This window comes from Streptomyces sp. NPDC006551, assembly GCF_040611675.1.
Lineage (GTDB): Bacteria > Actinomycetota > Actinomycetes > Streptomycetales > Streptomycetaceae > Streptomyces.
Map to the genome: position 1 here is coordinate 1 of NZ_JBEXOT010000043.1, position 55,191 is coordinate 55,191.

Consider the following 55,191-nt stretch of genomic DNA (forward strand, 5'->3'; position numbering starts at 1 on the left):
TCCGCCCCGGCGGAACAGGTGCCCACAACGGACGGCGGAACGGGTGGGCACAACGGACGGCGCCCTTGCCGGGCCCAGGCTCCCCGTGCCTGCGGTGCCCACGGGGTCGGCGCCGTCGTCGGGTTGTGCCCACCCCTTCCGCCTGGCTCCCCCGGACGAAGTCTGGGGGAGGAACACAACGATTGCGCTGCCGTCAGGGGCCGCCCCGGGGGTCCGGGTCCGGGTCGACCGGGGGGCCGGTCAGGGTGTCGTCCAGGGGCTCCGGCAGCGGGGCACCCGGCTCGCCCGGCAGTCCCGGCAGCGGGTCCTCGAACCTCTCGGTCGGCGCCGTCGGTGTCCTCGGCGCCTCCGGACGCAGCCCGTGCCCGTGCACCCCAGGCCCCGGCTGGTTCTGCGCCGCGCGCTCCAGGAACCGCAGCAGCTCCACCGGGAACGGCAGCACCAGCGTCGAGTTCTTCTCCGCCGCCACCGCCACCACCGTCTGCAACAGCCGCAGCTGCAGCGCCGCCGGCTGGTCCGACATCACGCCCGCCGCCTCCGCCAGCTTCTTCGACGCCTGCAGCTCCGCGTCCGCGTTGATCACCCGCGCCCGCCGCTCACGGTCCGCCTCCGCCTGGCGGGCCATCGACCGCTTCATCGTCTCCGGCAGCGACACGTCCTTGATCTCCACCCGGTCGATCTGCACCCCCCACCCGATCGCGGGCGAGTCCAGCATCAGCTCGAGACCCTGGTTGAGCTTCTCCCGGTTCGACAGCAGATCGTCGAGATCGCTCTTGCCGATGATCGACCGCAGTGACGTCTGCGCCATCTGCGACACCGCGAAGCGGTAGTCCTCCACCCGCACCAACGCCTCGGCCGCGTCGACCACCTTGAAGTACACGACCGCGTCCACCCGCACCGTCACGTTGTCCCGGGTGATGCCCTCCTGGGCCGGCACCGGCATCGTCACGATCTGGAGGTTCACCTTGTGCAGCCGGTCGATGACCGGAACGATCATCGTGAACCCGGGCCCCCGCACCTGGGGGAGGAGACGTCCGAAGCGGAAGACGACACCCCGTTCGTACTGCTTCACCACACGCGCGGCGGCCCCGGCGTAGGCCGCCACGGCCATTCCGACACCTGCCGCCGCCGTCAACAGCTCCTCGACCATCACGGCCCCCTCAAGGTCCGAGCCGAGCGTCACAGAAAGCGTTACAAAAAGGGTATTCCCCTACAGCCAGCCGGCGAACTCGAGCAACAGCTCCGCGTCCTGACGCCGTCCCGCCGCCAGCGCGCGCGTGCCCGACTCCACCGCCCGGAACAGGGACCAGCCGCGCAGCCGCTCCCGGTCCACCTCCAGGGAGTCCGCCAGCTTGTTGACCCGCCGGCGCGCCGACGAGGCCCCCGCCGAGGACGCCACCAGATCCTCGACCCGGTCCCGGACCAGCCGCGCCAGGTCGTAGGCACGCTCGCCGACCAGCGGATCGGGCCCCACCGCCAGCCACGGCGCCCGGTCACCGGCCAGGACCTTGCCCTGGCGGAAGCAGCCGTGCAGCAGCAGCGTCTCGGGGGAGTCCGCGACCAGCTCCTCGCGCATGGCGAGCGCCGCCGCCGTCAGCTCGCCGGCCACCTCGTCGCCCCGGTGGGCCGCCATGGCCGTGGCCTGCCGGGCGGTCCGCTCGGCGACCGACTCGAAGCCGTGCCCCGTGGGCGGCTCGACCCACAGCCGCCGTACCGTTCCGGCCGCCTCCAGAAGCGCCTTCGCCTCCGGCAGGGAGCGCAGCGAGACCTCGGTGTGCAGCCGCTCCAGGAGCAGCGCACCACCCTTCGCCTCCCCGAGCAGCCGCACCGCCCCCCAGCCGTCCCAATGCGCCAGCGCGTCCCGCTCCAGCGCGGGGCGAGTGAAGCCGGGGGCGATCTTCAACGCCGCCGGAGAGCCGTCCGGCTGCCGTACGAGCACCACCAGGCTGCTCCGTCCGCCCGGTGCCACCACCCGTTCGACGTCCAGGGACGCCTGGTCCAGCGTGGCCTCCGCGAGTTCGGGAAGCCTGCCGAGCCACTCCTCCGCGACCGCGTCCCCGTACGTCTCGCCGAGCGCCCGCACCAGTCGCTGCGGCGGTTCGAAACCCATGCGTGCGTCGTTCCTTCCGCGGTTCGGAGCCTGGTCGGGGCCCGGCTCACACCCGCTCGGCGAGCCCAGGAAAGGTTACGTCGCCGCCGCGCCAGCGGACGGCCCGCACCGCTGCGTCGCGCAACGCGGCCGCCGCGTCCCGCCGCAGCGGACCCCGCGCCGCCCGTACGAGGTCGGCGTAGACGCCCGCCACCCGGTCCTCCAGCAGGGCGGCGAGGCGTACGGCCGCCGCGGTGTCCGGCACGGCGAACGGAAGCTCGTAACCGGCCGCCGAGGCGGCCGGCTCGCCACCCAGGTCCCGTACCGTCCGGCGCAGCGCGTCCCGCCGGGCGCGGTGGCCGTCGTACGCCGCCATGGCCTCCGCGCGCCGCTCCGCGCCGATCCGGCCGCCGACGACCCCGTACCCGTACACCGCCGCGTGTTCGGCGGCCAGGGCGGCCTGTGCCGCGTCGAGGGCGCTCATGCCCGGCCTCCCTCGGTCAGCAGATACGCGTGCGCCGCACCGGCCGCCGCCACCGAGGCCAGCAGCCGGGCGTACTCGGGCGGCGCGTCGAGGAGCGCGTCCGTGTGCGCGTCGGCGGCCTTCCGGACGGCGGCGGTCAGCTCCCGCAGCGCGGCGGCCGGATCGGCCGGTACGACGGGGCCCCTGGCGGTCGCCGACGGCCGCACACCGGGGGAGCCGCTCGGTCCCGTGGCGGCGGGGGAGTCCGGGACGCCCGGTGTCCGGCGGCCGGTGAGCGGGGAGGCACCGCCGTCCGCCGTGGCCGAGCCGGACGGGTCGTCGGTCACGCCCTCCCCGAGCGCCTTGGCGTGCGCCGCCACCGACGCCCGCAGCGGGGTCAGCCGCGCCGCCAGCGACGGGTGCGCGGCGAGCACCGCGTCGTAACGTTCCAGCAGGGCCTCGCTCGTCGCCACCGACCGGCGGCGCAGCGCCGCCTCGGCACGCGCCGCCCGTTCGGCCGCGGACGGCTGCCGAGGGCGTCCGGGGCCGCCGTCCCCGTCGGAGGTGCAGCCGGCCAGCGTCACCGCGCCCGCCGCCAGGAGCGCGCGCCTGCCCAACGTCCCCGTGCGCCCCACGTTCGCTCCCTCGTGCCTCGGTCGAAGATCTCGAAGATCACCGCAGGCGAGCGTACCCGCGGCCCGGGCCCCGTGGACGGCAACACCCCTCTGGACCGGATACCCTTTGGTCTGACACGCGACGAAACCCACAACAGCACACGCGGCCGAGGAGTCACCCGGATGAGCACCACCCAGAGCGACAGGCTGCGCGGCCTCCTGGAGCCGCTCGTCCACGCGAAGGACCTGGATCTCGAAGAGATCGAAGTGTCCCGGGCCGGCCGCCGCGGACTGCTGAGGGTCATCGTCGACTCGGACGAGGGCGTCGAACTCGACGCCTGCGCCGAGCTGAGCCGCGCCATCTCCGAGAAGCTCGACGAGACGGACGCCATGGGCGAGGGCGAGTACGTCCTCGAGGTCAGCTCGCCCGGCGCCGACCGTCCGCTCACCCAGCACCGGCACTATGTGCGTGCCACGGGGCGCCTGGTCAAGCTGCAGCTGCACGAGGGCGACGACGTGATCGCCCGGATCCTGACCGTGGACGACGACGGCCTCGACCTCGAGGTGCCGGGCGTGAAGGGGCGCAAGCCCACCGCCCGCCGGGTCGAGTTCGCCGACATCGCCAAGGCGCGTGTCGAGATCGAGTTCAACCGCAAGGACAAGAAGGAAGAGGAGGCGTAGCCGTGGACATCGACGTGAAGCTCCTGAAGGGCTTGGCACAAGAGAAGGAGATCTCCTTCGACCTGTTGGTCGAGGCGATCGAGTCGGCCCTCCTCATCGCCTACCACCGCACCCCCTCCGCCCGTCGCCACGCGCGCGTGGAGCTGAACCGGCAGACCGGTCATGTGACGGTGTGGGCGAAGGAAGACCCCTCCGAGCTGGAGGAGGGCCAGGAGCCCAAGGACTTCGACGACACTCCGTCGGACTTCGGACGGATCGCCGCGAGCACCGCCCGCCAGGTCATCCAGCAGCGGCTGCGGGACGCCGAGAACGACGTCACCTTCGGCGAGTACGCCCGCCGCGAGGGCGACATCGTCGCCGGTCAGGTGCAGCAGGGCAAGGACCCGAAGAACGTCCTCGTCAAGCTGGACGACAAGTTGGAAGCCATCCTTCCGGTGCAGGAGCAGGTGCCCGGCGAGGACTACACGCACGGTCTGCGGCTGCGTACGTACGTCGTCCGGGTGGCCAAGGGCGTCCGCGGTCCGTCCGTCACCCTGTCGCGCACCCACCCCAATCTGGTGAAGAAGCTCTTCGCCCTGGAGGTCCCCGAGATCGCGGACGGTTCCGTCGAGATCTCGGCGATCGCACGTGAGGCCGGTCACCGCACCAAGATCGCCGTACGGTCCACCCGTTCGGGCCTGAACGCCAAGGGCGCCTGCATCGGCCCGATGGGCAGCCGGGTGCGCAATGTCATGGCGGAGCTGCTCGGCGAGAAGATCGACATCGTCGACTGGTCCGACGACCCGGCCGAGATGGTGGCCAACGCGCTGTCGCCGGCGCGGGTCTCCAAGGTCGAGATCGTCGACCTGGCCGCCCGTTCGGCCCGGGTGACCGTGCCGGACTACCAGCTCTCCCTCGCCATCGGCAAGGAAGGGCAGAACGCACGGCTCGCCGCCCGTCTCACCGGCTGGCGCATCGACATCCGTCCCGACACGGAGCACCCGTCGGACCAGGACCAGGGCGCCTGAGGGCTCCCCGGAGCGGTCCCCTCGGAGCGCTCGAAGGAATGGATCGCGCCGTGGTGACGTTCTGCCATGGCGAGATTACGACAAACGACCGTTCGATTTCTGCCCCGCACGGGTGAGGTCGCTACGGGGAGGTAGACTTAAGCGTGTCTGGCCGGACGCATGCCCGCGTATGCCCTGAGCGAACCTGTGTGGGATGCCGGGAGCGAGCGGCCAAGAGCGATCTGCTGCGCATCGTGGCGGTCGAGGGCGCGTGCGTCCCCGATCCTCGCGGTACGCTGCCCGGCCGGGGTGCGTATCTGCACCCCGCCTCGGTCTGTCTCGACCTGGCGGTCCGCCGCCGGGCGTTTCCGAGGGCCTTCAAGGCCCAGGGACCGCTCGACACCGCGGAAATCCGCTGTCACGTCGAGCAGGCGACACCGTAAGAAGAAGTACGGCACGGAACACCGTGCGGTCAGGTACCTCGCGAGTTGGAAGTAGGTCGAGATTGCGATGAGCACTCGATGAGTACGCGATGAGTACGCCCATGAAGTAGCGACGGTCCGGCGGTAACCGGACCTAAAAGGAGCGAAGTGGCTAAGGTCCGGGTATACGAACTCGCCAAGGAGTTCGGCGTGGAGAGCAAGGTCGTCATGGCCAAGCTCCAAGAACTCGGTGAATTCGTCCGTTCGGCGTCCTCGACTATCGAGGCGCCGGTCGTGCGCAAGTTGACTGATGCACTGCAGGGGCCCGGCGGCAACGCCGGCAAGTCCGCTGCCAAGCCGGGCGCGCCTCGCAAGGCCGCCCCCTCGAAGCCCTCGGCGCCGTCTCCGGCCGCCGCGGCACGTCCCGCTGCCCCCAAGCCCGGCGCACCGGCCCCCAAGCCGGCCCCCGCCGCGCCCGCGGCGCCGGCCCCGGTCACGCCAGCCGCGCCCACCAGCAGCACCCCCTCCCCGGCTCCGGCCGCCTCGGGCCCCCGCCCGGGCCCGAAGCCCGCGCCCAAGCCGGTCACCCCGGCTCCGGCCGCCCCCGAGTTCACCGCGCCCCCGTCGGCTCCGGCCGCCGGTCAGCGTTCCGGTGGCACCCCGGGTCCGCGTCCCGCCGGCGAGCGTCCCGCCCGTCCGGGTCAGGGCGCGCCGCGTCCGCAGGGCCAGGGTGCCCCGCGTCCCCAGGGCCAGGGCGCTCCGCGTCCCGGCGCTCGTCCGGCCGGTCCCCGTCCGGGCAACAACCCCTTCACCTCGGGTGGCTCCACCGGAATGGCGCGCCCGCAGGCGCCCCGTCCCGGCGGCGGTGCCCCCCGTCCCGGCGGCCCCGGTGCCGTTCCGGGGGCCCCGCGTCCGCAGGGCGGCCCCGGCGGCGCCCCGCGCCCGCAGGGTCAGGGCGGCGCGCGTCCCACCCCCGGTGGCATGCCTCGCCCGCAGGCGCCCCGTCCGGGCGGCGCGCCCGGCGGTAACCGTCCCAACCCGGGCATGATGCCGCAGCGTCCCGCTGCCGGCCCGCGTCCCGGTGGTGGCCCCGGCGGCCGTGGCCCCGGTGGCCCCGGTGGTCGTCCGGCAGGCGGCGGCGGTCGTCCCGGCGGCGGCGGCTTCGCCGGCCGTCCGGCCGGTCCCGGCGGTGGCGGCGGCGGCTTCGCCGGTCGTCCCGGTGGCCCCGGTGGCGGCGGCGGCGGTCGTCCGGGTGGTCCCGGCGGCGGTGGCGGCGGCTTCGGCGGTCGTCCCGGTGGCTTCGGTGGCCGTCCCGGCGGTCCGGGTGGCCGTGGTGGCACGCAGGGCGCCTTCGGTCGCCCCGGCGGCCCCGCGCGTCGCGGTCGCAAGTCGAAGCGGCAGAGGCGCCAGGAGTACGAGGCCATGCAGGCCCCGTCGGTCGGCGGCGTGATGCTGCCTCGCGGCAACGGCGAGACCATTCGCCTGTCGCGCGGTGCGTCCCTCACCGACTTCGCCGAGAAGATCAACGCCAACCCGGCGTCGCTCGTCGCGGTGATGATGAACCTCGGCGAGATGGTCACGGCCACGCAGTCCGTCTCCGACGAGACGCTGCAGCTCCTCGGTGACGAGATGAACTACACCGTTCAGATCGTCTCCCCCGAGGAGGAGGACCGCGAGCTGCTCGAGTCCTTCGACATCGAGTTCGGCGAGGACGAGGGCGGCGAAGAGGCTCTGGTCTCCCGTCCGCCGGTCGTCACCGTCATGGGTCACGTCGACCACGGAAAGACCCGACTGCTCGACGCCATCCGCAAGACGAACGTCGTCGCGGGCGAGGCCGGCGGCATCACCCAGCACATCGGTGCCTACCAGGTGGGTACCGAGGTCAACGGTGAAGAGCGCCGGATCACCTTCATCGACACCCCGGGTCACGAGGCGTTCACCGCCATGCGTGCCCGTGGTGCGAAGTCGACCGACATCGCGATCCTCGTGGTCGCGGCCAACGACGGTGTGATGCCCCAGACGATCGAGGCGCTCAACCACGCCAAGGCCGCCGGCGTCCCGATCGTCGTCGCGGTCAACAAGATCGACGTCGAGGGTGCGGACCCGACCAAGGTCCGTGGTCAGCTGACCGAGTTCGGTCTGGTGGCCGAGGAGTACGGCGGCGACACGATGTTCGTCGACATCTCCGCCAAGCAGGGTCTGCACATCGACTCCCTGCTGGAGGCCGTGGTCCTCACCGCTGACGCCTCGCTCGACCTGCGGGCCAACCCGAACCAGGACGCGCAGGGTATTGCGATCGAGTCCCACCTGGACAAGGGCCGCGGTGCCGTCTCGACCGTCCTGGTCCAGCGCGGAACGCTGCGCATCGGCGACACGATGGTCGTCGGCGACGCGTACGGCCGTGTCCGGGCGATGCTCGACGACAAGGGCAACAACGTCGAGGAGGCGACCCCGTCGACTCCCGTCCTCGTGCTCGGTCTCACCAACGTCCCGGGTGCCGGCGACAACTTCCTGGTGGTCGACGAGGACCGTACGGCCCGTCAGATCGCCGAGAAGCGCGCTGCGCGTGAGCGCAACGCCGCCTTCGCCAAGCGCGTCCGCCGGGTGTCCCTCGAGGACCTCGACAAGGTGCTCAAGGCCGGTCTGGTCCAGGAACTCAACCTCATCATCAAGGGCGACGCGTCCGGTGCGGTCGAGGCTCTCGAGTCCTCGCTGCTCCAGCTCGACGTCGGTGAAGAGGTCGACATCCGTGTCCTGCACCGCGGTGTGGGTGCGGTCACCGAGTCCGACATCGACCTGGCCATGGGCTCCGACGCCATCGTCATCGGCTACAACGTCCGCGCGGCCGGCCGTGCCGCGCAGATGGCGGAGCGCGAGGGTGTCGACGTCCGGTACTACTCGGTGATCTACCAGGCCATCGAGGAGATCGAGGCGGCGCTCAAGGGCCTCCTCAAGCCGGAGTACGAAGAGGTCGAGCTCGGTACGGCGGAGATCCGCGAGGTCTTCCGCTCGTCCAAGCTGGGCAACATCGCCGGTGTCCTCATCCGCTCGGGCGAGGTCAAGCGCAACACCAAGGCGCGCCTCATCCGCGACGGCAAGGTCATCGCGGAGAACCTCAACATCGAGGGTCTGCGCCGCTTCAAGGACGACGTCACCGAGATCCGCGAAGGCTTCGAGGGCGGTATCAACCTCGGAAACTTCAACGACATCAAGATCGACGACGTCATCGCGACGTACGAGATGCGCGAGAAGCCGCGCGTCTGATCGCGTCCGATCGTCGCAGTGAGTCGGGGCCGGTCGGCGGAAGTTATTCCGTCGATCGGCCCCGGCCGTTGCGTGTACGGTTCTGGTGTCCCTGCCAAGTCCTTGGCGGGGCCACTGACCCCGAACCGGCGGGACATCCGGACATACATGTATGTGGGGACTCTGTCCTTCGATCTGCTCCTCGGCGACGTCCATTCGCTGAAGGAAAAACGCTCCGTCGTCCGGCCCATCGTCGCCGAGCTCCAGCGCAAGTTCTCCGTGAGCGCGGCCGAGGTGGGCGACCAGAACCTCCATCGCAGAGCCCGGCTAGGGGTGGCGCTGGTGTCCGGGGACGCGGGGTTCGTGTCGGACGTGCTCGACCGCTGTGAACGGCTGGTCGCCGCGCGGCCCGAAGTGGAGCTGCTGTCGGTGCGACGCAGGCTCCACACTGATGAAGACTGAACGAGCAAGGCAAAGAAGGAGAAGGACCAGTGGCCGACAACGCGCGGGCGAAGAAGCTGGCGGACCTCATCCGGGAGGTGGTCGCCGAGAAGCTGCAGCGCGGCATCAAGGACCCGCGCCTGGGTACGCACGTGACCATCACGGACACCCGCGTCACCGGTGACCTGCGGGAGGCCACGGTCTTCTACACGGTCTACGGCGACGACGAGGAGCGGGCCAGCGCGGCCGCCGGACTGGAGAGCGCCAAGGGCATCCTGCGCTCCGCCGTCGGCGCCGCGGCCGGGACGAAGTTCACCCCGACGCTGACCTTCGTCGCCGACGCCCTCCCCGAGACCGCCAAGACGATCGAGGACCTCCTCGACAAGGCGCGGGCCTCGGACGCGCAGGTGCGACAGGCGTCCTCGGGCGCCACGTACGCCGGCGAGCCCGACCCGTACCGCAAGCCCGGTGACGAGGACGACTCCGCCGAATGAGCCAGCAGCACACCAGGACGCCCGACGGGCTTGTCATCGTCGACAAGCCGTCGGGCTTCACTTCGCACGACGTCGTGGCCAAGATGCGCGGCATCGCCAGGACCCGCCGGGTCGGCCACGCGGGAACGCTCGACCCCATGGCGACGGGCGTCCTCGTCCTCGGCGTGGAGCGGGCGACCAAACTGCTCGGCCACCTCGCGCTGACCGAGAAGGAGTACCTCGGCACCATCCGCCTCGGGCAGACGTCGATCACCGACGACGCCGAGGGGGAGATCACGGCCTCCGTGGACGCCTCCCAGGTGACCCGCGAGGCCATCGACGCGGGGGTGGCGAAGCTGACCGGCGCCATCATGCAGGTGCCGTCGAAGGTCTCCGCCATCAAGATCGACGGAAAGCGGTCCTACGCGCGCGTGCGCGGCGGCGAGGAGTTCGAGATCCCGGCCCGTCCGGTCACGGTCTCGTCCTTCCAGGTGTACGACGTGCGGGACGCGGTCGCCGAAGACGGGACGCCCGTCGTCGACCTCGTCGTCTCCGTGGTCTGCTCCTCCGGTACGTACATCCGGGCGCTCGCCCGCGACCTCGGCGCCGGGCTCGGCGTGGGCGGTCATCTGACCGCGCTGCGCCGGACCCGGGTCGGTCCGTACAAGCTGGACTCGGCCAAGACGCTGGACCAGCTCCAGGAGGAGCTGTCGGTGATGCCGGTCGCCGACGCGGCCGCGGCGGCGTTCCCCCGATGGGACGTCGACGAGAGGCGGGCCCGGCTGCTCCTGAACGGCGTACGCCTGGAGATGCCGTCCTACCCGGAAGGACCGGTCGCCGTCTTCGGGCCGGAAGGCCGGCTGCTCGCCCTGGTGGAGGAGCAGAAGGGCAAGGCCAAGAGCCTCGCCGTCTTCGGCTGACCCCCTCCGGCCGGTTCTCCGCGTGGGAGCGGACACGCGCGCGTGCCCGCTCCCACGATCCCCCTCCGGAGACTTTCTATCCATCCCGCTCCCTCCCTTCACCCGTTCAGGCAGGCGCTCGGAGTGAAACGGGGGAGCGCTTGGGGGCGCGTTCGTCCCGTGTGGTTCTCGGGGTGATCACCGCCGACCTAACGTCGACACCATGGGACGCGGGGACCTGGCGACGCTGGTACGGATCTGTGATCCGGCGGGCCGTCCGCGCGGGACAGGATTCGTCGCCGACGACCGGGGGACCGTCGTCACCAGCCACGAGGCCGTCGACGGACTCGTCCGGCTCGTCCTGCGGGCCCCCGGCGACCGCACCTGCCTCGCGGAGACCGACGCCATCACCGCCCTGCCCCAGTCCGGGCTCGCACTCGTGCGCACCGACGGACTCGGGGTCCCCCCGCTGCCGATCGCGGCACGCCGGGAGATCGAAGCGGGTGCGTATGTACGGATCGCCGCCCACGGCTGGCGCGAGGCGCGGATCCTCGCCGCCGCGTCCGTCACGTACACCGCACTCGACCGCTTCCACGTCTTCGACAACGCCCTGGAGCTGGCCATCGGCACCGAGGGCGCCGAGGCGCTGCGCCTCGGCGGACAGGCGGCGGGCGGCCCCGTCCTCGACCCCGCCACCGGAGCAGTGCTCGCCGTCCTCGGCACCGCCCTGCACGGTGAGCGCCGCGCCGCCGGATACGCGCTGCCGCTCGCGCCGACGGGGCCGCTGGCCGCGCTGCTGCGACGCAACGCCGCCACCGTCCCCTGCTACGGCCACGACCTCAACCTCGCCGGCGTCCTGGAGCTCACCGCCACCTCCACCGGCTCGGCAGGCGCGCCCGGCGTCCGGTCCGACCCGGTGGAACGGGCGGATCTCGTCCGGGAGTTCGCCTCCTTCGCCGCCGGTGACGCCCTCGTCCTCGCGCTCGTCGGTCTCCCCGGCACCGGACGCACCACGGCCCTCGCCACCCACTGCGCCCGCCGCGCCCGGGGCACCGAACCGGCCCCCACCGTCTGGCTGCGCGGCGCCGACCTGCACGCCGACGACGCCTCCGTCGCCGACGCCGTCGGTCGCGCCCTGCGCCAGGCCGGCCGGATCGTCGCCACGACCGGCGCCCGCGGCGACGCCACGACCGCCACCCCGGAACGGGCCGCGGCCCTGGCCCGCGAGGCCGGCCGCCCGCTCCTGGTGATCCTCGACGGCCCGGAGGAGATGCCCCCGGCCCTCGCCCACCGCCTGGCCGAATGGACCACCGGCACCGAGCACTGGCTCCGCGCCCACGGTGTCCGCCTGATGCTCGGCTGCCGCCCGGAACACTGGGAACAGGCGGGCGCGCTCTACTCGCCGGGGGCGTCGCACCGCCCGGCCTCACCCGTGGTGATCGGGGACCTGACCCAGGAGGAGGCACGGGCGGCACGGGAGCGGTACGGGCTGGAGGAGAGGGACCTGGCCGCCGCCGACGCCCGGCACCCGCTGGCGCTGCGGCTGCTCGCCGAGGTGCGGGAGGCGCTGCCCGGAGCGGTGCCGGGGCGGCCCGGACGGGAGGAGATCTTCTCGGCCCACCTGGATCTGATGTGTCTGCGGATCGCCGTACGGATCGCCGCCGGATCCCGCCCCCTCGTCCGGGGCACCGCCGTGCGCCGCCTCGCGGCACGGGTCGGCGGACAGGTCCACGAGGCTGCCCGCCGGTGCCTGGGCCCGGGCCAGGGCGAGCTGGACCGGGAGTCCTTCGAGGAGCTGTTCCCGTGGCGGACCGGCTGGGCCTCCGCCGTCCTGACCGAGGGGCTCCTCGTCCCGGCGGGATCCGGCTACCGCTTCGGGCACGAGGAGCTCGCGGACTGGATCCAGGGCGCGCACCTCGATGTCGACGGCGCCCTGCACGCGCTGGTCCACCGCTGGCACGAGGGCGCCCCTGTCCGGCTCCCGTCCCGGCGCGCCGCTTCCCGCGCCCTGTCCACGCCCCACGGCCCGCCGCCCGGCGCGCACGGGTCCGCCGAGGTGGCGCCGCGCCCGCTCCCCGTACCACGCCACCGCATCGGCCCGGTGCTCCAGGCCCTGCTTCTCCTGGACCGCGACCAGGGCCCCGCCGCGCTCGCGCCGCGCCTGGAGGGGCTGGTCGACGGGCTCGCCCGGCTCTCCGACGCCGGCCTGGACGCCACGGACGGCGCCTGGTGGGGCAGCCGCCTCCTCGCCGACTGTCTCCTCGGCGTCCCGGACCCGAGGCCGTACCTGCCCGTCCTGCGTCACCTCGCCGACCGCATCGGCGCGACCCCGCCCGGGACGCCGGCCGCCACCGTCCCCCGCCGATCGCGCCCGCGGCCCGCCGGGCACGACCTTGGCCTTGAGGCGGCCGCCGCCCCCGACCGGCCCATCCGGGCCGGAGGCGGAGCCGGGCGCGCCGACGGGCCTCGGGCCCTTGCCGGCTCCCGGGCCACGGACGGTTCACCGGGCGGCGATGGATCCCGGACCGCCGGCGGGTTCCGGACCGGTGGCGAGACCTGGGCCGCTGCCGGCCCCCTCGGCACCGACGGTTCCAGCACCGGTGTCGTGGCCCGGGCCCCTGACGGGCTCCGGGCCACCGACGGGCCTCGCACCCCTGACGGCCCCAGGGCTACCGATGGGTCCCGCGCCCCTGACGGACCCAGGGCTACCAACGGGCCTCGCACCTCTGACGGACCCAGGGCCACCGACGGGTCGCGCGCCCCTGACGGGCTCCGGGCCATTGATGAGCCCCGCGCCACCGATGGGCCGCGCCCCCCTGACGGGCCCCGGACCCCAGCCGGCTCCCTTGCCCCGGACAGCCTCCTCGTCGGCGGGCTACTAGACCGTACGGGTGCCGGGGGTGTCCCGGGCGGTGGTCCCTCCACGGCGGACGGGGCTTCGTCCGCCGCGCCGGGTGTCTTCGGGCTCTTCGGGCCGTCGTTCTGGGACGCCCTGCGCATCGGCGAGGACGAGCGGATGGATCTGTGGCGACGGCTCGTGACCGCCGACGGGCCGCCCGGCGAGGCAGGCAGGCCGCGCTACCTCGACTCCGTCGCCGCACGGCTGGCCGCCGAGCCCCGCAGCGTACAGCCGTCGCTGTGCCGGTGGTTCGGCGACGTGCGGCCGCTGCCCGCCGCTCCGTACGCGACCGTCGGCACCGCCGCCCAGGCGCTGCTCCACACGCACCGGAACCTGGCCGTCGACGACCTGTGCGAGGCGCTCGCCGCCACCGCCCACCCCCTCGCCGACGGGCTGCTGGCCGCGCTCGCCGAGGAGGAGCCGTCCGCTGTGTGCCGGGCCGTCGACCGGTGGGCGCACGACGACGGCCGCCCGGAACGCCGCGCGGCGGCGGCGGCCTACGGGACTGTGGTCGCCGAGCACGTCCGGACCGGCGCCGACCGCGAGCTTCTGCGCTACGCCGCTCTCGCCCTGCTCGCCCGGCCCGGCGACCCGGAGCTGCACGGCCCCGCCCTCGGCCTGCTGGTCCGCGACCCCCACACCCGCACCCGCCACCTGCCGCGCGCGCTCGCGGAGCCCCGGGTGCCCGCGCGCGCCTTGGCCGTCGCGCTCGCCACCCACCCCGAGCCCGTGCTCGCCGCGTTCCGGAGCCGCCTGGACGGACCCGGCGACGCGGCCGCCGACGTGCTGCGCGCCCTCGCCGAGATCACCGCCCCCGCCCTCGCCCGCCGCGCCGCCGACCTCGTCCGCGAGTACGTCGACCGCCACCCCGAGGGCGCACCGCACGCCGCCGCCTACGTGGACCGCCGTCTCGAACACGGCCCGGCCGCCAGGGCCGTCCTCTTCCCCCTCGTCACCGGCCTCCTCCGCGTCCACCCCGCCGCCGTCCGCAGCGCCTTCGCGCCCGTCCTCGCGGCCCCCGGCACCGGCGCCTCCCGCCTCCTGCGGACCGAGCTCCTCGACGTACTCCTCACGTACGAGACGTACGAACCGGACGCGTCGCGCGACCCGGCCGTCCTCGACGCGCTGCTGCGCGCCGCCGCCCTCGGCTGCGACCGGCGCAGCGAGGTCCGTACCCGTGATCTCGTCCACCGCACCGGTCTGCTCCTCGTGCGCACCCCCGAGGGCGCGAACCGCTTCGACCGTCGGCTCGTCGAGCTCGCCCGCGAAATCCCCGCCTTCGCCGCGCAACTGGCCGGCTGGCTGTCCGGGGACCCCCCTGAATGGGCCGCCCTCGTCGGCCCGAGCACCCGCCGTACCGTCGAGAGACTCGGCAGTTCCATGCCGATGCGAACCGGCGGCCGGGAGCATGGCAGTCTTAGACCTGCGTAATCGGCGAACAGGCGGACGAGGAGCGGTCACAGTGCAACGCTGGCGTGGCTTGGAGGACATCCCCCAGGACTGGGGGCGCAGCGTCGTCACCATCGGCTCCTACGACGGCGTGCACCGCGGGCACCAGCTGATCATCGGGCGGGCGGTGGAGCGGGCGCGCGAGCTCGGCGTCCCCTCGGTCGTCGTCACCTTCGACCCGCACCCCTCCGAGGTCGTGCGGCCCGGCAGTCACCCGCCGCTGCTCGCCCCGCACCACCGGCGCGCCGAGCTGATGGCGGAGCTGGGGGTGGACGCGGTGCTCATCCTGCCGTTCACGGCCGAGTTCTCGAAGCTCTCCCCGGCGGACTTCATCGTGAAGGTCCTCGTGGACAAGCTGCACGCGACCGCCGTCATCGAGGGCCCGAACTTCCGCTTCGGCCACCGGGCCGCCGGTGACGTCGCCTTCCTGGCCGAACTGGGCGCCACCTACGACTACGAGGTCGAGGTGGTCGACCTCTATGTGAGCGGCACGGCGGGCGGCGGCGAGCCGTTCTCCTCCACGCTCACCCGCCGCCTGGTCGCCGAGGGAGACATGGAGGGCGCCGCGGAGATCCTCGGCCGCCCGCACCGTGTCGAGGGCATCGTCGTGCGCGGTGCCCAGCGCGGCCGGGAGCTCGGCTTCCCCACCGCCAACGTCGAGACGCTGCCGCACACCGCGATCCCCGCCGACGGCGTGTACGCCGGCTGGCTGACGGCCGCCGGGGAGCGCATGCCGGCCGCGATCTCCGTCGGCACCAATCCGCAGTTCGACGGCACGGAGCGGACGGTCGAGGCGTATGCCATCGACCGCGAGGGCCTCGACCTGTACGGCCTGCACGTGGCCGTGGACTTCCTCGCGTACGTCCGCGGCATGCTCAAGTTCGCCACCCTCGACGACCTGCTGGAAGCGATGGCCGGGGACGTGAAGCGGTGCCGCGAGCTGACCGAGGCGTACGACCAGGGGCACCGCGCCTGAGCGCGATGCCCCTGTCCGGGAGGAGGCCCGGCCGGCTCCGGTCCGGCCCGGCTCGCGGCGTCACCAGGTGACGATCAGCTCCTTCGGGCCGCGAATCAGGCCCTTGGACTGGAAGACCGTCTCCTCCGGCGCCCCCGCGAGACGCAGCTCCGGGTAGCGCCTCAGCAGCGTGGAGAGCATCACCTCGGACTCCATCCGGGTGAGCATCGCCCCCATGCAGTGGTGCGGCCCGTGCCCGAAGGAGACATGCCCGGTGCCCGCCCGGTCGAAGTCGACGTCGTGCGGGTTCTTGAAGACCAGCGGATCCCGGTTGGCGGCGAGGTAGGACGCGTACACCGCCTCACCCGCTCGGATCAGCACCCCGCCGACCTCCACGTCCTCGGTGGCGATGCGCGGCAGCCCGACGCCGTTGCGGTGCGGGATCCAGCGCAGCAGTTCGTCCACCGCCTGCGGCAGCAGCTCCGGCTCGGCCCGCAGACGGGCCATCAGGTCCGGACGGGTGAGCAGCAGGTAGACCATGTTGGCGCTGTTGTTCCGGACCGCGTGCGCGCCGCTGATCAGGATCGCCATGGCCAGCGAGACGGCCTCGTCGGTGCTGATCCGGCCCTCCTCCAGCGACTCCGCGAGCACGCCGGCCAGATCCTCGCGCGGCTCCGCGCGCCGCTGGTCGAGCAGCCGGCTGATGTAGCCGTGGATCTGCGCCTTGGCCGCCCTGCTGCTCTCCGGACCCGGCCCCGAGGACAGGATCAGGTCCGGCCAGGACGCCAGCTCCGCGCGGTCCTCGTCGGGGATGCCGAGGAGATCGCAGACCACGGCCATCGGCAGGGGGCCGTGCAGATGCTTCATCAGATCGGCGGGACGGCCCGACTCCTCCATCGCGTCGAGCAGCCGGTCCGTGGTCGCCTGCGCCAACGGGCGCAGCCGTTTGGTGCTCTGGCCGGTGAACGCCTTGGTCACGGCCTTGCGCAGCTGGGTGTGGTACGGCGGATCGGCGTAGTTCAGCGCCGCTTTCGAGGCCACCATGTGGCCGGTCATCCCGGTCACCATGCGGTCGAGCAGAGCCGTCCGGCTGAACCGCGGATCGGACGTCACCGCGCGGACGTCGTCGTACCGCGTGACCAGCCACGCCTCGTTCTCGGCGGCGAAGGGCAGCCGGATGCGGGCCACCGGCTCCTTGTCGAGCAGTTCGGTCAGCAGGGGGTCGAAATCCAGGGCGGGCAGGTCGTCGACCGCCCAGGTGCGTGCCGGCCGTGACGCGGCCGTCGGTTCGGAGGTCATGGGGAGGCTGTTCCCGGGCGGGGGATGCCGCGACACGGTGGGCGGCCACAGCCCCCTGAACGGAGCACGGCCGGGACCGGCCGCCGACGGCACCCGAGTGACTCTCCGTACGCATTTCGTGACGCTCGCGGTTGCGGGGTCGCCGTCGCCGGGTGAGTGTGGCGGCAGTTCACGACGTACCTGATCGAAGGAGCGAGTGTCGTGGTGACTCTGTGCAAACCCGCGGTGGCCGTACCGGAGTACGTGATCACAAGGGAGGAGACGCTCGCTCTCGCCCGTTCGCGACATGCCGATCACCCCCAACTGCCGTTGGCCCTGCGGCTGATCGAGAACACCGGTGTCACTCAGCGGCACATCGTGCAGCCCATCGAGGAGACGCTGAAGCATCCCGGCTTCGAGGAACGCAACACGCGGTACGAGGCGGAGGCGAAGGCCCGGGTGCCGAAGGTCGTCGAGGAGGCCCTGCGCAACGCCGGGTTGCGCCCCGCCGACATCGACATGATCGTCTTCGTGTCGTGCACGGGCTTCATGATGCCCTCACTCACCGCCTGGCTGATCAACACCATGGGCTTCCCCAGCCACACCCGGCAGCTGCCCATCGCCCAGCTGGGCTGTGCGGCGGGCGGCGCCGCCATCAACCGGGCGCACGACTTCTGTGTCGCCTACCCGGACGCCAACGTCCTCATCGTCGCCTGCGAGTTCTGCTCGCTGTGCTACCAGCCCACCGACCTCGGCGTGGGTTCGCTGCTCTCCAACGGGCTGTTCGGCGACGCCGTCGCGTCGGCGGTCGTCCGGGGGAAGGGCGGCACCGGGATCGCCCTGGAACGCAACAACTCCCACCTGGTCCCCGACACCGAGGACTGGATCGCGTACAGCGTCCGGGCCACCGGTTTCCACTTCCTGCTCGACAAGCGGGTGCCGACCACCATGGAGCCGCTGGCACCCGCGCTCCGCGAGATCGCCGACGCGCACGGCTGGGACGCCGGCGACCTGGACTTCTACATCATCCACGCCGGCGGACCCCGGATCCTGGACGACCTGAGTCACTTCCTCGAAGTCCCGCCGGAGGATTTCCGGTTCAGCCGGGCCACCCTCACGGAGTACGGGAACATCGCCAGCGCCGTCGTCCTCGACGCGGTACGCCGGCTCTTCGACGAGGGCGGCCTGCCCGAGGGCGCCCGCGGCATCGTGGCCGGCTTCGGCCCCGGCATCACCGCGGAGATGTGCCTCGGCAGATGGACCACGGCCGCCGTGCCGTCCCTGGAAACCGACCTCAACGCCCGCCGGATCGTCGGCTGCCCGCCCGCGGCGCACCCCGCGCGCACCACGACCACCTGACCGCTCGACCGCTCGACCGCTCGTCCCCCTGGCATCTCTCGCCATTTCGCAAAGGAGACCCGCAATGTCCGTCACCACCCCGCCATCCCTCCGCAAGGCCGTGCGCGGCCCGGCCGCCCTGACCGCGCTGCTCGCCGGCGTGGCCGTCGTCTCCGTGGCCGGAGCACCCGCCCAGGCGTCCGGTGCTCAGAAGGGCCGCGTCCCCATGCACCAGTGCTGGGTCAACGACGTCCCCGCGCCGCCCGGGAACCAGGTCAACGGCACCCCGCACGACGACCACATCTTCTGCGACAGCGACCTGGAAGGCGTCACCGTCTCCGGCGGCGGCGGCCACGACATGATCGAGGTCAGGGGCCTGGTCATCGACTCCGCCCTGATGGGCGGCGAGGGCAACGACGTGATCCGCGCCAAGCACCTGGTGCCGCAGACCACCTTCAGCATGGTCCGGGGCAACCGCGGCAACGACATCATCAAGGTGGCCACCGTGCGCGGCGACGGCGCGAAGCTGGGCGCCGTCGTCCACGGTGACGACGGTGACGACAAGATCACCACCGGTTCGGTCTCCGGTGCACCCGGACAGTTCAACCGCGGCGGCGGAATCGTGACCGGGAACGACGGCGCCGACACCATCAAGACGGGCATCATCGACTTCTCCGCCCGCGTCCTCGGCGGCAGCGAGAACGACACCATCGAGGCCGCCGCCCTGGGTCCGGAGTCCGGTGGACTGATCCAGGCCGGGCCCGGCGACGACAAGATCAGTGGGCACGGAGGGGCGGTCCTGACCGTCGGAGAACACTGGGGAACGGTGGACGCCGGCGTCGGCAAGGACACCTGCCTCGTGAAGTCGGTCTCCACACGGACGTCCATCAGCTCCTGCGAGACCCTGCCCGAGGGAGGCGGCGCGCCGAAGCCCGGCGGGCCCAAGAAGGGCTGACCCGACTCTCTCTGCCGACGGGATCAGCCTCCCGTCCCCCCGCGGTGTGCCACCCAGTGGCACGCCGCGCCCCGCGCCCCGCTGCCGCCGCCGAGCACCGGCAGATCCTCGCCCCGGCAGCGGTCGGCGACCGCTGCCGCCTCGCCCGAGGCGAGGACCTGGCAGCGGGCGTGGAAGCGGCACCCGGAGGGGATGCGGGACGGGTCCGGGGGCTCGCCGGTCAGCACCACCGGCTCGCCCCCGGACTCCGGAAGCACCGACAGAAGGGCGCGGGTGTACGGGTGCTGAGGCGAAGTCAGTACGGACTCCACGGAGCCCGTCTCCACGATCCGCCCCAGGTACATCACCGCCACCCGGTCCGCGATGTTCCACGCGAGACCCAGGTCATGGGTCACGACCAGCGCCGAGAGGCCCAGGTCGTCCCGCAGACGCAGCAGCAGGGCCAGGATCTCACCGCGTACCGAGGCGTCCAGCGAGGCCACCGGCTCGTCGGCGACGATCAGTTCCGGCTCGAGGACCAGGGCGCCGGCGATGACGACCCGCTGGCGCTGGCCGCCGGACAGCTCGTGCGGATAGCGCAGGAAGAAGCGCTCCGGCGGCCGTAGCCCGGCACGCGCGAGGGCCGCGGCGACGGCGGCCCGCTCGTCCCCGTCGTACCCGTGGATCCGCAGCCCCTCCGCCACCGCGTCGTACACCGTGTGCCGCGGATTCAGCGAGCCGCTCGGGTCCTGCAGAACGAGCTGGACCCGTTTCCGGTACGCCTTCAGGGCGCGCGGGGTGTACGACAACGGCTCACCGGCGAAGGTGACCGTCCCGGACGTGGGCGGCACCAGGCCGAGCAGCGAGCGGGCCAGCGTCGTCTTGCCGCACCCCGACTCGCCGACCAGCGCCACGATCTCGCCCTCGCCGATGTCCAGATCCACCCCGTCCACGGCCCGTGCGGCGGGCGCCCCACGCCGCCCGGGGAAGGCGATGTGCAGCCCGGACGCCGCCAGCAGCGGCCGTGCCGGTGCCCCGTCCGAGGACGCCACGGCGTCCGGCGACGCCGTGCCCGACGTCGCCGCGTGCGGATCCAGTGGTTTCATGAGCCGCTCCCGACATGTACGCAGGCCGCCCGGCGCCCCGCGCCCGCCGCCCGCAATTCCTGGTCCTGCTCGCCGCACACCTCCACCGCCACCGGGCAGCGCGGGTGGAACGCGCACCCGCCCGGCAGGTCCGCCGGGTCCGGCGGGTCGCCCGGCAGCCCGCGCGGCGCCCGCCGCGACGCCGGGTCGCCGATCCTCGGGAACGCCGAGGACAGCGCCCGCCCGTACGGGTGCTCGGCGGCGTCGTACACCGCTCGCGCCGGGCCCTCCTCCACCACCCGCCCGGCGTACATCACCGCGAGCCGGTCGCAGGTGTCGGCGAGGACCGCCAGGTCGTGGCTGATCATCAGCAGGCTGATGTCCTCGTCGGCGACCAGCCGCTCGATCAGCCGCAGGATCTGGGCCTGGATCATCACGTCCAGCGCGGTCGTCGGCTCGTCCGCCACGATCAGCCGAGGGTCACAGGCGAGCGCCATCGCGATCATCACCCGCTGGCGCTGCCCGCCGGACAGCTCGTGCGGATACGCGACCGCCCGCGCCGCCGGAAGCCCCACGTGCTCGAGGAGCTCACCGACCCGCTTCCGCGCCGCCGCCGGGGTCGCCCGCCCGTGCACGAGCAGCGGTTCGGCGATCTGGTCGCCGATCCGGTGGACCGCGTTCAGCGAGTGCATCGCGCCCTGGAAGACGATCGACGCCCCCGCCCAGCGCACCGCCCGCAGCCGTCCCCACTTCATGGTGAGAACGTCCTCGCCGTCGAGCAGGATCTCGCCCGTCAGACGGGCGGACGGCGGAAGGAGACGCAGCAGCGCCAGCGCCATCGTCGACTTCCCGCACCCCGACTCGCCCGCGACCCCGAGCTTCCGTCCGGCGCCCAGAGTGAGATCGACCCCCCGTACGGCGGGCACCGCGGCCGCCCCCGACCCATAGGTCACCGACAGGTCGCGGATCTCCAGGAGGCTCAACGCCCCACCCCCAGCTTCGGGTTGAGCACGGACTCGATCGCCCGGCCGCACAGCGTGAAGGCGAGCGCGACCAGCGCGATCGCGATCCCGGGCGGGGCGAGGTACCACCAGTGGCCCGAGGAGACCGCGCCCGCCTCCCGCGCGTCCTGGAGCATGCCGCCCCACGACACCACCGTCGGATCACCGAGCCCGAGGAAGGCCAGCGTTGCCTCGGTGAGGATCGCGGTGGAGATGCCGAGCGTGGTCTGCGCGAGCACCAGCGGTATCACGTTGGGCAGCACGTGCCGGCTCATGATGTGCCCGTGCCCGCCGCCCAGCGCGGTGGCCCGCTCGATGTACGGGCGCGACTCCACCGCGATCGTCTGCGCACGCACCAGCCGGGCCGTCGTCGGCCAGCTGGTGACACCGATCGCCAGGATCACCGTCCAGATCGAGCGGGACATCACCGTCGCCAGCACGATCGCCAGGACCAGCGCCGGCATCACCAGGAACCAGTCGGTGATCCGCATGACGACGGTCGAGAACCAGCCGCCGTAATGGCCCGCGACGATGCCGACGAGCGTCCCGATGGCGACCGAGAGCGCCGCCGCGAGCAGCCCGACGAGCAGCGAGATCCGCGCGCCCCAGATCAGCAGCCCGAGCAGCGAACGGCCGAACTGGTCGGTGCCCAGCGGGAACGTGGAGCTCGGCGACTCCATGGCCGTACCGGGAGCGTTCGTCACCGACTGCACGTCGGCGCCCACGGTCAGCGGAGCGGTCAGCGCGAGCAGCGCGATCAGGGCGAGCCCCGCCAGGCCGTAGAGCCCGGCGCGGTGACCGCGGTACTGCCGCCAGAAGCGGGCCACGGCGTTCTTCCGCCGCGCCCAGGTCAGAGAGGTCGTCATCGGCCCACCCGGGGGTCGAGCAGCGGATAGAGCAGGTCGGCGATCAGGTTCATCACGATCATCGCTCCGGCGAACACCACGAACAGGCCCTGCACGAGCGGCAGATCGGGCACGCTGAGCGCCTGGTAGAACAGCCCGCCCAGACCCGGCCAGGAGAACACCGTCTCGACCAGGATCGAACCGGCCGCCACATGACCGAGGTTGATGAAGACCATGGTGACCGTCGGCAGAAGGGCGTTGGGCACGGCGTGCCGGCGGCGTACGAGGTCGTCGCGCAGCCCCTTCGCCCGCGCCGTCGTCAGATAGTCGCCGCCCATCTCGTCGAGCAGCGAGGAGCGCATGACCAGCAGGGTCTGGGCGTACCCGACGGCGACCAGGGTGAGGACCGGCAGCACCATGTGGTGGGCGACGTCGAGGACGTACGCCAAGCCCGTCTCGCCCGCGCCCGACTCCATGCCGCCGGTCGGGAAGAGCCCGGGGACCGGACCGACGCCGACCGAGAACACGATGATCAGCAGCAGTCCGAGCCAGAACGAGGGCACGGACCACAGCGTCAGGGCGACGCCTGTGTTGACCCGGTCGCCGAGCCCGCCGTGGTGCCAGGCGGAGCGGGTGCCGAGCCAGAGGCCGAGCGCCGAGTAGATCAGCACCGCGACACCGGTCAGCAGGAGCGTGGCGGGCAGCTTCTGCGCGATCAGCTCGCCGACCGGGGCGTGGAACTGGTACGAGGTGCCGAGGTCGCCGCTCAGCGCCTTGGCGCAGTAGTCCGTGAACTGCTGCCACAGCGGCAGATCGAGGCCGAACTGCCTGCGGAGTGTGGCGAGTTGCTCGGCCGAGGTCGGCACGCCGTGTGTCATCGCCTTGACCGGGTCACCGGGGATGATCCGGAACAGGAAGAAGCTGGTGACGAGCACGGCGAACAGCGAGACGGCCGCGCCGCCCAGCTTGCCCGCCGCGTGGCGGAGGTAGCCGAGGGCGGATCCGGTGCGGGAGGCGCCGTCCGTGGCGCGGACCTTGTCGGTCCGCACCACGTCGGCGGGGGTGCCTGCCGTCGTCACGCGACTACTCGCGGTCGTCGGCGGTGGAGCGGCGGCGCACGGCGGCCCAGACGCCGACCGCGACGAGCACGATGAGAGCCGGGCCGATCACCAGCCAGACGCCGGTCGACGAACCGGATTCCTCACCGTCGCCGGAGGCCGCGGGCACGGCCGACCACCAGCTCCAGTAGCCGTCCTGACCGTAGAGGTTGCCGGCGGCCTCCGGCATCGTGGTGATCGACGTGATGTGGTCCGTTCGGTACGCCTCGAGGGCGTTCGGGTACGCCATGACGTTCATGTACCCGGTGTCGTACAGCCGGGACTGCATCTGCTTGACCAGATCCGCCCGCTTGGCGGCGTCGTACTCCGCCGACTGCCGCGCGTACAGCGCGTCGAACCGCGGGTCGCAGATGAAGTTGTCGGTGGCGCCGGTGTCCTTCGGCGTCGCGGGCAGGGTGCCGCAGGTGTGGATCGACAGAACGTAGTCGGGGTCCGGGTTGACCGACCAGCCGTCGAAGGCGAGGTCGTAGTCGCCCTTCGTCCACGGGTCGCCGACGTTGTCGAGGCACTCGACCTTCAGCCCGATGCCGAGCTCGCCCCACCACTCCTGGAGGTACTTGCCGACCGCCTTGTCGTTCGGGTCGGTGGCGTGGCACAGGATCCGGAAGTCCAGCGGCCTGCCGTCCTTGCCGACGCGCTTGCCCTCACCGTTCTTCCGGTACCCGGCCTGGTCGAGGATCCGCTCGGCCTGCGCGGGGTCGTATCCCAGCTTCTGCCCGGCACCCGGCTTCCAGAAGTACTGGCCGAAGCGCGGCGGGATGTAGCCCTCGCCCTCCACGGCGTGGCCCTGGAAGACCTTGTCGACGATCGTGGTCCGGTCCACGGCCAGGAACAGCGCCTTGCGGACGGCCGGGTCGAGCAGCGCCTTGTGACCGTTGCCGAAGGTCTTGCCGTCCTTGGACCGGGCGCCCGGGTTGGTGGCCAGCGCGAAGAAGCGGCGGCCGGGGGCGTCGTTGACCTTGATGTTCTTCGCCGACTTCAGCGCCGCCGCCTGAGCGGGTGTCAGATTCGGTACGAAGGACACCTCACCCTTCTGCAGCGCGGCGACGGCCGCGTCCCCGTCCTTGTAGTACTTGAAGACCAGCTCGTCGAACTTGGGCGCGCCGCGCCAGAAGCCCTTGTTCGGCTTCAGCTTGATGTACTGGTCGACCTTGAAGTCCGTGATGACGAACGGGCCGTTGCCGACGATCGGGAACGTCTTGTCGTTGTTGAACTTCGAGAAGTCGCCGACCTTCTCCCAGACGTGCTTGGGCACGATCGGCACGTCCAGCGCCGTCATCGTCGCCTGCGGCTTCTTCAGCTCGATGACGAGCGTCCGCGGGTCGGGCGCGGTGACCTTCTTGAAGTTGGACGTGAAACTGCCGTTCGCGGTGGCGGCGTTCTCGTCCGTCATCATCTTGTTGAAGGTCCAGGCGGCGTCCTCGGCGGTGGCCTGCTTGCCGTCGGACCACTTCGAGTCCGTGCGGATCGTGTAGGTCCAGGTCAGCTTGTCCGGCGAGGACTTCCACTCGGTCGCGAGGCCCGGGATGGGCTTGGCGTCCTTGGCGTCGTAGTTCGTGAGGTACTCGTAGGCCAGCCGGTGGATGCTGGTGGAGACGAGCTTCTGGGCGAGGAAGGGGCTCAGCGAGTCGATGCTCTGCGAGACGGCGACGGTGAGCGTGGTGCCGCCGCCCTTCGCGTCGTCCTTCGCCGGAGGGGCCGCCTGGGCGGCCTGTGGGACGGCCACCACGGCGGTGGCGGTGACGCCGGCGGCGAGGAGGAGTCGCAGGAGTCTGCCGGGGACGACCGGGCGGGGTGGAACCTTCGTGACCATGACCATGGGACGTGACCTCGCGTCGTGGATCTTGGGGCGCCAACTGGTGAAGCGAAGGTCTATCAGCGGTGGACGGGTGAGTCAACGATGACTCAAACCCCTTGTGGACTGCGGGAATACAAGAAGGCTCCGCCCCGGCGAACCGGTGCGGAGCCTCATTGGTCTACTCCTGTGACGCCTTACTGCTGAGGGGCTGGCGGAGCCTGCGGAGGCGTCTGCGGAGGCTGCTGCGGCCATCCGGAGGGCGGGACATGACCTTGCGCGTCCGCTGGCGGCTGCGGGGCCGCGGGCTGCTGCTGCCAGGCCTGGGGGACGCCGGGCTGCTGCCCCGCCTGCTGCTGCGGATAGGGCTGCTGCGGGGGGTACGGCTGCGGCTGCCCCTGCTGCGGGTACGGCTGCTGCCCCGGCTGGCCCGGCTGTCCGCCGTACGGCTGACCGGGCTGCGGTGCCTGGGGAGCGTACGGCTGTCCCGGCTGCTGCGGATACGGCTGGCCCTGCGACGGGTACGCCTGCGGCTGTCCCGGCTGTCCCGGCATCGGCGGGGCCATGTGCGGTGGCATGCCACCCTGAGCGTCACCGGTCCACAGCCCCTGCGCCTGCTGCGCCCGTACGAAGTCCTCGGCGACCATCGCCGAAAGGTTGAAGTACGCCTCACGGGTCTTCGGCCGCATCATGTCCAGGTCGACCTCGGCGCCCGCCGCGAGATGCTCGTCGAACGGCACCACGACAACCCCGCGGCAGCGGGTCTGGAAGTGCTGCACGATGTCATCGACCTTGATCATCTTTCCGGTCTCGCGAACCCCGGAGATGACCGTGATGGAGCGCTGCACCAGCTCCGCGTACCCGTGCGCGGAGAGCCAGTCGAGCGTCGTCGACGCGCTGGAGGCACCGTCGACGGAGGGCGTGGAGATGATGATCAGCTGGTCGGCGAGATCGAGCACACCCCGCATCGCGCTGTAGAGCAGACCGGTGCCGGAGTCGGTGAGGATGACCGGGTACTGCTTGCCCAGGACGTCGATCGCGCGCCGGTAGTCCTCGTCGTTGAACGTCGTCGAGACGGCCGGGTCCACGTCGTTGGCGATGATCTCCAGACCGGAGGGCGCCTGCGAGGTGAAGCGGCGGATGTCCATGTACGAGTTCAGATACGGGATCGCCTGCACCAGGTCCCGGATGGTGGCCCCGGTCTCGCGCCGCACGCGGCGGCCGAGCGTACCGGCGTCCGGGTTGGCGTCGATCGCGAGGATCTTGTCCTGGCGCTCGGTGGCGAGCGTCGCGCCCAGCGCGGTCGTCGTCGTGGTCTTGCCGACACCGCCCTTGAGGGAGATGACCGCGATCCGGTAGCAGGACAGCACCGGCGTACGGATCAGGTCGAGCTTGCGCTGCCGCTCGGCCTCCTCCTTCTTGCCGCCGAGCTTGAAGCGGGCGGCGGCACCGGGCGTCCGGCTGGACTTGGGCTTCTGCTTGTTGTTGCGCAGCAGCCGGTCGGAGGAGAGCTCCACGGCCGCGTTGTACCCGAGCGGGGCGCCGGGCACGGAACGCTCGCGCTGGTCGTGCGTGACCGCCGTGGGCCAGGCCGCCCCGGTCCGCGGATCCACCCCCGGCTGCCCGGGCTGCTGGGGCACCGGAGCCTGCTGTGCGGGCATCGGCTGCTCGGGCGGCATCTGCCCGGGCACCGGTTGGGCGCCGGGATGCGGGAAGCCGTAACCGCCCTGCGGGGCGGGGGGTGTGCCGGGCTGCTGGGCGGCGGCCGGGTGGGGGAAGCCGTATCCGCCCTGCGGGGCGGGTGCGCCGGGCTGCGGGGCGGCGGGCTGCTGCGCACCGGGGTGGGGGAAGCCGTATCCGCCTTGCGGGGCGGGTGCGCCGGGCTGCGGGGCCCCGGGGTGGGGGAAGCCGTATCCGCCTTGCGGGGCGGGGGCGTTGGTGTCGGGAGCCTGGGCCTGCGGGGGCACCGGCCCCGGCGCGGGCATCGGCTGTCCTGGCTGCGGGAAGCCGTAACCGCCGGGAGCGGCCTGCGGTGGTACGGGCGGCTGGGCGCCCGGCGTCCCCGGGGTGGGCCACGACGCGGCGGCGGGCAGCGGAGCGGCCGGGGGGACCGGCTGGTCACCGGCGGGCGCGGGCCACTGCGGCGCGGACGCGGGCGCCGCAGGCTGGAAGGACGGCGGCAGCGGCGGCAGTCCGGCACCACCCTGCGGGGCGCCGGGGTTCCACGGCTCGGGCGCGGCGGGCGCGATCGGCGCGGCGTCCTGGGGAGAGTCCTCGGGGGTGGCGGGCGCAGCGTCCAGGGGCGCCGGGGCGGCCCCCTCGCCCGTGGACCGTACGGCCGGTTCGGCACCCGGGCTCGCCGCACCGGCCTCGGTGCCTTCCGGCTCCGCGCTGTCGCCGCCTGCGGTCGCGTCCTCGGCCGCAGGGCTCTCGCCCGTGCCGGGCGCCTCGTCATCCGCCGCTCCCGCGGGGCGGTCGCCCGCGGGGGCGGGCTGCTCCGGTGCGGCGGTCGCATCGGCGGTCGCGGACGGGTCCGCGCCCCCCGCGTGGCCGTCGCCGGTCGCCGCGTCGGGCTGGGGGAGGGCCGGGCTCGCGGTGGGCGAGTCCGGTGCGCCGCCCGAGCCGGTCGTCGCCGACGGGTCGGCCTCTGCCGGGCCGTCACCGTCGGACGCGCTCGCGGCAGCTCCCCCCGTCGCCTGCGGCGAGCCGGCGTCGAGACCGGCGGGCGCGCCGCTCGCGGCCGGCTGCTCCGGGGAGCCGCCCTGCTGCGGGGCACGGTCGCCCCCCACGCCCTGGCCCGCGGCCGTGTCGGCGGTCTCGGTCCGGCTGTTCTCCGCGCGCTCGGCGATCTCCGCCATCTCGCGCTTCAGCGTCGCGGGGGAGAACCGCATCGTCGCGCCGCTCTCCAGGTCCCCGCCACCGAACGACCCTCCGTCCGCCGGAGCGGCGGGAGCGGGAATCGGAGCCGAAGCCGGGGGCTCCGGAGTGGCGGCCGGAGCCGAAGGCGCGGCCGGAGCCGGAGCCGGCGTCCACTGAGGTTCGAAACCGCTGCCCGCCGGAAGCCCCGGCACGGCAACGGGCGCGCCTGTCGGCGGCGGTGGGGTCACGCCCCCCGCGCCCCCGCTGCCCGACGCGTTCTGCGTGTACCAGGCCGGAGGGGTGTAGTCGATGGTGAACTCACCCGTAATCTCGGCGGGATCCGCGTCGGACTGATCATCGACGGGCGGATTCCAGCCCCCGTGGATCTCGTCCCGATCGCCGTTCACTTTGCCTCCTGGTGTGGTCGCGCACCCTTGTGCCGTCGTGGGCGGGCCCCTCCCACCCTAATCGCCAACAGTGTCGATGGGGCAGGGCGGACAACCCGTCCCCGCCCGTCCGATAGGTCACGTCTCGCCCCCAAGTGACCTGCCCCCACCGCAGAGTGAACGCCCAGGTGATCGAATGGCGATTCAAATCGGCACATAAACGGACGGACTTGAATAGTCGCGTGTGCTCAGTCCATGCGCCGCGCGCTGCCCAACAATCCGGTCTCGGCATCCGTCGCCTGGGTCATCACGAACTGACGGTCACTCGGCGTACACCACAGCGTCACCCCGTCGGCGAGCGTCGACAAGGCCTCGGACTCCGCACGCGGGATGCCCATGATCCGGCCGATCTGCGCGGCCTCGTCCGGAGACACCCGCTGCACGCCGACCAGTGAGGACTTCTCCAGAAGACGCGGCGCCACCGGGCTCAGATAGGGCAGCAGCGTCACCACCGACTGCCAGGGGCCCGAGACGACTCGGCCGCGCGGCGGCCGCATACCGCAGTCCCGCACCACGACCACCGGGCTGCCGGCCGAGGCGCCCTGCGGCGGGACCCGTCCGACATCGTGCAGCGTGACGCACGGCTGACCGCCGCCCGCGGCCTGCGCGAGCGCCGTCCACGCCGGCGCACGGCCTGTCTCCACGGCGACCCGCGCCCCCGTCGCGGCCGCGCGCAACGCCATCACCTGCGCCGTCCACAGACCGCCGATGAGCGTCACCTCGTACGGCGTGGGCCGGTTGATGCCCAGGACCGCGGGCCGGCCCTCCGCGTCCACGCCGATGACCATGCCGTCGTCGCCGACCGGCAGGCCGAGGGCGCCGAGTTGCTCCAGCGGCACCGCGTGGCGGTCGCGGCGCGGCCCGATGAGCCCGAACCCGAACCGCGGCTTGGCGGCCCGTCCGGCTCCCCGGCCCGACCGGCCGTGCCGTCCGGCACCCGTACCCGCACCAGGCCCCGTACCCATGGAACCCGTACCCGTACCCATGGAACCCGTACCCGTGGAAGAAGAGAAGGACATCAGCGCGCACCTCCCAGCGGCAGCGAGGCCAGCATGCCGGGCCCCTGTTCGCGGTCGAGCCGCACCAGACCCGTCTTCACCCCGCGTGCCGCCCGCTCCAGTTCGTGCCGGGCCGCCACCAGCTCCTCGTCGCTCCGCCCGGTGATGCGCACATGGCCGGTCACCGTCACCTCCTGACGGTCACCGCCGCTCAGCGTCAGACTGAACGTCGTCGCCAGCGCCGGCAGCGAGGTCAGCAGTGCGATCAGCTGCGGCATCGACGCCCCCGCGCCCCCGCCCGCGCCACCCAGCTGGGGCCAGCGCCCCACCCAGTACGTCGTGTGCCGCCGGTCGTCCACCCGCCAGGTCCGCGCGGTCTCCTGGGTCCGGCGGGCCTGCGCCTGACCGCGACCGGCCTGCGCTATGGCCATCGGGCTCGCGCACGTCGACGTGGCGATCGCCCCCGTCAGCTCCTGCTCGGTGAGCACCGTCGCCCGGAACCCGGCGCCGGCCAGCCGGCTCGCCAACTGGTCCGCCGCCCGCACCACACACTTCTGCGCGCCCTCCATGCCGCCACCGCGCGCGGCGACCGCCTCCGGGCACAGCTCCGGGTCCAGCTTCAGCGCGACCCAGGTGATCCGCAGCGCGGGCGAACCCGTCTGCGCCTGCAGCGGCGCGTAGTTGCGTGCCGCCATCGACTGCGCCGGCAGATGCGGCGCGGGCGCGGGCTGGGTGTGCTGCACGACCTGCGCGGACTCCAGCCGGATGCCGTCGACCTCCAGCACGTCCCGTACCAGCGCGACGGGCAGCGGCCGCGCCGAGCGGTCCGGGCGGAGCGCCGTGCCGTCCGACTCGACCCGCACCACCACGGTGAGGAACGTGCCGTCACCGATCATCCCGACCGGCCGGCGGTCCCGGTCGCTGTACGTGTAGGTCCGCAGCGCCGGATCGCACTCCACCACCGGCGCGAGACCCGGCTCCGTGCCCTCCGGCACGGTGAGCGAGGCGGCCCGGCGCGTCCGCGCGCGCAGGGCGAGATAGGTCCCGAGCCACTCCGGCATCGACCGGCGGTGCCGGCGCACCACCGCGAGCAGCACCAGCAGCGCCGCGACCACACCCGCCGGGACCAGCAACAACGGCTCGACGACCCACGCCACGAGCAACAGCGCCGCCGCGACCTCGATCAGCACGAGCTGTTGCAATCGGAACGATCCGAAGTGTCCCGGGCGTGCCTGCAGCCGTGGTGCCACCGACGCCGGGGCCCCGCCCTGCGGCTGCGCCGCGGGCGCGGAGGAGGGTGCGGCCGCCGCGGGCCGCGTCCGCGTCGCGGATGCCATCATGGAGAATCCCCCCAATTCGTCCCGATCACCCTGGCCCGCCAGGGCTTTGGCGGCTGGATCACCCTACCCGCCCCACACGCACTGCCGGACAGCAGGCATAGTAGGGGGCCGGTCCGACAGCCGGAGCCCGGGTGCCATGCTCCCCGGTCTCCCGTGTGAAGACTGCGTCTGACGAATATGGGGACTCATGGCATCACGGCGGGATGAGCTCAACGCGTACACCTTTGCGAAGAAGCGCACGGTGGCCGCATTCCTCCAACCTTCGCCCTCGGGTACGGAGGAGGGGGCGCCGAGGCCGCTGCGCGCGGTCGTCCCCGGCCTGATCGTCGGCGCGCTGGTGCTCGCCGGTTTCGGGGCCTGGGGCATGTTCAGCCCCAAGGCGCCCAAGGGCTGGGACAAGCCGGGCACCAAGGTGATCGTCGGCAAGCAGTCGACCACCCGCTATGTCGTGCTCTCCACGGGCAAGGGCAAGAACAAGAAGACGCTGCTGCACCCCGTCCTCAACCTCGCCTCCGCCCGGCTGCTGCTCACCCCGCAGGAGTTCGCGGTCATCCAGGTCGACGACTCCACGCTCGACAAGGGCGATCCGCCGCGCGGACCGATCCTCGGCATCCCCTACGCGCCCGACCGGCTGCCGGCCGCGGGCGAGGCCGGCAAGGCCAAGCGCTGGGCCGTGTGTGAACAGCCCGGCGGCGGCGCCGGAGGCAGCGTCCAGAAGGCGACCTTCGTCTTCGCGGAGCGGGACTTCCACCGCACCGAGGGCAAGGGGCAGAAGCTCGCCGACGGACAGATCATGTACGTCAAGGGCCAGAAGGACAGCGCCCGTTACCTCGTCGACCACACCGGTACGAAGTACCTGGTGCCCGGCACGCCCGACGAGTCCGCCGGCCTCACCACCGCCCTCGTCGGCCTCCACAAGGAACCGCAGTCCGTCACCGACGACTGGCTCGCCACCCTGCACACCGGCAGCCCGGTCGAGTTCCCGCAGGTCCCCGGCAAGGTCGGCGACGCGGCGGGCATCGGCGGCGGCCTGACCAAGACCGAGGACCGGGTGGGCATGGTCCTGATCGCCCAGACCGGCTCCGGACCGCAGCACTACGTGGTGCTGCCCGGGAAGGTCCAGCCGGTCTCCGAGTTCACCGCCTGGCTGCTGATCAACTCCCCGCAGACCGACACCCTCGACATGGACGGCCAGGCCACCGCCGTCGACGCCGCCTCCTTCGTCCCGGACGCCGCCACCTTCGCCGCCCAGTACCGCTGGCCGACCCGCAAGTCCACCCAGGTCAACGCCGTCGGCGGCGCGGGCGCCCGGGACACCGTGTGCAGCGTCCTCAACAGCGTGGACGACAAGGGCAGGACCACCCTGACCACCTGGGCCGGTACGAAGTACCCGGCCGAGATCACCGCCGGCGGCACCAGCACCTACGTGACGCCCGGCAGCGGCCTGCTCTACACCCAGGTCCAGGGCAACCAGACCAAGCCCGACGGCTCGCTCTTCCTGGTCACCGACACCGGCCTGCGCTACGCGGTCCAGGCGAACGGCGACAGCGACGCCGCGCGCTCCGACATCGGAACGGGCGACCAGGACAAGCAGACCGACGGCCGCCCGGAACCGAGCGAAGCACAGACGCGTCTCGGCTACGAGAAGGTCACACCGGTCCTCGTCCCGATCACCTGGTCGGAGTTCCTGTCCAAGGGACCGCGACTCGACACCAACAGCGCGCGTCAGCCGCAGGGTTCGTAAGGGGGTGGCACCGGTGACGTACCGAACGGCGGCCCTCCTCACCGCCACCGTCCTGACGGGCCTGCTCGCCGCCCCGCCGGCCGCCGTCGCGGCCGAGGAACCGCGAGAGCTGTCCGTCGACGGCAGCGGCGAGTGCACCTTCCCGATGAAGAAGCAGATCGAGGGCATCCCCTGGTCGCTCCAGCGAGTCCTCCTCGACGAGCTCTGGCAGGACACCAAGGGCAAGGGCATCCGGGTCGCGGTCATCGACACGGGAGTCGACGACGTCAACCCGCAGCTGGAGACCGCGGTGGACGCCAAGGCCGGCAAGGACTATCTGAAGCCCGACAAGAACAACCCGGGCCCCGGCGACGAACAGCGCGGCAAGACCGACGGCACGGTCGACCTGGTCGGCCACGGCACCAAGGTGGCCGGCATCATCGCCGCCCGCCCGCGCCCCGGCACCGGCTTCGTCGGCCTGGCCCCCGAGGCCACGATCATCCCGATCCGCCAGAACGACGAGAAGAACAGCGGCAAGTCCGACACGATGGCGCAGGCGATCGACCACGCCGTCGCCAAGGGCGCCCATGTCATCAACATCTCGCAGGACACCACCCAGCCGCTGAGCCCCGACTCCGCGATGGGCAGGGCGGTGGCCCGCGCGCTGAAGGCGAAGGTCGTCGTCGTCGCCTCGGCGGGCAACGACGGCATGGACGGCAAACTCAAGAACACCTATCCCGCGGCCTTCCCGGGCGTGCTGGCCGTCGCCTCCTCCGACCGAAACAACGAACGGGCCGTGTTCTCCCAGTCCGGCACCTTCGTGGGCGTCGCGGCGCCCGGCGTCGACATGGTCTCCACCGTCCCCGGCGGCGGCCAGTGCGTCGACAACGGCACCAGCTTCTCCGCCCCGTACGTCTCCGGGGTCGCGGCCCTGCTCCGCGCCAAGTACCCCGACTGGACCCCCGCCCAGATCGTCGCCCGCATCGAGCAGACCGCCGTACGGTCCGTCAACGGTCGTGACAACCACGTCGGTTGGGGCGTCGTCGACCCGGTCAGGGCGCTCGCCGACGGAGCCGTACCGCAGAACGCCCCCACGCCGGACCCGGGCCCGCCCAAGCCACCCGCGCCCGAACCGGCCCACCTGGCGCTGACCGAGACGCCGCAGGAGCGTACCGAACGACTCGCCACCTATGCCCTCGGCATCGGTGGTGTGCTGGTGGCGGTGGTCGCCGGGACCGCCACCGTGATCCGCGACAGCAGGCGCCGTCACGGAGCCGCCCGGTGAGCCGATTCGCCAAGTACCAGTTCGGTCCTTTGCAGTTGGAACTGTCGTACCAAATGGCTAGAGTGGCGGTCGGGGACACGGCAGTGCAGTGACCCAGCACGGGGGCGGCATCAAGAGATACCCGTCCGTATCACGACCGGAGGGCCCGACGGCAGAACCGTCGACGCCACCGAAGGAAGAAGGGGCAAGATGTCGAAAGACCTGAACGTAACCAGTGCCGAACAGATCAAGCTCGCCGGCCGGATCCAGGACTTCCACGACGAGCTGCAGGCACGCATCACCTCGCTCAACGGCGTCGTGGACCGCATTCAGGCCGGCTGGCAGGGTGCGGCCAGCAAGGAGTACGACCGGGTCCAGAACGACCTGAACCTGCGCCTGCGCAACATGCGCGTCGAGCTGGTCAAGCTCGAAGAGGTCATGCGGATGAGCGCGGACGGCTTCACGCGCGAGGAGGAGGAGCGTATCCGGTCCTTCCGCAAGATGGACGACAGCGGCAGCGGCCAGAGCGCCATCCTCGGCATGGCCTGATCCTTCGGGCCGGACTCTCCTTCACGTCTCTCATTCCAGGAGCCAAGAACATGACCACTGCCGTCAATTACGACACCGTGACGCAGGCGGCGGGCGACGTCCGCCTCACCTCCACGCAGCTCAGCCAGAAGCTCGAGGACCTCATGGCCGAGGTCAACCGCGTCGCATCCAACTGGGAAGGTGAGGCGAAGATCGCGTACCGCGAGAGCCAGGACCGTCTCACCCGCGACATGGCCGGCATGAACCAGGACCTGATGCGCATCGCGCAGCTGCTCGACGAGTCCGTCATCGGCTACCAGGACACCGACAAGGGCAACGCCGCCAGGTTCCGCATGAACATGGGCTGAGACGCCGACGACACACGTGAGGGGGTGGTCCGCCGTTCGGCGGGCCACCCCCTCACGCGTATGCCTGGAAGCGGTCCTAGCGGAGATCGAACTCCCCGTCGCGCGCCCCGAGTACGAAGGCGTCCCACTCTGCCTTCGTGTACCGCAGCACCGTCTCCTTGTCGAGCGAGGACCGCATCGCCACCGCCCCCTCGGGCAGATACGCGATCTCCACCCGCTCCTCGTCCGGAGTCGTCCCAGGGGCGCCGTGCCACTCGACGCCCGAGATGTCGAGCGCGTAGAGCTCTTCCTTCTGACGTTCCTTCTCACTGGCGTCGGCCATCGGCGCGATCCTTATCTGTGCTGTGCACGAGCCCGGTGCGGTGGACAAGCTTGTGGATCAGCCTAGTGGCCGAGCCGCTCCGCCGCGGCCCGTACGTCGGAGACGGGAACCCGCACGGAGACCCGACCACCGGGGTTGAGCTTGAGCGTCAGATCGGGCGGGAGCAGCCGGGCCAGCTCCGCGCCGTTCACCGGGCGCAGCCGGGGCACGTGCGCCGGAGCGTGATCCGGGTGGGTGAGCACCGGGACGAACCGGCCTTCGGCGTCCGTGTAGACGGCGATGTCCTCGCCCTCGTCCGGCAGGTACACCGTCGCCGCCGCGAGCGCCCCGGGGACCGCCTCGTCGGGTCCGTGCCCGCTCGCCGCGAGCTGCAGGGACGCGTCCACCGGGTCGGTCGGCCGCGGCCAGCCCAGAGTCACGGGGGAAGGGCGGTAGTTCGGGTTGTGCTGGAAGGCTCCGGGCTCTCCCCGCGCGTCCACCTGCCAGGCCCCGATCACGGCGAAGGGAGGCACCTCCCCGGCCGGGTCGTACATCGGGTCGATCGAGTACAGCCACGTGTCCGGCGCCCGCCGCGCCTGCGCCCGCAGCTCCGCGGTGAGCTCCGGAACGGGCCGCTCCGCTCCCTGGAGGCGAGGCGGCTGCGGCGGGACCTGCGACTGCCGCTGGACCTGTGCCTGTGACTGTGCCTCGGGTTGGGCGTGTGCCTGGGCACGCCGCTCCGCCGCCCGGCGGTCCCACTCGTCCATGAGCCTTCGGTAGGCGGCCTCCTGCTGCTCGACACTCAGCACGCTTTCGACCGGAGCGTCGTCGAAGAGACCGACCGTCTTCTCGGGATCGGCGGGCTCACCGGGCTTCAGCACATACGCCCGGTCGCTCCCGCTGCCGGCCAGCATTCCGCTCTGCCGCACCTCCGCCCGGGCCCCGTTGACGGCCAGCAGCCAGCCACTGCCCTCCAGACGGAGCCGTGCGTCGCGCAGCGCCCCGGACAGGTCTCTGCCCCGGGCCGACGCCGATCCCCACGGCCCGGTCGCCTCGACGCCGTACGGCATGGCCGCCGCGTCGTCGATCCACCACCGCACGGTGCACCGCACCAGCTCGGTGCCGCGCACGGCGGTGGCGTCGTCGCGGCTGCCCAGCAGCCTCTCGCTCATTGCGTCCATCCAGGGGGTAGCAGACTGTTCGGTGGCGCGGGGGGCGGCGGGGAAGTCGAGCCGCCGGCCCCGGCATGGGGGTTGTAGTGCGGATTGGGCGTGTACTGCGTCGTCCCGTCGGGAAGTTTCTCCCAGGCGCCCTTGATGTTCTCCGTCCGCACGCCGCCCGGGAACGCGATCTCCTTCTCATTGGCGAAGATGTTGTCCGGAATGGACGCGTTGACATCGATACCACCGGGAGCGTCGATGTCGTACCGGTAGCGCGACCCCCAGCCCAGATCGGGGTCGCGGGTGGTGCCCACGTAGACCGAGTGGTCGTTGTTCCGCACATAGCCGTCGAGATCGGTGTTGTGGTTGTTCCACGGCTTGAACCCGTCCCGGAAGATCTCGTCCGGCGCCCGGTCGTCGTTGCGCCACAGCGGCTCGTCCGTCGTACGCCACTGCGCGTGGTCCGGGATCTTCGAGACGTCGACGGACCGGTCGGCGGCCGCATGCAGCTTGTCGTGGACCGTGGGCGGGTGACTCGGCGGATCCGGGACCCGCTGGGCCGGAATGTCGTCGAGCCCCTTGCGCGCCGCGTTGTCGAGAGCCGCCTCCGCACCCTCCTTGACGCCGACCCGGATACCGGTACGGACGGTGCCCAGGCCCTTCGTGCCGAGGATCTCGGGAAGCAGCCGCCCGATGCCCTCGCTCGGGTCCTTCTTGAAGGAGTCGATCAGGGCGCCCGGGACGCGCTCCGGATGCGCCGCGGTGGACACCAGGCCGGCCAGCGTCATGTTGACGTTCTGCATGTACTGCGCCGGGTGCGTGATGTTGTACGGGTCCAGAGGGTTCAGGCCCCGGGCGAAGTTGAGGATCCCCGCCGTCCCCTTGATCACGCCGCCGGCGACGTGCAGGGTCTCGACGTTGAGCGCGCCGTAGGCGTCGACGGCGTTCGACGCGAGACGGTTCGAGGCCGGCGGCTCCTGTGGCGCGTGCGCCAGCGCCGCGCGTACCGCCTTCTCCGCGGCCGACGCGGCCTCGTCGCGCTGGCGCCGGGCCTCCTTGAGGGTCTCCTGCGCCTGCTCCCGCTCCGCCTTGCCCGGATCGGTGAAGGGCTCGGGCCGCGGACCGGGGTCCCTGCCCTCCTTCACGGCCGCGTTGTAGGTGTCGACCTTGCCGTTGTAGGCGTCGACGGCCTTCTTCGACGTCTCCTCGCCGCGCTTGTACAGCTCGATGGCTTCCTTGGCCTTCCCCTGGGCCCAGACCACCGTCTCCGCGTACCGCGTGAGCGCGCTGCCCGCCGTCTCGCACGCGTCGGCGGCATGCAGCCACTTGGTCGGTTCCATCGCCAGCTTGGCGCGGAAGGCGTTCCCCGACTCGCCCTTCCAGCCGCTCGAGTCGAGCGTGCGCATGCCCCGGCCCACCTGGTCGAACGCCCGGTGGAAGTCCCTGAGATGGGCGGCCACCTCCCGGAGCTTGTCCGGCTTGCCGTGGATCAGCTCGTTGGCCTCCTGGGTCTGGCCCAGCTGCTGCTCGCCGACCGAGGCACCGAGGCTGGAGGCGGTGTCGTCGCCCCAGTCCGTGACCTTGTCGGCGATGCCCTCGGCGCCGACGCGCTCCAGGCCCTCGCCGATCAGATCGGTGCCCTTGTCGATGCCGGTGCCGATGACCTTCTTGCCGGCCTCCACACCGTCCTCGATGGCGCCGAGACCGCTGTCGAGCAGGTTCTTGCCGCCGCTGACGATTCCGCCGAAGTCCACCATCAGGGCTGCCCACCCTGCTGCTCGGCGGCCTTCGCCCGTTCCTCCGGCGAGGGTCCGAATGCCTCGCGCATCCCGGTGTCCATCTCGTCACGCAGTCCTGCCGCGTCGATGATCCTGTTGGCCGGGACCACTCCGGAGGTCGACACGTCCCAGGCGGTGTCCTTCCACGCCTGCTCGCTGTTCTCCCGCGCGGTGTCGAAGGACTCCTGGCTGTAGTCGGCGTCACGGATGTGCGTGAACGTGTTGCTCGACAGCACGTCGCCCCAGCCCTTCTGGGTGATCTCGTCCTCGGTGGCGTACGGATTGCCCATCGCGGAGTTCGTCAGCACCTTGAAAGCGCCGGAGATGTACTGCTCCTGCTCGTGGAAGACACCCGCCGAAAGCCCCGTCAGTTCGGCGAAGAGAGTGCCCTTCTGCACCAGGGAGCGCACACCCCACTCCCATCGTTCGCAGTACGTCTTCATGGCGCCGGTCAGCCCGTCGTGCCCCGTCTCCATGCCCGAGAGCTGGAGGTCGGAGAACCCGCGTCCCATGCTCGCCTCGCCCACCATCCCGAGCTCCTTGAGCTCCGAGAGGGTGCCCGTGATGCCCTTGGTGATCTGGGCGAGCGCCTCCTGCGACGCCGCGAGATCCGGATCCGTCACGGCCTACGGCCCCCTTGTCCGTCCACGTCGACCGCCACCCCGTCGGGCACGATCCCCTGCACCGGCGGGAACACGGCCCCGCCGGGACTGCCGGCGTCCAGCGCCACCCCGCACGGCGAGGCGGCGGTGGGCACCACATCGTCCAGCAGCCGGGAGCCCAGGACCCGGCGGTACGTCCACTCCCCGGTCTCCTCGCCGCGCGCCTGCGCGAACCGCGCGAGCGCGGCCTCGTCGGAGAACGCGCAGATCCAGGCGATCCCTCCGAAGTCCGCGGTCCACAGCCCGCCCGCGGTGTCCATCGGCACGAGGACGGCCGAGGAGCGGAAGTGCGCCAGCCGTTCGAGGACGGCCTCGCGGGCCGCCCCGGCCGCGGCGGCGTCGAGGGGCGCCTCCGCGCCGGCCCGGGTCGTGGCGGCGTCGAGGGCCGCCTCCCCGCCGGCTCCGTCGGGGGCGACGGGGCCCGGCGCCTGGTGGCCGCGAGGCGGCGCTCCCGCCGAGCCCTTGAGCACCCGCTCGGCGGACTCGCCCCGCACCTGTCCCCACAGTTCGTCGAAACTCATCAGTCTCCCTGGTGCCGGTCCGGCAGCCAGCCCAGCTGCACCAGCGGGTTGCCCCGCTTGCGGGAGACGAACGTGCCACGCCCCGGCGGCATCGGCCGGGCCCGGACGCTGCCCAGGATGTCGCCCTCACCCGGGTCACCGGAGAGGATGACGCCCTGCGCGCCCAGCTCCTTCGCGCGCTGCATGAAGGGCTCGTACATCGCCCTCGACGCGCCCGCGGCGCTGCGCGCCACGATGAACCGGATCCCGACGTCCCGCGCGAACGGCAGGTTCTCCACCAGGACCTGCAGCGGATTCCCCGAGTTCGTGGCCACCAGCTCGAAGTCGTCGATGAGGACGTACAGCTGCGGGCCGGTCCACCAGCTGCGGTCACGCAACTGCTGCGGGGTGATGTCGGGCTTCGGGGCCCGCTTCGTCATCACCGTGTTGATCGCTTCCATGTGCATCTGCATGGCGGACGCCATCGGCGCGTACTCCAGCAGATGCGACGGCGCGACCGCCTCCAGCATCGTGCGCCGGTAGTCGCCGACCACGATCCGCGCCTGCTCCGGCGTGTACCGCTCGCACAACTGCTTGGCGATCAGCCGCAGCAGCCCGGTCTTGCCGGACTCGCTCTCGCCGAAGATCAGGAAGAACGGGTCCGTCTCGAAGTCGACGAACACCGGCTCCAGGTTCGTCTCGTCGATACCGATCGCGATGCCGTGCTGCGGGTACTCGAAGCCCTTCGGCAGCCGCTCCGCCGGCAGCCGCCGCGGCAGCAGCCGTACGGCGGGGGCGGGAGCGCCGGTCCAGCCGCTCTTCACCGCCTGTACGAACGCCGCCGTGCCCTCCGACAGGTCCACCGACGAACTCGCCCCGTCGATCCGCGGCAGCGCGCCCATGAAGTGCAGCTTCTCCGGCACCTGGCCGCGTCCCGGCACACCCGCCGGGACGTTGGCCGCCACCTTGCGGTCGAACTCCGAGTCCATGACGTCACCGAGCCGCAGCTCCAGACGCCCCAGCATCTGGTCCTTCAGCGCGGCGCGCACCTCCATGTAACGGGCCGCGGTGATCACCACGTGGATGCCGTAACCCAGACCGCGCGCGGCGATGTCGGAGACGACCGGCTCCAGCATGTCGTAGTCGTTGCGGAAACCGCCCCAGCCGTCGATCACCAGGAAGACGTCCCCCCAGGCCTCGCCCGGCAGTTCGCCCGCGGCCCGCTTGCGGCGGTAGGTGGCGATCGAGTCGATGGAGTGCGACCGGAAGAACTCCTCGCGCCGGTTCAGCACGCCCAGGACCTCCGCGACCGTCCGGCGCACCCGCTCCGGGTCCAGCCGCGACGCGACGCCGCCGACATGCGGCAGGTCCGCCAGCGACACCATGCCGCCACCACCGAAGTCCAGCGCGTAGAACTGCACTTCCTGCGGGGTGTGGGTGAGCGCGAACGACGAGATCAGCGTCCGCATCAGCGTCGACTTGCCGGACTGCGGACCGCCGACCACCATCATGTGGCCCGCCGCACCGGAGAAGTCCCGGTACAGCACCTCGCGCCGCTGCTCGAACGGCTTGTCGATGAGACCCAGCGGCACGGTCAGACCGCCCGGACGCGTGTACTCCGTCGCCGTCAGACCGCGGTCCGCGGTCTGCGCCAGCCCCGGCAGGAGCTGGTCGAGCGAGGGCGCCTGGTCCAGCGGCGGCAGCCACACCTGGTGGGCGGGAACACCCTGCCCCTCCAGTCGGCGCACGATCACGTCCAGGACGGTGTCCGCGAGGGCGTCGTCCTCCTCCTCGCGCCGCGCCGTCAGATACGCCGGGTCCGGCGCCGCGTACACCACCGGCACCGGCGAGGCGGTGAAGACCGCCGGCCGACGCTCGATCGGCAGCTGTCCGGCCGTGAGCCGGGGCCCGCCGGTGCGGTACGTACCCGACACGTACGCCGCCTTGAAGCGGGTCATCTCGTCCGTACCGAACTTCAGATAGCCCGAGCCCGGCACCGACGGCAGGTGGTACGCGTCCGGGACACCGATCGCCGTACGCGACTCGGCCGCCGAGAACGTCCGCAGACCGATCCGGTACGACAGGTACGTGTCCAGGCCCCGGAGCTTGCCCTCCTCCAGACGCTGCGAGGCCAGCAGCAGATGCACACCCAGCGAACGGCCGATGCGGCCGATCTGGATGAACATGTCGATGAAGTCCGGCTTGGCCGTGAGCAGTTCGGAGAACTCGTCGATGACCAGGACCAGCGAGGCCAGCGGTTCGAGCGGCGCACCGGCCGCTCGGGCCTTCTCGTAGTCGTGGATGTTGGCGTAGTTGCCCGCCGAGCGCAGCAGCTCCTGCCGGCGCTGGAGCTCACCGCGGATCGCGTCGCCCATGCGGTCGACCAGCGTCAGATCGTCGGCCAGGTTGGTGATGACGGCCGCGACGTGCGGCATCTGCGACATGCCGGCGAAGGTGGCACCGCCCTTGAAGTCCGCGAGGACGAAGTTCAGCGTCTCCGAGGAGTGCGTCACCGCCAGACCGAGGACCAGGGTGCGCAGCAGCTCCGACTTTCCCGAACCGGTCGCGCCCACGCACAGTCCGTGCGGGCCCATGCCCTCCTGCGCGGCCTCCTTGAGGTCCAGCATGACCGGCTGGCCGTCCTCGCCGACACCGATCGGCACCCGCAGCCGCTCGGCCACCGAACGGGGCCGCCAGGTGCGCGCCACGTCCACCGACGCCGCGTCGCCGAGGTTCAGCAGATCCGTGAAGTCCAGGTTGGCGAGCAGCGGTTCGTCGTCGTCCCCGCCGCCCATCCGCAGCGGCGCGAGCTGCCGGGCCAGCGCCTCGGCGGCCGGCAGCGAGATCCCGTCCGGCACACCCTCGTACGCGAAACCGCCGCCCGACTCCAGGCGCAGCCGCCCCGGCCGTACCACCACCGACAGGCCACCACGCGGCTCGTCGAGTTCACCGGAGACCACCTCGACGATCGTCACGCCCTGCAGGCCCTCCGGCGCCGCGAACAGCGAGTCCGGCGGCACCATCCCGCCGTCCAGGACGACGACGACATGCGGCTGGTCGAGCACCGGCTGGTTGTCCCGGCTGAACCGCGGCCGCCCGTCGAGCCGGGAGCGGATCATCTGCTCCAGCTCCCCGAGGTCGTCGCCGAACAGGCGCTTCGTGCCCGCCCCGTCGACCTGCCCAGGTACCTGCGTGTGCGGCAGCCACTTCGTCCAGTCCCAGCGCTCCTGCGCGCCCCGCGCCGCCACCACCGCGACCATCAGGTCGTCGGGGGAGTGCAGCGTCACCAACTGCGCCACCAGACCGCGCGCCGCCGCCTGAGCCGCCTCCGGCTCACCGGAGACCGTCACGTGGTAGAAGGCCCGCATCGAGACCGCCATCGGCAGCCCGTCCAACGAACCGTGCACCGCGAGGAACTGCTGCATCGCGCCCGCGCACAGCGGCTCCAGCTCGTCCACCGGAGCCGTGTCCGGCGCCACCAGCGGCGTGGACAGCTGCTGGGCGCCGAGCCCGATCCGTACCTGGGCGAAGTCCTTGTCGCCCACCCGGCGTTCCCACACCCGCGAGCCCTCGGCCACCACGGACCACAACTGCTCGGGCGAGGGGTGCAGATACAACTGCGCGTCACGCTGCTTGCGCGCCGTGCGCCGGACCGTACGCCGGGTCTGCGCGAGGTATTTGAGATAGTCGCGCCGGACATCGGCAATTTGCCCCTGCGTACCCTTCCGGAACCGCACGAGCTGCGCGACGAGCATCGCGACCGTCGACACCAGCATCAGGATGCCCATGATGCGCATGAACGGATGCGCGCCCGGCATGAAGAAGAACACCACCGACGAACCCATGCCGAGCATCGGCAGGAGCTGCATCAGAATGCCCTCCTGCTGACCCCGCGGCAGTTCGGGCGGAGACTCCAGGACCAGTTCCTCGCTGGGTACTTCCGGAGGAAGGGACCTCGGCGGGCGTTTGACGACGATCTGGCTCACCGGCGCATCAATCCCTCGTTACGGGCGGACTTCGTGCGGGAGTTCCGCACCGGCGCCCCCGTCTGCGCCGGCCTCCCCCAGAGACGGCGATCCTACTTGCAGCGACCATCACCCGTCCCCGGTAGGGTGGCCCGCGCACTGTGCGCAACCGCGAATCAGGGGGTCCAGACACGTGAGTACGACCGCAGCGACCGGCTTCTGCCGCGTCACCGTCGTGGCGCCGGACAGCCGCATCGACGTCGCACTCCCCGAGGACATCGCCGTCGCCGACGTCTATCCGGAGATCCTGCGGCTCACCGGCCAGACCCAGGCGGCCGGCGCCCCGACCGGCTATCACCTGGTCCGCCGCGACGGATCGGTCCTCGACGGCGCCCGCACCCTCGCCGCCCAGCAGGTGCTCGACGGCGAGGTGCTCTCGCTGCGCCCCTTCGCCCAGTCGCTGCCGCCCGCCGTCTTCGACGACGTCTCCGACGCCGTCGCCTCCGCCGTCACCCGCGACCGCCACCTGTGGAGCGACGACCTGCTGCGCGGCGCCGGCCTCGTCGGCGGCGTGCTGCTCCTCGTCCTCATGGGCTTCGTCCTGTGGTTCGCCGACCCGGTCCGCCACGACATGCACAGCCTCCCCGGGATCATCGCCGGCGCCGCCGGTGTGCTGCTGACCGCCTTCGCCGGCGTGCGCGCCCGCGTCTACGGCGACCGGGCCACCGCCGTCGCCCTCGGCCTCGGCGCCCTGCCGCTGCTGCTGATCGCGGGCTCCGGGATCGTCGGCCCCGACGCCGGCCAGGGCCCCGGACGCCTCCAGTTCCTGCTCGGCTGCGTGACCGTCCTGGTCGCCTCCGTCGCCCTGGTCGCGCTCACCCCCAGCGGGGACGCCCCCTTCGTCGCCGCGACCTTCCTGGCCGCCGTCGGCACCCTCGCGACCTTCCTGGCGATCCTGGCCGAGGGCTCCGCCACCTCCACCGCCGCCGTCTGCGCCCCCGTCGCCATCGGCCTGGTCGCCTTCCTGCCCGGCCTCTCGGCCCGCTTCGCCCGGCTCCCCATCGGCTACGCCTCCCCGCGCAGCGCCACCGACGAGGAGTTCCACGCCGACCCGAACCAGCGCGTCGCCGAAGAGGGCCGGCCGGTCGACGGCGAGCGGATCGCGCTCCAGGCCCGCCGCGGCCACGAGATGCTCCTCGGCCTGGTCGGCGGCTGCGCGGCCGTCGTCGTCGGCTCGGCGGCCGTCCTCGGCTTCGCCGGCAACGTCTGGGGCCAGCTCCTCGCCCTCGCCGCCGGCCTCGCCATGCTGCTGCGCGCCCGGCTCTTCCGCTACACCTCGCAGGTCGCCTGCGTCCTGGTCGCCGGCATCGCCGCGATCGCGCTGCTCATCCTCGGCCTCTCCCTGAACCCGCCGGCCGACCTGGTCAAGGACCTCCTGATGTACGGGGACCGCGGCGGTCTGGACATCCGTACGATCTGGCTCACCGCGGCCGTCGCCGCCGGCGCCGCCCTGACCACCGCCATCGGCCTGATCATCCCCAGGAAGGGCCTCTCGCCCTTCTGGGGACGCCTGCTCGACCTGGCCGAGAGCTTCGTCCTGCTCTCCCTCGTCCCGCTCTGCCTGGCCGTCCTCGACGTCTTCATGGCGGCCCGCTCCCTCACCAGCAAGTAAGAGGCGCTCCGCGAGGCTGGTACGCTGTGTGACGGCCGTTTGTGTACGCGCTCCCGGAACCATCGAGCACCACCGCTCTGGAAGCTGCGCCCATCGGACCTTCGCCTGACGAGTCACGGAAGCTCCCCTGAGACCAAGACCAGGGGCACTCGCCGGCGCACGAACACCAAGAGGAGTACCGAGTGTCTCTCGACGCCGCTACGAAGAAGCAGATCATGGCCGAGTTCGGCACCAAGGAGGGCGACACCGGCTCCCCCGAGGTCCAGGTCGCGATGCTCTCCCGTCGTATCTCGGACCTGACCGAGCACCTCAAGCAGCACAAGCACGACCACCACTCCCGTCGTGGTCTGCTGATCCTGGTCGGCCAGCGTCGCCGCCTGCTGCAGTACCTGGCCAAGAAGGACATCCAGCGCTTCCGCGCGCTGGTCGACCGCCTCGGCATCCGCCGCGGTGCGGCCGGCGGCGCCAAGTAATCCATCTTGATGGAGAACGCTGCGAAGGGAGCGGTTCCCACGTTTAGGGGGCCGCTCCCTTTGCTGTACGTGCGCGATGTGCCGACCGGCATTTAGTCTGGTCACACAACGCCACAAAGGAGCGAGCGAGAAGCCGCCGACCGCCGCCGGTCCTCGGTAGTGGCCCCCGGACCCATACCCCCGGGTGCTTCGATCGAAGACCGGCCCGCACCCGAGGTGTGCTTCTCCTCCACCACCGTCCCCGGCCACACGGGCCGACGGACGAAAAGACGAACACGTAGGAGAAACCCATAGTGGAGAACGAGACCCACTACGCCGAGGCCGTCATCGACAACGGCGCGTTCGGCACCCGCACCATCCGCTTCGAGACGGGCCGCCTGGCCAAGCAGGCCGCCGGCTCCGCCGTCGCGTACCTGGACGACGACACGATGGTCCTCTCGGCCACCACCGCGTCCAAGAAGCCCAAGGACCAGCTCGACTTCTTCCCCCTGACGGTGGACGTCGAGGAGCGGATGTACGCCGCCGGCAAGATCCCCGGCTCCTTCTTCCGCCGTGAGGGCCGGCCCTCCGAGGACGCGGTCCTCACCTGCCGCCTGATCGACCGGCCGCTGCGCCCCTCCTTCAAGAAGGGCCTGCGCAACGAGATCCAGATCGTCGAGACGATCATGGCGCTCAACCCCGACCACCTGTACGACGTGGTCGCGATCAACGCCGCCTCCTGCTCCACGCAGTTGGCCGGCCTGCCCTTCTCCGGCCCGATCGGCGGCACCCGTGTCGCCCTGATCAAGGGCCAGTGGGTCGCGTTCCCGACGCACACCGAGCTCGAGGACGCCGTCTTCGACATGGTCGTCGCCGGTCGCGTCCTGGAGGACGGCGACGTCGCGATCATGATGGTCGAGGCCGAGGCCACCGAGAAGACGATCGAGCTCGTCAAGGGCGGCGCCGAGGCGCCGACCGAGGAGGTCGTCGCCGCCGGTCTCGAGGCCGCGAAGCCCTTCATCAAGGTCCTGTGCAAGGCCCAGTCGGACCTCGCCGCCAAGGCCGCCAAGCCGGTCGGCGAGTTCCCGGTCTTCCTCGACTACCAGGACGACGTCCTGGAGGCGCTCACCGCCGCCGTCAAGAGCGAGCTCGCCCAGGCGCTCACCATCGCCGGCAAGCAGGAGCGCGAGACCGAGCTCGACCGCATCAAGGAGCTCGCCGCCGAGAAGCTCCTCCCGGCCTTCGAGGGCCGCGAGAAGGAGATCTCCGGCGCCTACCGCGCGCTGACCAAGAAGCTGGTCCGCGAGCGGATCATCAAGGACAAGGTCCGCATCGACGGCCGCGGCATCACGGACATCCGTACGCTCGCCGCCGAGGTCGAGGCCATCCCGCGCGTGCACGGCTCGGCGCTGTTCGAGCGTGGCGAGACCCAGATCCTGGGCGTCACCACCCTCAACATGCTCCGCATGGAGCAGCAGCTGGACACCCTCTCCCCGGTGACCCGCAAGCGCTACATGCACAACTACAACTTCCCGCCGTACTCCGTCGGTGAGACCGGCCGCGTGGGCTCGCCCAAGCGCCGCGAGATCGGCCACGGCGCGCTCGCCGAGCGCGCCATCGTGCCGGTGCTGCCGACGCGCGAGGAGTTCCCCTACGCGATCCGCCAGGTGTCCGAGGCCCTCGGCTCCAACGGCTCGACGTCCATGGGTTCGGTCTGCGCCTCCACCATGTCGCTGCTGAACGCCGGTGTGCCGCTCAAGGCCCCCGTCGCCGGTATCGCCATGGGTCTGATCTCCGAGGAGATCGACGGCAAGACCCACTACGTCGCCCTCACCGACATCCTCGGTGCCGAGGACGCGTTCGGCGACATGGACTTCAAGGTCGCCGGTACGAAGACCTTCGTCACCGCGCTCCAGCTCGACACCAAGCTCGACGGCATCCCCGCCTCGGTCCTGGCCGCCGCGCTGAAGCAGGCCCGTGACGCGCGTCTGCACATCCTCGACGTGATGAACGAGGCGATCGACGTTCCGGACGAGATGTCCCCGAACGCGCCGCGCATCATCACCGTCAAGATCCCGGTGGACAAGATCGGTGAGGTCATCGGCCCCAAGGGCAAGATGATCAACCAGATCCAGGAGGACACCGGCGCCGACATCACGATCGAGGACGACGGCACCATCTACATCGGTGCCGCCCAGGGCTCGCAGGCCGAGGCCGCCCGCGCCACGATCAACGGCATCGCCAACCCGACCATGCCGGAGGTCGGCGAGCGCTACCTGGGTACGGTCGTCAAGACCACCACCTTCGGTGCCTTCGTCTCCCTGATGCCCGGCAAGGACGGTCTGCTGCACATCTCGCAGATCCGCAAGCTCGCCGGCGGCAAGCGCGTGGAGAACGTCGAGGACGTGCTCGCGGTGGGCGCCAAGGTCCAGGTCGAGATCGCCGAGATCGACCAGCGCGGCAAGCTCTCCCTCGTTCCCGTCATGGCGGACGAGGACGCTTCCGCCGAGGACGCGAAGGACGACACCGACCAGTGACGTCCCGTAGTTCCGTGACGACGGCCCGCCCCTCCTCGGAGGGGCGGGCCGTCGCCCGTACCCAAACGCTTCTCCCCGGCAAGGACGGCATCGGCACGGTCCGCCGCACCACCCTTCCGGGCGGCCTGCGCATCGTCACCGAGACCCTGCCCTCCGTGCGCTCCGCCACCTTCGGCATCTGGGCGCACGTCGGCTCCCGCGACGAGACGCCCACCCTCAACGGCGCCACGCACTATCTCGAGCACCTCCTCTTCAAGGGCACCGAGCGACGCAGCGCCCTCGACATCTCCGCAGCGCTCGACGCGGTCGGCGGCGAGATGAACGCCTTCACGGCGAAGGAGTACACCTGCTACTACGCGCGGGTCCTCGACACCGACCTGCCGCTGGCGATCGATGTCGTCTGCGACATGCTCACCGGCTCGCTGATCCTCCAGGAGGACGTGGACGCCGAGCGCGGCGTCATCCTCGAGGAGATCGCGATGACCGAGGACGACCCGGGCGACGTCGTGCACGACCTGTTCGCGCAGACCATGTTCGGCGACACCCCGCTGGGCCGGCCGGTGCTCGGCACGGTCGACACCATCAACGCCCTGGACCGGAGCCGGATCGCCCGCTTCTACAAGAAGCACTACGACCCGACCCACCTGGTCGTCGCGGCCGCGGGCAACATCGACCACGCCACGGTGGTACGCCAGGTCCGGCGCGCCTTCGACAAGGCCGGCGCCCTCACCCGTACCGACGCGCTCCCCGTCGCCCCCCGCGAGGGCCGCCGCACGATCCGCACCGCCGGTCGCGTCGACGTCGTGGGCCGCAAGACCGAGCAGGCCCATGTGGTCCTCGGCATGCCCGGCCTGGCCCGCACCGACGAGCGCCGCTGGGCGCTCGGCGTGCTGAACACCGCCCTCGGCGGCGGCATGTCCTCCCGCCTCTTCCAGGAGGTCCGGGAGAAGCGGGGCCTGGCCTACAGCGTCTACTCGTACACCTCTGGGTTCGCCGACTGCGGCCTCTTCGGGGTGTACGCGGGCTGCCGCCCGAGCCAGGTCCACGACGTGCTGAAGATCTGCCGGGACGAGCTCGACAAGGTGGCCTCCGACGGCCTGTCCGACGACGAGATCGGCCGCGCGATCGGCCAGCTCTCCGGCTCGACCGTCCTCGGCCTGGAGGACACCGGCGCGCTGATGAACCGCATCGGCAAGAGCGAGCTGTGCTGGGGCAGCCAGATGTCGGTGGACGACATGCTCGCCCGTATCGCGGCGGTCACCCCGGACGAGGTCCGCGAGGTCGCCCGTGATGTGCTCGGACAGCGCCCCTCGCTGTCCGTCATCGGGCCGCTGAAGGACAAGCAGGCGGCACGCCTGCACGAATCCGTCTCCTAGAGAGAGTTCAGAGCAATGAGCAAGCTGCGCGTGGCGGTCCTCGGAGCCCAGGGCCGCATCGGCTCCGAGGCCGTACGGGCCGTCGAGACCGCCGAGGACATGGAACTGGTGGCGGCGCTCGGCCGCGGCGACAAGCTGGAGACGCTCGCCGACGCGGGCGCCCAGGTCGCCGTCGAGCTGACCACCCCGGCCTCGGTCATGGACAACCTCGACTACTGCGTACGTCACGGCATCCACGCGGTCGTCGGCACCACCGGCTGGACCGAGGACCGCCTCGCACAGCTGCGGACCTGGCTCGACGCCTCTCCGGAGACCGGCGTCCTGATCGCCCCGAACTTCTCCATCGGCGCGGTCCTGACCATGAAGTTCGCGCAGATCGCGGCCCCGTACTTCGAGTCCGTCGAGGTCGTCGAACTGCACCACCCGAACAAGGTCGACGCCCCCAGCGGCACCGCCACCCGTACCGCCCAGCTGATCGCCGCCGCCCGCGCCGAGGCCGGCCTCGGCGCCCAGCCGGACGCCACCGCGACCGCCCTGGACGGCGCCCGCGGCGCGGACGTCGACGGCGTTCCCGTCCACGCGGTACGCCTGAGGGGTCTCCTGGCCCACCAGGAGGTGCTGCTCGGTGGCGAGGGCGAGACCCTGACCATCCGTCACGACTCGCTGCACCACTCCAGCTTCATGCCGGGCATCCTCCTGGGCGCCCGCCGCGTGACCACCGCCCCGGGCCTCACCTTCGGCCTGGAGCACTTCCTGGACCTGGGCTGACGGCCATGGGCGGAAAGATCACGTACTTCTTCCTCGCCACCGTCCTCGTGCTCGTCTTCGGAGTGGTGGCGATGGAGGGGGTCCTGCTCCTGCTGACCGGCGAACCGGCCGCCATGGGCATGGGCGCGGTGGCGTTCCTGCTGCCCGGAGTCGGCGGCTGGTTCCTGTGGAAGAACACCCGCTTCGCCCGCAGGGCGCAGCGGCTCGCCCAGGAGCTGGAGGCCGAAGGCGGCCTGCCGGTGGACGAGTTGAAGCGGACGGCCGGCGGGCGGATCGATCGCGACTCGGCCGACGAGGTGTTCGCGAAGCGGCGCGCCGAGACCGAGGACTCCCCGGACGACTGGCGCTGCTGGTTCCGTCTCGCGGTCGCCTACCACGACGCCCGTGACACCCCGCGCGCCCGCAAGGCGATGCAGCGCGCGATCGCCCTCCACGAGGGCCGCGCGGTCAGCGCGTAGCCGTCACCACGCCGTACTCGGCGTTCCACGCCTCGACGGTGTCGGCCGCGCGGTCGAACGCCTCGACGCGGGAGAGGAAGTCGGCACTGTGGTCGGTGAGCAGCGTGGTCTGCTCACCGCCCTGCCGTACGAGGATCAGGGCCTGGCCCTGGACGGTGCGGGGGAGTCCCAGCCAGCGCACCGGCTGCTGGGCCGTGCGCACCGCGCCGACCTGCCGCCACTCCACGGTCGTCGTCGAGAAGAACCCGACCCGCCGCACCCCGTGGCGGCTCACCCAGGTGCCCACCCGAAGCATCCGCAGCGCGGAGGCGATGATGAGCGCGGCCATTGCGAAGGTGGCTCCGGCCCCGGCCACGGTTCCGGCGGCGGCGATGATCACCGCGGCGACGAGCACGAACGACGCCAGCAGCAGGGCGAGGGCCGCCGCGCCGACCCGCCAGGGGCCGGGCCGGTAGGGACGACGCCACCGGTCGTGGTCGTCGAACGGCAGCGCGACATCGTCGGTCGCGTCAAAAGCGCGGTCGGCCGTCAGAAAGGGCAGGGGCACGACGGTTCCTCACTCACAAGCACGCTCGAAGGGGCTGTGCCCGGTGAGGCTACCCAGGTGGTCTCGACCGGGCCACCTCAGGGGGCTGGACTGCTCAGCGGCCGTCGGAGGCCTCCGAGTGCTGCCGCGGGCCATCGGCGGCGCCCGACTGCAGGGCGGGCATGCCGAAGAGCAGCGATCCGACGAGACCGGCCACGACGGTCAGCCCGACCAGCGTACGGCCCGCGAGCTGGGAGACGGTGAGGCGCTCCCTCGGCGGCGGAGTGACGTTACTGCGGAAGCGGTCGGCCTCGGCGACGAACGCGAACGGAACGGGCTCTCGCCGGCTGAACATGGGGAAACACTCCTTGGGTCCGGTGGTGTGCGGTGTCACAGAGACAGACGATCAAAGTCGCGGTTCGGTGCCCTTTTTCCCCGGATTGGTCAAAGAAAGCCGCCCAGGCGGGTGCACGGCCGCGTTGTCAGCGGCTCCCCGTAAAGTGGGCGCCGCCCGAGCGACGCGATGGAAGGACCCCGCGGTGAGCAACACCCCCGCAGAAGACCTCAAGCCCAGTTTCCGCAGCGATGTGACCGTGGAGCTGGTGAAGCACAGCGCGGCCGACTCGGACGTGCTGTGGGCGGCCCGCGTCTCCACCGCCGGGGAGCAGTCGCTCGAAGAGCTGCAGAAGGACCCCGAGCGGTCCAAGGGGCTCATCAACTATCTGATGCGGGACCGGCACGGCAGCCCCTTCGAGCACAACTCGATGACCTTCTTCATCAGCGCCCCGATCTTCGTGTTCCGCGAGTTCATGCGCCACCGCGTGGGCTGGTCGTACAACGAGGAATCGGGCCGTTACAGGGAGCTGGAGCCGGTCTTCTACGTCCCGGACGCCTCCCGGAAGCTCGTCCAGGAGGGCCGCCCGGGCAAGTACGTCTTCGTCGAGGGCACCGAGGCCCAGCAGGAGCTGGTCGGCCGCGCCATGGAGGACTCGTACATCCAGGCGTACGAGGCGTACCAGGAGATGCTCGCCGCCGGCGTCGCCCGCGAGGTCGCCCGCGCGGTCCTGCCCGTCGGTCTCTTCTCCTCGATGTACGCCACGTGCAACGCCCGCTCGCTGATGCACTTCCTCGGCCTGCGCACCCAGCACGAGCTGGCCAAGGTGCCGTCCTTCCCGCAGCGGGAGATCGAGATGGTCGGCGAGAAGATGGAAGAGCACTGGGCCCGGCTGATGCCGCTCACCTACGCCGCCTTCAACAAGAACGGCCGTGTGGCCCCATAAAGCACATTTGTGCGATCCCGTCACGCGAAGTGTCCGTATTGCGACGTTTCACGAAGTTCATCTAGGCTGATCAAACGGACCCGGCACTGCTTGAACCCCCGAGCAGGCAGTGCCGGGCTCCTCTTCTCACGTCCCCCGAGGGGACACCTGGCGCTGAGCAACGAGTAGCGTGTTACCCATGGCTCCGATCTCCACTCCGCAGACCCCCTTCGGGCGGGTCCTCACCGCCATGGTCACGCCCTTCACGGCCGACGGCGCACTCGACCTCGACGGTGCCCAGCGACTCGCCGCCCATCTGGTGGACGCAGGCAACGACGGCCTCGTCATCAACGGCACCACCGGCGAGTCGCCGACCACCAGCGATGCGGAGAAATCGGAGCTGGTACGAGCGGTACTGGACGCGGTCGGCGACCGCGCCCATGTCGTGGCCGGCGTCGGCACCAACGACACCCACCACTCACTCGAGCTCGCGCGCACCGCCGAACGCGACGGCGCGCACGGCCTGCTCGCGGTGACGCCGTACTACAACAAGCCCCCTCAGGAGGGCCTGTACCGGCACTTCTCGGCCATCGCCGACGCCACCGAGCTTCCGGTGATGCTCTACGACATCCCCGGCCGCAGCGGTGTCCCGATCGACACCGAGACGATCGTCCGGCTCGCCGAGCACCCCCGGATCGTCGCCAACAAGGACGCCAAGGGCGACCTCGGCCGCGCCAGCTGGGCCATCGCCCGGAGCGGTCTCGCCTGGTACTCCGGCGACGACATGCTCAACCTGCCGCTGCTCTCCGTGGGCGCCTGCGGCTTCGTCTCCGTCGTCGGTCACGTCGTCACCCCCGAGCTGCGCGCCCTTCTGGACGCCCACCTCAACGGCGACGTCCAGAAGGCCACGGAGATCCACCAGCGGCTGCTCCCGGTCTTCACCGGCATGTTCCGTACCCAGGGCGTCATCACCACCAAGGCCGCGCTCGCTCTCCAGGGCCTGCCTGCCGGGCCCCTGCGGCTCCCGCTCGTGGAGCTTTCGGCCGAGGAAACCGCCCAGCTCAAGCTCGATCTCGCCGCAGGCGGGGTACAGCTCTAGCAACAGACTTCACAACTGAATACCCGATCTGCGGGCGCGACGAGCGACACCCGACGTCCGACGAGATCGATCCGACAGACAACAGCAAGTGCACGAATGTCATGCGCGCCACGTGCCCAAGCGGTACGTGGCGCGTGTGGTGAGGAGAGTCTTTTGAGTCATCCGCATCCTGAACTCGGCGCCCCGCCGAAGCTCCCCAAGGGCGGCCTCCGCGTCACCCCGCTCGGCGGGCTCGGTGAGATCGGCCGCAACATGACGGTCTTCGAGTACGACGGCCGGCTGCTGATCGTCGACTGCGGCGTCCTCTTCCCCGAGGAGGAGCAGCCCGGCATCGACCTGATCCTGCCCGATTTCACCACCATCCGTGACCGCCTCGACCAGATCGAGGGCATCGTGCTCACGCACGGTCACGAGGACCACATCGGAGCCGTTCCGTTCCTGCTCCGGCTGAAGCCGGACATCCCGCTCATCGGCTCCAAGCTGACCCTCGCCCTGATCGAGGCCAAGCTCCAGGAACACCGCATCCGCCCCTACACCCTCGAGGTGGTCGAAGGGCAGCGCGAGAACCTGGGCCCCTTCGACTGCGAGTTCATCGCGGTCAACCACTCCATCCCCGACGCGCTGGCCGTCGCCATCCGCACCCCCGCGGGCATGGTGGTGCACACCGGTGACTTCAAGATGGACCAGCTCCCGCTGGACGGCCGGCTCACCGACCTCCACGCGTTCGCGCGGCTCAGCGAGGAGGGCATCGACCTCCTGCTGAGCGACTCGACGAACGCCGAGGTCCCGGGCTTCGTCCCGCCGGAGAAGGACATCTCCAACGTCCTGCGGAACGTCTTCGCGAACGCCCAGAAGCGCATCATCGTGGCCAGCTTCGCCAGCCACGTGCACCGCATCCAGCAGATCCTCGACGCCGCCCACGAGTACGGCCGCCGGGTGGCCTTCGTCGGCCGCTCGATGGTCCGCAACATGGGCATCGCCCGGGATCTGGGCTATCTGCGGGTCCCGGCGGGTCTGGTCGTCGACGTGAAGACCCTCGACGACCTCCCGGACGACGAGATCGTGCTCGTCTGTACGGGCTCCCAGGGCGAGCCGATGGCGGCGCTCTCGCGCATGGCCAACCGCGACCACCAGATCCGGATCGTCCAGGGCGACACCGTGATCCTGGCGTCCTCGCTCATCCCGGGCAACGAGAACGCGGTCTACCGCGTGATCAACGGCCTGACCCGCTGGGGCGCCAACGTCGTCCACAAGGGCAACGCCAAGGTCCACGTCTCGGGCCACGCCTCGGCCGGCGAGCTGCTGTACTTCTACAACATCTGCAGGCCGAAGAACCTGATGCCGGTCCACGGCGAATGGCGCCACCTGCGCGCCAACGCCGAGCTCGGCGCCATGACGGGTGTTCCGAAGGACCGCATCGTCATCGCCGAGGACGGCGTCGTCGTCGACCTGGTCGACGGCAAGGCCAAGATCGTCGGCAAGGTCCAGGCCGGCTACGTGTACGTCGACGGCCTCTCGGTCGGCGATGTCACGGAGGTCCACCTCAAGGACCGCCGCATCCTCGGGGACGAGGGCATCATCTCGGTCTTCGTCGTCGTGGACGCCTCGACCGGCAAGATCGTCAGCGGCCCGAACATCCACGCCCGAGGCTCCGGCATCGAGGACTCGGCGTTCAACGCCGTGGTCCCCAAGGTCGAGGAAGCACTCAACAAGTCCGCCCAGGACGGCGTGGTCGAGCCGCACCAGCTCCAGCAGCTCATCCGCCGCTCGGTCGGCAAGTGGGTCTCGGACACCTACCGCAGGCGTCCGATGATCCTCCCGGTGGTCGTCGAGGTCTGACCCTCGACCCCCCAACCAGGAGCGGGGCGCCTCGATTTGCATCGGGGCGCCCCGCTCCAGTACGTTTACGGCTCCGCCTGAACGGGAAGCCCGGCACCTCTGTGTGCACGAACGGGTGAACCGGGAGGGGCGGGAATTCCGACTCAGAACTTCTGATAAAGTCGGAGCCGCCGGAAAGGAAAGCGCGAAAAGCGAATTCCTGGAACGGCAAGCCCGCTCCAGCGGGTGGCGGAAACGGAAAACGGATCTGCTAAGCTGGAAACACGAAAGACCGAAGGGAAAAGCCCGGAGGAAAGCCCGAGAGG

General features: G+C 71.6%; 45 protein-coding genes. 24 read left to right on the top strand and 21 right to left on the bottom strand.

Translation table 11 applies throughout. The features are described from left to right. Positions 1-193: 193 nt before the first annotated feature. Genes ABZY12_RS28245 through ABZY12_RS28260 form a run of 4 tightly spaced genes read right to left on the bottom strand, consistent with a single transcriptional unit; the run spans position 194 to position 3,187 of the window. A complete protein-coding gene (locus ABZY12_RS28245) occupies positions 194-1,150 on the bottom strand; it encodes an SPFH domain-containing protein (protein WP_356895151.1) in 957 nt (318 codons plus the stop codon). 60 nt (positions 1,151-1,210) lie between these two features. After that, positions 1,211-2,110, bottom strand: coding sequence for an aminoglycoside phosphotransferase family protein (locus ABZY12_RS28250; protein WP_356895153.1), 900 nt, complete (start codon positions 2,108-2,110; stop codon positions 1,211-1,213). Between the two features lie 46 nt (positions 2,111-2,156). Next, a complete protein-coding gene (locus tag ABZY12_RS28255; protein WP_356895155.1) occupies positions 2,157-2,573 on the bottom strand; it encodes a ferritin-like domain-containing protein in 417 nt (138 codons plus the stop codon). Next, complete coding sequence (locus ABZY12_RS28260) at positions 2,570-3,187, bottom strand: hypothetical protein (RefSeq protein WP_356895157.1); 618 nt, start codon at positions 3,185-3,187, stop codon at positions 2,570-2,572. Before ABZY12_RS28260 ends, ABZY12_RS28255 begins: the two co-directional genes overlap by 4 nt. 162 nt (positions 3,188-3,349) lie before the next feature. Between ABZY12_RS28260 and rimP the strand changes: the two genes are divergently transcribed. From rimP to ABZY12_RS28305, 9 genes are all read left to right on the top strand, one after another. Then, positions 3,350-3,847 carry a ribosome maturation factor RimP gene (gene rimP / locus ABZY12_RS28265; RefSeq protein WP_356895159.1) on the top strand — a complete coding sequence of 166 codons (498 nt, stop codon included), beginning with the start codon at positions 3,350-3,352 and terminating at the stop codon, positions 3,845-3,847. A gap of 2 nt (positions 3,848-3,849) precedes the next feature. Continuing rightward, on the top strand, positions 3,850-4,854 hold the full coding sequence (gene nusA, locus ABZY12_RS28270; protein WP_356895161.1) for a transcription termination factor NusA: 1,005 nt from the start codon (positions 3,850-3,852) through the stop codon (positions 4,852-4,854). Between the two features lie 143 nt (positions 4,855-4,997). Next, positions 4,998-5,276, top strand: a complete 279-nt coding sequence (locus ABZY12_RS28275) for a YlxR family protein (protein WP_356895163.1) — start codon at positions 4,998-5,000, stop codon at positions 5,274-5,276. A 147-nt stretch (positions 5,277-5,423) separates the two neighbouring features. Continuing rightward, complete coding sequence (gene infB / locus ABZY12_RS28280; RefSeq protein ID WP_356895165.1) at positions 5,424-8,519, top strand: translation initiation factor IF-2; 3,096 nt, start codon at positions 5,424-5,426, stop codon at positions 8,517-8,519. 147 nt (positions 8,520-8,666) lie between these two features. Continuing rightward, the gene (locus tag ABZY12_RS28285; RefSeq protein ID WP_356895167.1) at positions 8,667-8,960 is read left to right on the top strand and encodes a DUF503 domain-containing protein; all 294 of its coding nucleotides are present in this window, start codon (positions 8,667-8,669) and stop codon (positions 8,958-8,960) included. Between the two features lie 29 nt (positions 8,961-8,989). Continuing rightward, the gene (rbfA, locus tag ABZY12_RS28290) at positions 8,990-9,433 is read left to right on the top strand and encodes a 30S ribosome-binding factor RbfA (protein ID WP_356895169.1); all 444 of its coding nucleotides are present in this window, start codon (positions 8,990-8,992) and stop codon (positions 9,431-9,433) included. Beyond that, the gene (gene truB / locus ABZY12_RS28295; RefSeq protein WP_356895171.1) at positions 9,430-10,332 is read left to right on the top strand and encodes a tRNA pseudouridine(55) synthase TruB; all 903 of its coding nucleotides are present in this window, start codon (positions 9,430-9,432) and stop codon (positions 10,330-10,332) included. The genes rbfA and truB overlap by 4 nt, the downstream gene beginning before the upstream one ends. A gap of 202 nt (positions 10,333-10,534) precedes the next feature. Next, positions 10,535-14,641 carry a trypsin-like peptidase domain-containing protein gene (locus ABZY12_RS28300; RefSeq protein WP_356895173.1) on the top strand — a complete coding sequence of 1,369 codons (4,107 nt, stop codon included), beginning with the start codon at positions 10,535-10,537 and terminating at the stop codon, positions 14,639-14,641. 31 nt (positions 14,642-14,672) lie between these two features. After that, positions 14,673-15,635, top strand: a complete 963-nt coding sequence (locus ABZY12_RS28305; RefSeq protein ID WP_356895175.1) for a bifunctional riboflavin kinase/FAD synthetase — start codon at positions 14,673-14,675, stop codon at positions 15,633-15,635. Between the two features lie 60 nt (positions 15,636-15,695). On the opposite strand, the gene ABZY12_RS28310 is transcribed toward ABZY12_RS28305, so the two are convergent. Further along, on the bottom strand, positions 15,696-16,913 hold the full coding sequence (locus ABZY12_RS28310) for a cytochrome P450 (RefSeq protein ID WP_356895177.1): 1,218 nt from the start codon (positions 16,911-16,913) through the stop codon (positions 15,696-15,698). A gap of 201 nt (positions 16,914-17,114) precedes the next feature. On the opposite strand from ABZY12_RS28310, the gene ABZY12_RS28315 reads away from it, so the two are divergent. Together ABZY12_RS28315 and ABZY12_RS28320 are read left to right on the top strand one after the other, a co-directional pair. After that, positions 17,115-18,251 carry a type III polyketide synthase gene (locus tag ABZY12_RS28315; RefSeq protein WP_356895179.1) on the top strand — a complete coding sequence of 379 codons (1,137 nt, stop codon included), beginning with the start codon at positions 17,115-17,117 and terminating at the stop codon, positions 18,249-18,251. Positions 18,252-18,315: 64 nt separating this feature from the next. Next, on the top strand, positions 18,316-19,185 hold the full coding sequence (locus ABZY12_RS28320; RefSeq protein WP_356895181.1) for a hypothetical protein: 870 nt from the start codon (positions 18,316-18,318) through the stop codon (positions 19,183-19,185). A gap of 23 nt (positions 19,186-19,208) precedes the next feature. Here ABZY12_RS28320 and ABZY12_RS28325 read toward each other — a convergent pair whose 3' ends face one another. From ABZY12_RS28325 to eccE, 8 genes are all read right to left on the bottom strand, one after another. Beyond that, entirely contained in the window at positions 19,209-20,270 is a 1,062-nt protein-coding gene (locus ABZY12_RS28325; RefSeq protein WP_356895183.1) for an ABC transporter ATP-binding protein, read from the bottom strand. Then, positions 20,267-21,232: an ABC transporter ATP-binding protein gene (locus ABZY12_RS28330; protein ID WP_356895185.1), complete on the bottom strand. Its 966-nt coding sequence runs from the start codon at positions 21,230-21,232 to the stop codon at positions 20,267-20,269. Before ABZY12_RS28330 ends, ABZY12_RS28325 begins: the two co-directional genes overlap by 4 nt. Further along, on the bottom strand, positions 21,229-22,116 hold the full coding sequence (locus tag ABZY12_RS28335) for an ABC transporter permease (RefSeq protein WP_356895187.1): 888 nt from the start codon (positions 22,114-22,116) through the stop codon (positions 21,229-21,231). Before ABZY12_RS28335 ends, ABZY12_RS28330 begins: the two co-directional genes overlap by 4 nt. Further along, the gene (locus tag ABZY12_RS28340) at positions 22,113-23,144 is read right to left on the bottom strand and encodes an ABC transporter permease (RefSeq protein ID WP_356895236.1); all 1,032 of its coding nucleotides are present in this window, start codon (positions 23,142-23,144) and stop codon (positions 22,113-22,115) included. Before ABZY12_RS28340 ends, ABZY12_RS28335 begins: the two co-directional genes overlap by 4 nt. A 34-nt stretch (positions 23,145-23,178) precedes the next feature. Then, positions 23,179-25,026 (bottom strand): ABC transporter substrate-binding protein, encoded by a 1,848-nt coding sequence (locus ABZY12_RS28345; RefSeq protein WP_356895189.1) that lies wholly within the window; start codon positions 25,024-25,026, stop codon positions 23,179-23,181. Positions 25,027-25,205: 179 nt separating this feature from the next. Then, positions 25,206-28,274 (bottom strand): SCO5717 family growth-regulating ATPase, encoded by a 3,069-nt coding sequence (locus tag ABZY12_RS28350; RefSeq protein ID WP_356895191.1) that lies wholly within the window; start codon positions 28,272-28,274, stop codon positions 25,206-25,208. Positions 28,275-28,501: 227 nt separating this feature from the next. Continuing rightward, the gene (locus ABZY12_RS28355) at positions 28,502-29,332 is read right to left on the bottom strand and encodes a hypothetical protein (protein ID WP_356895193.1); all 831 of its coding nucleotides are present in this window, start codon (positions 29,330-29,332) and stop codon (positions 28,502-28,504) included. Beyond that, positions 29,332-30,651: a type VII secretion protein EccE gene (gene eccE, locus ABZY12_RS28360; RefSeq protein WP_356895195.1), complete on the bottom strand. Its 1,320-nt coding sequence runs from the start codon at positions 30,649-30,651 to the stop codon at positions 29,332-29,334. Before eccE ends, ABZY12_RS28355 begins: the two co-directional genes overlap by 1 nt. Positions 30,652-30,838: 187 nt before the next feature. Here eccE and eccB point away from each other — a divergent pair, with 187 nt between their 5' ends. From eccB to ABZY12_RS28380, 4 genes are all read left to right on the top strand, one after another. Further along, a complete protein-coding gene (eccB, locus tag ABZY12_RS28365) occupies positions 30,839-32,395 on the top strand; it encodes a type VII secretion protein EccB (RefSeq protein ID WP_356895197.1) in 1,557 nt (518 codons plus the stop codon). Positions 32,396-32,408: 13 nt separating this feature from the next. Further along, on the top strand, positions 32,409-33,659 hold the full coding sequence (gene mycP, locus ABZY12_RS28370; protein WP_356895199.1) for a type VII secretion-associated serine protease mycosin: 1,251 nt from the start codon (positions 32,409-32,411) through the stop codon (positions 33,657-33,659). Between the two features lie 189 nt (positions 33,660-33,848). Further along, positions 33,849-34,187, top strand: a complete 339-nt coding sequence (locus ABZY12_RS28375; RefSeq protein ID WP_356895201.1) for a WXG100 family type VII secretion target — start codon at positions 33,849-33,851, stop codon at positions 34,185-34,187. A gap of 50 nt (positions 34,188-34,237) precedes the next feature. Then, complete coding sequence (locus ABZY12_RS28380; protein ID WP_356895203.1) at positions 34,238-34,534, top strand: WXG100 family type VII secretion target; 297 nt, start codon at positions 34,238-34,240, stop codon at positions 34,532-34,534. Between the two features lie 76 nt (positions 34,535-34,610). Here ABZY12_RS28380 and ABZY12_RS28385 read toward each other — a convergent pair whose 3' ends face one another. The 6 genes from ABZY12_RS28385 to eccCa all read right to left on the bottom strand — a co-directional run bounded on the left by ABZY12_RS28385 (position 34,611) and on the right by eccCa (position 42,921). Next, positions 34,611-34,856, bottom strand: a complete 246-nt coding sequence (locus ABZY12_RS28385) for a DUF397 domain-containing protein (protein ID WP_356895205.1) — start codon at positions 34,854-34,856, stop codon at positions 34,611-34,613. Positions 34,857-34,918: 62 nt separating this feature from the next. After that, a complete protein-coding gene (locus ABZY12_RS28390) occupies positions 34,919-36,007 on the bottom strand; it encodes a type VII secretion system-associated protein (RefSeq protein ID WP_356895207.1) in 1,089 nt (362 codons plus the stop codon). Next, a complete protein-coding gene (locus tag ABZY12_RS28395; protein ID WP_356895209.1) occupies positions 36,004-37,752 on the bottom strand; it encodes a putative T7SS-secreted protein in 1,749 nt (582 codons plus the stop codon). The genes ABZY12_RS28390 and ABZY12_RS28395 overlap by 4 nt, the downstream gene beginning before the upstream one ends. Beyond that, entirely contained in the window at positions 37,752-38,396 is a 645-nt protein-coding gene (locus tag ABZY12_RS28400; RefSeq protein WP_356895210.1) for a hypothetical protein, read from the bottom strand. The genes ABZY12_RS28395 and ABZY12_RS28400 overlap by 1 nt, the downstream gene beginning before the upstream one ends. Further along, positions 38,393-38,956 (bottom strand): hypothetical protein, encoded by a 564-nt coding sequence (locus ABZY12_RS28405; protein ID WP_356895212.1) that lies wholly within the window; start codon positions 38,954-38,956, stop codon positions 38,393-38,395. Before ABZY12_RS28405 ends, ABZY12_RS28400 begins: the two co-directional genes overlap by 4 nt. Beyond that, positions 38,956-42,921, bottom strand: coding sequence for a type VII secretion protein EccCa (gene eccCa, locus ABZY12_RS28410; protein ID WP_356895214.1), 3,966 nt, complete (start codon positions 42,919-42,921; stop codon positions 38,956-38,958). Before eccCa ends, ABZY12_RS28405 begins: the two co-directional genes overlap by 1 nt. Before the next feature lie 172 nt (positions 42,922-43,093). Here eccCa and eccD point away from each other — a divergent pair, with 172 nt between their 5' ends. The 6 genes from eccD to ABZY12_RS28440 all read left to right on the top strand — a co-directional run bounded on the left by eccD (position 43,094) and on the right by ABZY12_RS28440 (position 50,163). Continuing rightward, positions 43,094-44,572, top strand: coding sequence for a type VII secretion integral membrane protein EccD (eccD, locus tag ABZY12_RS28415; RefSeq protein ID WP_356895216.1), 1,479 nt, complete (start codon positions 43,094-43,096; stop codon positions 44,570-44,572). Between the two features lie 182 nt (positions 44,573-44,754). After that, positions 44,755-45,045, top strand: coding sequence for a 30S ribosomal protein S15 (gene rpsO / locus ABZY12_RS28420; protein WP_158991116.1), 291 nt, complete (start codon positions 44,755-44,757; stop codon positions 45,043-45,045). A 293-nt stretch (positions 45,046-45,338) separates the two neighbouring features. Continuing rightward, positions 45,339-47,561 (top strand): polyribonucleotide nucleotidyltransferase, encoded by a 2,223-nt coding sequence (locus ABZY12_RS28425; protein ID WP_356895218.1) that lies wholly within the window; start codon positions 45,339-45,341, stop codon positions 47,559-47,561. Then, entirely contained in the window at positions 47,558-48,937 is a 1,380-nt protein-coding gene (locus tag ABZY12_RS28430; protein ID WP_356895220.1) for a pitrilysin family protein, read from the top strand. The genes ABZY12_RS28425 and ABZY12_RS28430 overlap by 4 nt, the downstream gene beginning before the upstream one ends. Before the next feature lie 15 nt (positions 48,938-48,952). Further along, on the top strand, positions 48,953-49,705 hold the full coding sequence (gene dapB / locus ABZY12_RS28435; RefSeq protein ID WP_356895222.1) for a 4-hydroxy-tetrahydrodipicolinate reductase: 753 nt from the start codon (positions 48,953-48,955) through the stop codon (positions 49,703-49,705). Between the two features lie 5 nt (positions 49,706-49,710). Next, positions 49,711-50,163, top strand: coding sequence for a hypothetical protein (locus tag ABZY12_RS28440; RefSeq protein ID WP_356895224.1), 453 nt, complete (start codon positions 49,711-49,713; stop codon positions 50,161-50,163). Here ABZY12_RS28440 and ABZY12_RS28445 read toward each other — a convergent pair. Together ABZY12_RS28445 and ABZY12_RS28450 are read right to left on the bottom strand one after the other, a co-directional pair. Next, positions 50,153-50,710, bottom strand: a complete 558-nt coding sequence (locus tag ABZY12_RS28445; protein WP_356895226.1) for a hypothetical protein — start codon at positions 50,708-50,710, stop codon at positions 50,153-50,155. The genes ABZY12_RS28440 and ABZY12_RS28445 overlap by 11 nt on opposite strands. Positions 50,711-50,804: 94 nt before the next feature. Beyond that, complete coding sequence (locus tag ABZY12_RS28450) at positions 50,805-51,044, bottom strand: hypothetical protein (RefSeq protein ID WP_356895228.1); 240 nt, start codon at positions 51,042-51,044, stop codon at positions 50,805-50,807. Positions 51,045-51,228: 184 nt separating this feature from the next. Between ABZY12_RS28450 and thyX the strand changes: the two genes are divergently transcribed. From thyX to ABZY12_RS28465, 3 genes are all read left to right on the top strand, one after another. Next, the gene (gene thyX / locus ABZY12_RS28455) at positions 51,229-51,969 is read left to right on the top strand and encodes an FAD-dependent thymidylate synthase (RefSeq protein WP_356895230.1); all 741 of its coding nucleotides are present in this window, start codon (positions 51,229-51,231) and stop codon (positions 51,967-51,969) included. Between the two features lie 178 nt (positions 51,970-52,147). Next, positions 52,148-53,047 (top strand): 4-hydroxy-tetrahydrodipicolinate synthase, encoded by a 900-nt coding sequence (gene dapA / locus ABZY12_RS28460; RefSeq protein ID WP_356895232.1) that lies wholly within the window; start codon positions 52,148-52,150, stop codon positions 53,045-53,047. Positions 53,048-53,200: 153 nt separating this feature from the next. Then, entirely contained in the window at positions 53,201-54,886 is a 1,686-nt protein-coding gene (locus ABZY12_RS28465) for a ribonuclease J (protein ID WP_356895234.1), read from the top strand. Positions 54,887-55,191 lie beyond the last annotated feature (305 nt).

Excerpts from the sequence above, each read along its gene's own strand:
- ABZY12_RS28245 (WP_356895151.1), bottom strand. The coding sequence starts at position 1,150 with ATGGTCGAGGAGCTGTTGACGGCGGCGGCAGGTGTCGGAATGGCCGTG.
- ABZY12_RS28250 (WP_356895153.1), bottom strand. The coding sequence starts at position 2,110 with ATGGGTTTCGAACCGCCGCAGCGACTGGTGCGGGCGCTCGGCGAGACG.
- ABZY12_RS28255 (WP_356895155.1), bottom strand. The coding sequence starts at position 2,573 with ATGAGCGCCCTCGACGCGGCACAGGCCGCCCTGGCCGCCGAACACGCG.
- rimP (WP_356895159.1), top strand. The coding sequence starts at position 3,350 with ATGAGCACCACCCAGAGCGACAGGCTGCGCGGCCTCCTGGAGCCGCTC.
- ABZY12_RS28285 (WP_356895167.1), top strand. The coding sequence starts at position 8,667 with ATGTATGTGGGGACTCTGTCCTTCGATCTGCTCCTCGGCGACGTCCAT.
- truB (WP_356895171.1), top strand. The coding sequence starts at position 9,430 with ATGAGCCAGCAGCACACCAGGACGCCCGACGGGCTTGTCATCGTCGAC.
- ABZY12_RS28300 (WP_356895173.1), top strand. The coding sequence starts at position 10,535 with ATGGGACGCGGGGACCTGGCGACGCTGGTACGGATCTGTGATCCGGCG.
- ABZY12_RS28310 (WP_356895177.1), bottom strand. The coding sequence starts at position 16,913 with ATGACCTCCGAACCGACGGCCGCGTCACGGCCGGCACGCACCTGGGCG.
- ABZY12_RS28320 (WP_356895181.1), top strand. The coding sequence starts at position 18,316 with ATGTCCGTCACCACCCCGCCATCCCTCCGCAAGGCCGTGCGCGGCCCG.
- ABZY12_RS28325 (WP_356895183.1), bottom strand. The coding sequence starts at position 20,270 with ATGAAACCACTGGATCCGCACGCGGCGACGTCGGGCACGGCGTCGCCG.
- ABZY12_RS28335 (WP_356895187.1), bottom strand. The coding sequence starts at position 22,116 with ATGACGACCTCTCTGACCTGGGCGCGGCGGAAGAACGCCGTGGCCCGC.
- ABZY12_RS28345 (WP_356895189.1), bottom strand. The coding sequence starts at position 25,026 with ATGGTCACGAAGGTTCCACCCCGCCCGGTCGTCCCCGGCAGACTCCTG.
- ABZY12_RS28355 (WP_356895193.1), bottom strand. The coding sequence starts at position 29,332 with ATGTCCTTCTCTTCTTCCACGGGTACGGGTTCCATGGGTACGGGTACG.
- eccE (WP_356895195.1), bottom strand. The coding sequence starts at position 30,651 with ATGATGGCATCCGCGACGCGGACGCGGCCCGCGGCGGCCGCACCCTCC.
- eccB (WP_356895197.1), top strand. The coding sequence starts at position 30,839 with ATGGCATCACGGCGGGATGAGCTCAACGCGTACACCTTTGCGAAGAAG.
- ABZY12_RS28375 (WP_356895201.1), top strand. The coding sequence starts at position 33,849 with ATGTCGAAAGACCTGAACGTAACCAGTGCCGAACAGATCAAGCTCGCC.
- ABZY12_RS28380 (WP_356895203.1), top strand. The coding sequence starts at position 34,238 with ATGACCACTGCCGTCAATTACGACACCGTGACGCAGGCGGCGGGCGAC.
- ABZY12_RS28385 (WP_356895205.1), bottom strand. The coding sequence starts at position 34,856 with ATGGCCGACGCCAGTGAGAAGGAACGTCAGAAGGAAGAGCTCTACGCG.
- ABZY12_RS28390 (WP_356895207.1), bottom strand. The coding sequence starts at position 36,007 with ATGAGCGAGAGGCTGCTGGGCAGCCGCGACGACGCCACCGCCGTGCGC.
- ABZY12_RS28395 (WP_356895209.1), bottom strand. The coding sequence starts at position 37,752 with ATGGTGGACTTCGGCGGAATCGTCAGCGGCGGCAAGAACCTGCTCGAC.
- ABZY12_RS28405 (WP_356895212.1), bottom strand. The coding sequence starts at position 38,956 with ATGAGTTTCGACGAACTGTGGGGACAGGTGCGGGGCGAGTCCGCCGAG.
- dapB (WP_356895222.1), top strand. The coding sequence starts at position 48,953 with ATGAGCAAGCTGCGCGTGGCGGTCCTCGGAGCCCAGGGCCGCATCGGC.
- ABZY12_RS28440 (WP_356895224.1), top strand. The coding sequence starts at position 49,711 with ATGGGCGGAAAGATCACGTACTTCTTCCTCGCCACCGTCCTCGTGCTC.
- ABZY12_RS28450 (WP_356895228.1), bottom strand. The coding sequence starts at position 51,044 with ATGTTCAGCCGGCGAGAGCCCGTTCCGTTCGCGTTCGTCGCCGAGGCC.
- dapA (WP_356895232.1), top strand. The coding sequence starts at position 52,148 with ATGGCTCCGATCTCCACTCCGCAGACCCCCTTCGGGCGGGTCCTCACC.